This is a genomic window from Nonomuraea sp. AD125B, from assembly GCF_041402765.1.
GTDB lineage: Bacteria > Actinomycetota > Actinomycetes > Streptosporangiales > Streptosporangiaceae > Nonomuraea > Nonomuraea bangladeshensis.
In genome coordinates, this window is sequence record NZ_JBGLOU010000006.1 from 463,874 (window position 1) to 518,089 (window position 54,216).

Here is a 54,216-nt window from a genome sequence, read left to right on the forward strand (position 1 = left end):
CGCGGTCGCGCTCGCGCGGATACAGCTCGGGCAGCAGCGCGCCGTAGTTGGCGTTGAGCATCGAGTCGAACGCCTCGCACAGGATCGCGAACACCGCGAACCAGATCAGCAGGCCCATGCCCTCCAGCGAGGACGGCGCGGAGAAGAACGCGATCATGCAGGCGGTCAGCAGGGGCGCGCCGACGAGCAGCCACGGCCGACGCCGGCCGAACCGGGTCCTGGTGCGGTCGGAGAGGTGGCCGAGCACGGGGTTGTCGAGCGCGTCGATGACCGCGTAGACCACCATGACCACCCCGTACGCGCGGACGTCCAGCCCGAGGATGTCCACGTAGAAGAGGATCATCGACCCCTTGATCATGTTGATCGGGATCGAGGTGCCGAACATCCCGACGGCGTAACGCCACGCGGGAGTCCGTCCCGGAGCCGGGGGTCCGCCGGGCTGGGACACGCGATCACCCTTCCTCGCCGGACGCCGGCGCGGATGCCGGCGCTGGACGCGAGGTTACTCTCGCGTCCGCGGAAGAACAGCGGGTGAAGCGGAGTCGTGACCTCGCCGGACACCCGGCGAGGCGCTCATGTCGTGCGGCGCGGTTTCGAATCCCGGGAAGGCGCGTCGGACGCGCGCAGACGCTCGCTGTCCTGCTGGAGCTCGTCGATCATCCGGGACGCGTCGGCCTTGCTGAGCCCTTCCGGCACCTCCTTGCCCGCCTCACGGGCGAGGGTGCGCAGGTAGGACTCCTGCGGCCCGGTCATGGGCTCGTCGCCGGTCGTCCACTCCTCCGGGTCCTTCTCCACCGGTCCGTGGCTCATGTGCTCATCTCCTCGAACGTACGTTCCCTCGGTCGGGCACACCACCATGCCCTCAGCGTCGCGGGACAAACCCGCTCGGCCCTGCGGAGCTCCTCCAGGTAGTCGCGGCCGGTCAGCAGCGGGGGACGAATGTTCCCGGCCTCTTCCGCCGGCATCGGGACCTGGCATCGGAGCGTGCGGACTTTCGTGCACGGCGCCGCCGCGTGGGGCGTGGCGTGCCCGTCCCGGCCCAGCGGGGTCGCCGGCGTCACCATGGCCGGGTTCCGCATCCCGGACCTGCGGACGATCCGGATGGTGCCGCGTCCCGCCGTGACGCTGCTCGTCGGGTTCGGCGACGGGACGCCCGTCCTGGACCACGCCGCCGGGCCGCGGCCGGTCGGGAACGTCGCCGCCGGGCCGGGGTTCGGCTCCGGCGGCACCGGGCGGGGTCGCCGGTGGATCCGGAGGTGGCCTGGGTCTGGCGGCGGATCGTCGCAGGCCGCGGCCTGGTCCGGGTCGAGGGGCTGGCCGGCGAGGTCGGGTGGAGCCGCAAACGTCTGTGGTCCCGGTTCGTCGCGGAGCCGTTCCTGGCCGTGGACCACCTCGCCTGGCCCGGCCTCAGCCTCTCCCGGCGGTGAACCGGGCCAGCAGCAGCGCCAGCCTGCGCTCGTGCGGCTCGCGGGGCAGCCGGCCGCCGAGCGTGAGCGTCACCAGGCCGTGCAGGGCGGCCCAGTACGTCTCGGCCAGCAGGGCGAGGTCGTCGTCGCCGGCGTGCGGCCGGACGGCCTCGACGAGCTCCTGGAAGCTCGCCGCGAGCGCGGGCGGGACCTGCGGGGTGGCGAACGGCAGGTCCACGCCGCGCCGGAACATCGCGTCGTAGAGCGCGGGCCGCCGCTCGGCGAAGGCGACGTACGCCTGCCCGACCCCCTCCAGGGCGCCGGTCTCGTCGCTTGCCGCCGTACGCGCGGCGCGCAGCTCGCCGGCCAGCTCGGCGAAGCCCTCCACCGCGACCGCCGCCATGATGGCGTCCTTGCCCCTGAAGTGGCTGTAGAGCACCGGCTGGCTGTACTCCACCCGGTCGGCGAGCCGCCGGGTGGTCACCGCTTCCCATCCCTCGGTCTCGGCGAGCTCACGGGCGGCCGTGATGATCAGCTTCTCGCGTTCCGCGCGTTCACGCTCCCGGCGCGACTGGATTGTCATGCTTCAGAATCTAGCATCGCTAGCTGAATTGTCAGTGCTCTGCTAGCGTGATTCTTGTTCCTAGCGCTGCTAGATTCCCCTGGAGACGAAGATGCTCACCTACCTCGCCTACGGCCTGGCCGTCGTGCTCAACCTGATGATCCTGTTCATCGGCGCCCGTTTCCTGCTCGTCCCGCAGGCCGCGCCGGCCGCCTACGGCGTGCCGGCCAAGGCCGGCGGCGACCGGGCGTACCTGGCCGTCAAGGGGGTGCGCGACGGGGTCTGCGGCCTGATCGGCCTGGCGCTGCTGGCCTTCGCGGGGCCCACCGCCGAGGCGTGGTTCATGCTGGTCGTGGCGCTGGTGCCGTTCGGCGACACCCTGATCGTGCTGCGCAACGGCGGGACGAAGGCCGCGGCGTTCGGCATCCACTTCGCGACCGCCGTGGTCGTCCTGATCTGCGCGGCCCTGCTCTTCGCGGTCAGCTGACCGCCTCGCCGGCGCCGGTGAAGGCGCCGGCGGACGCGGCGAGGACGGCGGTCCTGGCCGCCTGGGCGGGCAGCTCGGGGTCGGGTGGCGTACGGAGCAGCATGAGCTGGTGGTAGAGCGGCGCGGTGGCGGCGACGAGCAGCCGCCGCGCGTCGGTGTCCGGTGGCAGTTCGCCCCGCGCCACCGTGCGGGCCACGATCACCTCGCAGCGGGTGTAGCGGTCCGTCCAGAGCCGCAGCAGGCCGCGTTCGGCCTCCTCGGACCGGAACGAGGCGGCGAGCAGGGCGGCCGCGACCGACGGCCGTGCGGTCAGCGCCTCCTGGTTCTCCTCGTTGAGCGCCGTCAGGTCGCCCAGCAGGGAGCCGGTGTCCCGGGGCTGCCAGTCGTCGTCGCCGGTGGCCGCGAGCAGATCGGCGAGCAGACCGCCGACGTCCCGCCAGCGCCGGTACACCGTGGCGCGGTGCACGCCCGCGCGGGCCGCGACGGCGTCCAGGGTGAGTGCGTCGTAACCGCGTTCGCCCAGCTCGGCCCGCACCGCGTCGAGCACCCGGGCGCGGGTGCGGCTGGTCCGGCCGCCCGGGCGGCGGCGCACCTGACGGGCGGGAGCGGGCGTCTCCCCGGAATCCGTTTGCCCTGCGGACGAGGTCATGACACCATCCTAATGTATAAGTTGTCGCATTAATGGTGAAGGAATGGCCGATGCAACCGCTCGTCCCCGCCGACCCCGACGTCCTGCACCCCATGCCGGGGCAGCCGCGGGTGGTGCTGCTCCGGCCGCTGGTGACGTCCCCGCTGATCGAGGTGGGGGAGTTCTCGTACTATGACGACCCGGACGACCCGACCGCGTTCGAGACCCGCAACGTGCTCTACCACTACGGGCCGGAGAAGCTGGTCATCGGCAGGTTCTGCGCGCTGGGCACCGGGGTGCGGTTCATCATGAACGGCGCCAACCACCGCATGGACGGCCCCTCCACGTTCCCGTTCCCCACCATGGGCGGCTCGTGGGCCGAGCACTTCGACCTGCTCACCGGCCTGCCCGGCCGCGGTGACACGGTCGTCGGCAACGACGTCTGGTTCGGCCGGGGCGCGACGGTGCTGCCCGGCGTGCGCATCGGCCACGGCGCGATCATCGGCGCGGGCTCCGTGGTCACCTCGGACGTCCCCGACTACGGCATCGTCGGCGGCAACCCGGCCCGGCTCATCCGCGTCCGCCACAGCGACGAGGACGTGGCCCGGCTGCTCGCCGTCGCCTGGTGGGACTGGCCGGTCGAGCACATCACCCGGCACGTGCGCACGATCATGTCGGGCACCGTCGCCGAGCTCGAAGCGGTCGCGCCGGCCGTCGGCCGCCCCTGACCACCCGTCGCGTCCCCAGAACCGAACCGAAGGACTCCCACGTGTCCCGCGCCCACATCTCCCGCGCCCACATCGCCATGATCGGCATTCCCGCCGTCAGCCACGTCCTGCCGAGCCTGGACATCATCCGCGAGCTGGCCGCCCGCGGTCACCGGGTGACCTACGCCAACGACCCCGCGGTCCGCGACCTGGTCACCGGGGCCGGCGCGGAGCTGGTGCCGTGCTCGTCCACGCTGCCGGTCGCCGACAACCTCTGGCCCGACGACCCCATCGCCGCGATGAGCCTCTTCCTGGACGACGCCGTCCAGGCCCTGCCGCAGCTCCGGGCCGTCTACGAAGACGACCCCGCCGACCTCTACCTGTACGACATCGGCGCCTATGCCGCCCGCGCGCTCGCCGAGGCGCAGGGCCGCCCCCTCCTGCAGCTCTCGCCGACGATCGTGGGCTGGGACGGCTACGACCAGGAGGTGGCCGCGCACCTCTGGGAGCTGCCGGGCGCCGCCGCCTACCGGGAGAGGTTCGCCGGCTGGCTGGCCGGCTGCGGCGCGACCACCACCGACGTGGACGCCTTCTCCAGCCGCCCCGAACGGGCCCTCGCCCTCATCCCGTACGCCATGCAGCCGCACGCCGACCGGGTCGATCGCCGACGGGTGACCTTCGTCGGCCCCTGCTTCGACCTGAGCGAGGACAAGGACGCGTGGAGCCGCCCCGCGGGCGCCGCGAACGTCCTGCTGATCTCCCTCGGCTCTGCCTACACCCGCCGGCCGGAGTTCTACCGCCAGTGCCTGGCCGCCTTCGGCGACCTGCCGGGCTGGCACGTCGTCCTGCAGATCGGCCGCCACACCGACCCCGGCGAGCTGGGCGACATCCCCGCCAACGTCGAGGTCCACCCGTGGGTCCCCCAGCGGGCGATCCTGGAGCAGGCGGACGCGTTCGTCACCCACGCGGGGATGGGCGGCTGCGGCGAAGGGCTGCTGGCGGGTGTGCCCATGATCGCCGTGCCGCAGGCCGCCGAGCAGTTCCAGAACGCCGACCGGCTCGTGGAGCTCGGCGTCGCCCGCCGGATCGACACCGAGGACGCCACGGCGGAGGCCCTTCGCACCGCCCTGCGCGAGCTCGTCTCCGACCCCGAGGTCGGCCGCCGCTCGGCCCGGCTCCAGGCCGAGGCGCGGGCCGAGGGCGGCACCACGCGGGCCGCCGACCTCATCGAAGGCTTGCTGAGCCCGCGCGGCGGGTTCCTGGAGACCTCTTGACCGGCGCGCCGGAACAGCGCCGGCGGGCGGCCACGTTCTGCTCAGGCGCACGCCCGCGGGCGGGATCGGCGTCATGGTCATCACCGTCGCCGTCGTGGTCGTCACCCACAACCTGGCGGTGGGCGTGGTCGTCGGCTCGCCGGCCGCCCTGGTCGCCTCCTCCGTCGCCGCGCTGGACGCCGTCGAGGCCGAGTGCGCCGCCCGTGGCAAGAGCGTGCGGATCGTCGGGCTCAACCAGCCCAGCGCCCGCATGCACGGCGCCCTGTCCGGGGAGCTGACCGGCGGCCACTTACGCTCCACGTCTTCAGGACGGCCGCCACCGATGAGTTCTGTCGGTGGCGGCTGTCATTCTGTGCATGACAACGAATTCCGCTTGCGCGATCGAGGGCCGCGACGCCGGCCGTGAGCACGTTCCGTCCGACGACCCTGAACGAGGTGCCGTGTCCGGCCGACAGTCCCACTCCCGAGCCAAGTCCACTGGCGGCACGCCGGCGGTGATCCGGCTCCTGGTGCTCGCCACGTTCGTGGTCGTGCTCAACGAGACCATCATGATCAACGCGATCCCCCGGCTGATGAGCGCCCTCGCCATCACCGAGCAGACCGCGCAGTGGCTCTCGACCGCCTTCATGCTCACCATGGCCGCGGTCATCCCCGCCACCGGCTGGTTCCTGCAGCGGGTCACCACCCGCCACGCCTACGCCACCGCGATGGGCCTGTTCCTGACCGGCACGGCGCTGGCCGCCGTCGCGCCGACGTTCGAGGTGCTGCTGGGCGCCCGCATCGTCCAGGCGGCGGGGACGGCCGTGATGATGCCGCTGCTGATGACCACGCTGATGCGGGTGGTCCCCGAGGAGGACCGGGGCCGGGTGATGGGCAACGTCAGCCTCGCCATGTCGGTCGCGCCCGCCATGGGGCCGGCGGTCTCCGGGGTGATCCTGCAGTTCGGTTCCTGGCGGCTGCTGTTCGCCGTGGTGCTCCCCATCGCCGCCCTCATCACCTGGGGCGGGCTGAAGCGGCTCCAGGACGTCGGGGAGACCGAGGTGAGCAGCATCGACTGGTTCAGCGTCGTCACCGCGGCGGCCGGGTTCGGCGGCCTGGTCTACGGCCTCAGCCGGTTCGAGGGCGGCGACCCCGCCTTCGCCGCGGCGATCGTGGCGGCCGGCCTGGTCACCATCGCCGTCTTCGTCTTCCGCCAGCTGTGGCTGCAGAAGCACGGCGTGCCGCTGCTGGACCTGCGCACCCTGCGCCAGCGCACCTACACCGTCGCGCTGATCCTGATGTCGATCGCCTTCATGGCGATGCTCGGCTCCATGATCCTGCTGCCCCTCTACCTGCAGAGCCTGCGCGGGCTCAACGCCCTGGAGACCGGGCTGCTGGTGATGCCGGGCGGGCTCGCGATGGGGCTGCTCGGGCCGACCGTCGGGCGGCTGTTCGACCGGTTCGGCGGCCGGGTGCTGGTCGTCCCGGGCGCGGTCGGGATCATGCTCACGCTCGCCGGGCTCACCCAGGTGTCGATGACCACGCCCTACTGGCAGATCCTCGGCCTGCACGCGCTGCTCATGGTCAGCCTGGCCGCCACCTTCACCCCCGTGTTCACCCTCGCGCTCGGGGCGGTGCCGCCGCGGCTCTACTCCCACGGCAGCTCGATCCTCAGCACGCTGCAGCAGGTCGCGGCGGCGTTCGGCACCGCGCTGGTGATCACCGTCATGAGCGCGCGGGCCGGCTCGCTGCGGGAGGCGGGGGTCCCCGAGGCGCTGGCCCAACTCGACGGCATGCGGCTGGCGTTCGTCATCGGCGCGGTGCTGTCGGTGGCCGTCGTGGGCACCGCCCTGCTGCTTCCCGCCCGTACGGGCGACGCGGAGGGCTCCGAGGAAGCCCGGCCGGTGCACGCGGTGTGAGGGGTGACCCCGGAGGAGGCCGGGAGGCCCGGTCAGCGGCCCGGGGGGTGCGACTCGCACCAGGTGAACAGGTCGCGGACGTGCAGCGGCTCGGGGTGGGGGACAGGCTCGGGTCTGGGGTCGGGCTCGGGTCTGGGGGCGGGCTCGGTTCCGAGGTCGGGGTGGGGCTCGGTTCCGAGGCCGGGATCAGGGTCGGGATTGGGGTCGGGTTTAAGCCCGAGGTCGGGCTCAAGCTCGGCCTTGGGTTCGGGGACGGGTTCGGGGACGGGATCGGGTGGGTCTGCTGACTCGGGCGGATCCTGTGGCTTGGGTGCGGGGGGTGGGGCGTCGGTGGTGGGCAGTGGGTCGTCGCGCATGACCTCCACGATGGCGGGCCACGGAGATCGGGCGCAGCCGTACGGTCACATCTCGCGCGGGTCAGACCGATCCCTCGCAGTTGGTGAGGCGGGATGACCTGCCCGCCGTGCTTCGAACCGCGTGACTGAAGGAGTCGATGCTGGGATGACGGCAGAGCGAACGATGCCTACGCAGGACGACGTGCTCGGATACTTCGACACCCTGTCGAACTGGGGCCGGTGGGGCGACGACGACGAGCTCGGCACTCTGAACCACATCACCGACGAAGTCCGGCTGGCGGCGGCGCGGGCCGTTCGTCACGGCAGGAGCGTGTCGTGCGCCTGGGAGGTGGCCGTACCGGAAGAGATGGAGCGGTCGACGACGGCGTGCCCGTGCGCCGCCGACATGCCGGGCGCCGAGAACATGCCGTCGTCCACGTTCCGCAACGACCGGCACTGGGGCTTCTCGTCGGAGCGGCTCGGCCTCACCTTCCACGGCAACACCGTCACGCACCTCGACTCGCCGTGCCACATCTTCTGGGACGGCACGATGTACAACGGGCGGTCGCACGAGCTGGTCGACGCCGCGACGGGATCGGCGTGGGCGTCCGTCACGGCGGCGGCGAACGGGATCGTCACGCGCGGGGTCCTGCTGGACGTCGCGAGCGTGCGGGAGGTGCCGTGGCTGGAGCCGGGGGAGGGCGTGTTCCCCGACGATCTCGAGGAGGCCGAGCGTCGTCAGGGTGTGCGGGTGCGATCCGGCGACGCGGTGCTCCTGCGGACCGGCTACGGCCGCCACCGGCACGAGAACGGTCCGGCCGGCGGTTTCACGCAGGCCGGGTGGCACGCGTCCTGCCTGCCGTGGCTGCATGAACGGGGGGTCGCGCTGATCGGCGCCGACACGCCACAGGACGTTCAGCCGTCGGGGTACGAAGGCGTGCTCATGCCGGTTCACGCCGTGAGCCTCGTCGCGATGGGGCTGTGGATGCTCGACAACTGCGACCTGGAGGCGTGCGCGAGCACGGCCGCCGAGCTCGGCCAGTGGGACTTCCAGCTCGCGGTCGCACCGGTCCGCTTCGCCGGCACGTCCGGCAGCCCGGTCAACCCGATCGCCACCTTCTGACGGGTTCAACAGGGCGGATCACGGCGGCCTGGCCGGACCACGGCCGAGTGTGGACGGGAATCGGCCGTGAGGTCGGGCGAGAACCGCAGCCGCTACCGATGCCGGTACGGGCGCGGTTGTCGCGTGCCGTCGTGACCCGCTGTCTTCACCGGCTGCTCTCGCCGGCTGCTCTCACTGGGGATGGATCACCACCACCAGCCACCCCAGTCGTCCCCTCCCCAGGGGCCGCCCCACCACCGTCTGCGGTAGCGGCAGCGACGACCGCACCAACGGCGGCGGCGGCAGCAGCCTCCGCCTTCGCGGAACCCATATCCGGCCATGGTTCCTCCCTCTGACGGTCTGATCCCTTCAACACGACGCTAGCTTGCAAATAGGGACGAAATATCGCATATAGGGCGATTTCGCGGTCGTTTGACAGGGATTTGGAGAGGGGCGGTCCGTCACAGCCACCGGAAGGCGACGTGGTGCTCCCGCTCGAAGCGGCGCCGGGTGAGAGCGAGGAGAACGCGGGCGATGGGGCCGCCGGTGTGGGCGAGGACGTGGCCGAGTTCGTCGCGCGGTGTGTCCTGGGCGAGCCAGGGCAGGACGAGCGAGGGCAGGGCGAGTCGGGGCAGGACGAGTCGGGGCAGGGCGAGTCGGGGCAGGGTGACGTCGGGGCCGAGCCGGCCGAGTGCCTGCCATGCCGCCTGCTCGGCCTCCTGCCACGAGGCCACCGACAGGTGTCGCTGGACGAGCGGCAGGACGGTGCTCTCCTCGTACGCCAGCAAGTCCACCAGCGCGTCACGAAGGCCGGCGACCTCGGCGGCGAGTCGCTCCCGGACCCCGGCCCCGGGGATCGGCTCGGAGGTGAGGGTGTGGAAGGCCGCGGCGCAGGCGTCGATCATCGGGGTCAGGCGGTCGCGTTCGGTCCGCGCCCGTTCCGCCGCTTCGCGGGCCGCCGGCTCGCCGGCGGTCTCGGCACGTTCCAGCAGGAGCGGCAGGACGGCGTCGGCCCCGGTCGTACGGTGGCGCAGGACAGCCGCGCAGAGGTGCCAGCGCCGGGCCAGCGCCGCCCACGCCTCGGCGTCCCCGGGCGGCGTGGCGGGCACGGCGCGCGCCAGCAGGTCGAGGTCCCGGCGGAGGGCGTGGTGGAGGGCGTACACGCCGGTGAGGTCGATCGGACCCTCGGCTGTGTGCGTCTGGCCGAGCCGGGCCTGCCGGGCGTGGGTGCGTCCCTCGACGGCGTCGGCGAGGCGGTCCAGTGAGCGCGCCATGTCCGGACGCCGGTCCCGGTGCGGGGGGATGAGGAGCGTCGCGAGCCGCTCCTGACCGGGCGTCAGGTGGGCCACCATCTCGTACGCGTGCGTCACCCGCGTCCCGCCCGGCGCCGGTTCGAGGCGGAAGGTCCACATCGTCGAGTCGGCCACCTTGGCGTCCGGCAGCGTACGGAAGGAGAACTCGCGCCCGGGCTCGGCCACGACGACCTCGCACTGCCGGGTCCAGCGCAGCAGCGCGAAGCGGTTGACCCCGGCGAAGCGGGCGCCGGCGCGGGCCGTGCGTACGTCGCCGGTCCACGTGCAGCGCCGGGTCTCGGGGCTCCACTCGGGGGTGCGCGTGATGTCGGAGACCCAGTGGTAGAGCCGCAGGGGATCGGCGGCGATGACCCGCGACACGCTTCCCTCCCGCCTCATGGGGGAGGTGCCGGCGTCGGAGGGGTGGCGGCGTTCGGCCGAGGTCGCGGTCATCGCGGCTCCTTGGTAGTGTTTATCCCAGCCGAGCTGGATTGGATACAAGATGACTGTAGCCAAAAACCGTGAGCCGTCAAGAAGGTACCGATCGCCGCTCAGGGAGGAGCAGGCCCGGCGGACGCGTACCGCGGTGATCGACGCGGCCACCGGGTGCTTCGTCGAGACGGGCTACGTCGCGACCACGATGAAGGACATCGCGGCGCGGGCCGGCGTCTCGGTGGAGACGGTCTACGCCCAGGGCAACAAGGCGTCGCTGCTGCTCAAGGTGGTGGACCGGGCGCTGGCGGGCGACGAGGGACCGGAGACGGTGCTGGAGCGGCCGGGCATGCGCGGCGTCCTGGAGGCGTCCGAACCCCGCGAGGTCCTGCGGCGGCTGCGGGAGATCCTCGTCGCGGGCATCCCGTACGCGCTGCCGGTCATGCACGCCTTCCAGACCGCGGCCGCCGCCGACCCCGAGATCGCGGAGGTGTTCGCGACCTACGAGGAGCGCCGCCTTACCGACATGACCGCCATCGCCGAGGCCCTGGCCCCCGGCCTGAGGCATGGCATCACCGTGGCGGAGGCGGCGGACGTCGTCTGGGCGCTGTTCACCACCACCGCGATCCGGGCGCTCGTCGTGGACCGCGACTGGGGCGTGGAGCGGTGGGCCTCCTGGGTGACCGACGTGCTGGAGCGCACCTTGCTGGACTGAACTGCTGGACTGAACTGCTGGACTGAACCGCTGGACTGAAGCGGTCAGGCGTCCATGGTCGGGCGGCGGTCGGCGTAGCGGCCCGGCGTGCAGCCGTACTCCTTGGTGAAGGCCGAGATGAACGCCGACGGGCTGGAGTAGCCCACGCGGTGCGCCACCTCGGCGACCGGCCGGGTCTCCAGCAGCACCCGCGAGGTGCTGAGCCGCAGCTTGGTCCGCACCTTCGAGTACGGCATCCCGAACTCCCGCTCGAAGTCGCGCTGCAACGTCTTGACGCTGATGTGCAGCCGTTCGGCCCACTCGGCGAGCCCGGCCTCGTCCCCGGGGTCGTGGGAGAGCGCCCGCGCCACGGTGAGCGCGAAGCCGGTGCCGGTGGCGTGGTGGCCGACGTAGTCGGCGGCGCCCGCGCCGAGCCCGGCCATGATGCGGGCGCGGGCGGCGAGCGCGGCGCCCTCGTCGTGGCCGGGTCGGCAGATGGCCTCGACGAGCCGCGCCGCCTCCGGGTCGATCGAGACCGCGCCGGCCCGCAGGCCGGCGAGCGCCTCGGGCACCTGGCGCAGGCAGATGCGGTAGACGCTCTGCCGGTCCGCGGCGCGTACCTCGTGGGTGACGGCCCGGTGCGCCCAGAACGCCTCGCGTGGCCCGACGAACTGGGTGCGGGCGCCGTACCTGGTCGCCAGCATGCCGTCGGGGGACCAGTAGAGCTGGTGCAGGAAGTCCTGGCGGCCCTCGCTGAACTCCAGCACGGCCGCGGAGCGGTACTTGAGCACGAGGATGCCGTCCGGTCGGCCGAGGCCGTAGCCGTACTCCTCGCACCACAGCGGGTCGGTGCCCACGGGGTCGGCGAGGGTGACGGATTGGCGTCTCGGCGACATCGGTTGGCCTCTCAGAGACATCAGCGGAACCAGTGGTAAGGGTAGCCTAACCTCATCTCTAGGAGTTGAAGGAACCCCATGCACCACGTCCACCTCCGGCGGGCCGCCGGAGCCCTCGTACTCACGCTCGCGATGACGGCCGGCTGCGGCTCGGCCGGATCCGGTGAGAGCACCGCCGACAGCACCGCCGACAGCGCCGCGGGCGCCGGGTCCGCCACGCGCGTCTTCGCCGCCGACAACGGCGAGGTCACCATCCCGGCCGACCCCAAGCGGGTCGTCGCCACGGGCTACGCGGTGCCCGCCCTCATCGAGGCCGACGCCGCGCTGGTCGGCATCTCCTCCTGGCAGCGCGGCCTGCCGTTGATGTCGGACGAGGACCGGGCGACCTACGACAGGCTGGAGAAGATCGCCGGGGAGACCGCGGCGGAGACCAACTACGAGGCCATCGCCAAGGCCAAGCCCGACCTCATCGTCATCGGCGTCCCCGCGCCCGCCATGGCAGACCTCGACCTGGACCGGCTGAAGTCCATCGCGCCCGTCGTCGCCATCGGCCCCACCGTCCCGTCGGCGTGGCGCGAGCTGTCGCAGCGCCAGAGCGACGCCGCCGGCCGCGCCGTGAACTTCGGCGAGGCCAAGGCCGCCTACGAGAAGAAGGCCGGCGAGCTGACCGCCAAGTACAAGGACGTGCTGGCGGGCCTGAAGTTCGGCCACGTCGGCGCGTACGGCGAGATCGCCGGCGGAACGTTCCAGCGCGAGTTCGCCGGCTCCTGGGGCACCAACATCGCCACGGACATCGGCGTCACCTACTACGGCGAGGTCAAGAAGAAGGGCGGCAACGCCGCGGATGTCAGCGAGTACCCCTCGATCGAGGAGCTGAACGAGAGCCTCGGCGAGGCGGACGCGATCACCTACACGGTGCAGGCCGACGGCAAGCCGAACGAGGCCGTCCAGTACGTCCTCGACTCCAAGCTGTGGAAGAGCCTGCCCGCGGTCAAGGCGGGCCGGACGTTCCCGGTCCGCTACAGCGAGGCGGCCACGTACTCCTCGGCCATGAAGACCCTGGACGCGATCGACCAGGCGTTCGCGCCGCTGCTCGCCCAGTGAGCCGGGCCGTGGACATCGAGCGCCACGACCCGCGCGGCCGGGTCGCCGCCCACCACGCCGGCGGCACCGGGGTGGCCAGGATCGGCTACCCGATCGGCGTCCGTACGGCGGCGGTCGCCCGGCGCGAGCTCGTCACGCCGCGCATGCTCCGGCTCACCCTGGCGGGCCCCGAGCTGGACGGCTTCCACACTTACCAGGCCGACGACCACGTGAAGATCGTCTTCCCGGACGCCGACGGCACCCTGCGCGCCCCGGTCCCGAACGACCACCTGGAGCTGGACTGGCCCAGGCCGTATCCCACCACCCGCAAGTACACCGTGCGCCGCTACGACGCCGCCTCGCGGGAGCTGGACCTGGACCTCGTCCTGCACGAGGGCGGCGTGGCGGCCGGCTGGGCGGCCCGCGTCGCGGTCGGCGACCCGGTGACGATCGCCGGGCCGCCGGGGGCCAAGGCGTTCCCGCACCACTACCGGCACTGGGTGTTCGCGGTGGACGCCACCGCGCTGCCCGCGGCCGCGCGCTGGCTGGAGGAGTCGCCGTCCGGGGTCTCCGCGCACCTGGTGATCGAGACCGACGATCCGGCCGAACACGCGTACCCGCTGGCCGAGCGCGCCGGCGTGGAGGTGACCTGGCTCGTCCGCGAGGGCGGGCGGTCGCTGCTGGCCGAGACCGTACGGGGGCTGCGGCTGCCGGAGGGGCCCGCGTTCCTGTTCGCGGCGGGGGAGGCGGGCGACATCAAGCCGCTGCGCGCCTGGAGCACCGGCCGGCTGGACGCGCTGTTCACCGGCTACTGGAAGCGCGGAGTCGCCGGGCTTGAAGACTGACTCATTCGGGCGGCAGGGCGTCCTGGGGACCGGCTCTTCCGCCCGGCCGGCCGCCCAGGCGGCGCGGCGCCGGGTGGTCGTTCTCGCCGTCTTCGTCCTGTTGCTGCTGGCCGCGCTGGTCGCGAGCGTCTGCGTGGGAGCGCGGGCGATCGCGCCGGCCGACGTCTGGCGGGCGCTCGTCGGCGCCGACGGCGGCGAGGCGTACCTGATCGTGCATGACGTACGCGGGCCGCGCACGCTGCTCGGCCTCTGCGTCGGCGCGGCGCTCGGCGTCGCGGGCATGCTCGTCCAGACGCTCACGCGCAACCCGCTCGCCGAGCCCGGCCTCCTGGGGGTCACCTCCGGGGCCGGCTTCGCGATCAACGTCGGCGGCCTGCTGGGGCTGGCCGGCGGGCAGGCGGGGCAGCTCGCGCTGGCCTCGCTCGGCGCCGCGCTGACCGCCGTCCTCGTGTACGCGCTCGGCTCGGCCGAGCCGCTGCGCCTGGTGCTGACCGGCGTCGCGCTCAGCGCGGTGCTCTCCGGGATCTCGCTCGGCCTGCGCCTGATGCTGCCCGACGTGTTCGACAGGTACCGGTTCTGGTCGATCGGCTCGCTGGCCGGGCACGAGCAGGCGCCGCTCGCCCTCCCCACCGCGACGATCGTGCTCGCGCTGGCCGGCGCCGTCCTGGTGGCCCGGCCGCTCAACGCGCTGGCCCTGGGGGACGAGGCCGCGCGCTCGCTCGGCGGGAACGTCGTGCGCACCCGGGTGGCGGTGCTGGTGCTGGTCACCCTGCTGGCCGGGGCGGCCACCGCGGTCGCCGGGCCGATCGCCTTCCTCGGGCTCATGGTGCCGCACCTGGCCAGGCGGCCGGCCGGTGGGTCGGTGCCGTGGCTGATGGCGTACACGATGGTGCTGGGGCCGGTGCTGCTGCTGGCCTCGGACGTCACCGCGCGGGTGCTGCTGCCGACCGGCGAGGTGCCGGTGGCCGTGGTCACGGCCTTCGCGGGCGCGCCCGCGCTCATCTGGGCGGTACGGGCGCGCAGGCGGGTGGCGACATGAGCCGGCTGACCGGCGGGCGGGTGGCCGCATGAGCCGGCCCACCGGCGGGCGGGTGGCCGCATGAGCCGGCTGACCGGCGGGCGGGTAGCCGCATGAGCCGGCCCACCGGAAGGCGGAGTCGCATGAGCCGGGCCACCGCCGCTCCGCCCGTCCTGGCCCGGTCCGTCGTGCTGCGCGTGGGCTCGTGGTCCTTCCGCGCCGGCCGCAGGACGCTGATGGTGTCCGGCGCGCTGCTGGTCGCGGCCCTGGGCGTCGGCCTGCTCGGCCTCTGCCTGGGCGGCGGCTCGTGGACCGCACCCGGCGAGGTGCTGGCCGCGCTGGCCGGTGACGGCGATTCGGTCGTCGTGGTACGCGAGTGGCGCCTGCCCAGGGTCGTCGCCGGGCTGGCGTTCGGCGCGGCGCTCGGCCTGGCGGGGGCGGTCTTCCAGAGCCTCACCCGCAACCCGCTCGGCAGCCCCGACGTCGTCGGCCTGGACGCCGGTGCCTACACCGGCGCGCTGTTCGCGATCACCGTGCTCGGCGGCGGTGCCGGGACGCTCGCGGGCAGCTCCGTCGCGGGTGGCCTGCTGGCGGCGGCGGCCGTCTACCTGCTGTCGCTCGGGACGCGGCTGAGCGGGCTGCGCCTGATCGTCGTCGGGATCGCGGTCAACGCCATGCTGACGGCGCTCAACTCCTGGATCGTGCTCCGCGCCGACCTGGACGTGGCCATCGCCGCCACCGGCTGGAGCTCGGGCTCGCTGAACGGGCTGGACTGGGACGAGATCGCCGTGCCGATCGCCGTCATCGCCGCGCTCGCCCTGCTGCTGGCGGCGCTCTCGCCCGCGATGCGGCAGACGGCGCTCGGCGACGAGCAGGCGATCGCCTCCGGCGTGCGGCTGAACCCGCTGCGGCTGCTGCTCGTGCTGGCCGGCGTCGGCTGCACGGCGACGGTGACCGCGGCGGCCGGGCCGATCATGTTCATCGCGCTGGCCGCGCCGCAGATCGGCCGGCTGCTGGCGGGCACGGCCGGCGTCGCGCTCGCCCCGGCGGCGCTGGCGGGCGCGGTGCTGCTGCCGGCCGCCGATGTGGTCGCCCAGGTCCTGCTCGCCCCGGTCGCCCTGCCCGTGGGCGTGGTGACGACGGTGATCGGCGGCTGCTACCTCATCACGCTGCTCGCCAGGAAAGCGCGGCGCGCGGCCAGCCCACCCACGAGCTGAGCACGCGCGCCGCCCCCGCGCCGGTCTGCCCCCGCACAGGCCCGCCCCGCACAGGGCTGCCCCGCACAGGCCCGCCCCGCGCGCCGGGCCGCCGCGCGCCGGGCTGCCCCGCGCGCCGGGGCCGCCCCCGCCCCGCGCGAGCTGCCCCGGCGCCGGGCAGCGCAAGGGCGTCAGGGGGTGGGGTGGCTCGCGCGCATCTCGTGTTCGATGTCTCGGGCGGTCACTGACAGGGCGCCCACCAGCTCCGGTAGCCGGTTGCGGGAGAAGCGGCTGGTGGGCATCGACACCGACAGGGCCGCCTGGGCGCCGCCGTCGGGGCCGCGTACGGCACGGCCGACGGCGGTGACGCCCGACTCGGTCTTGCCGGCGTTGATGGCGAAGCCCCGCTCGCGGACGTTGCGCAGCTCGCGGCGGAGCGCCGTCAGGTTGGGCCGCTGGTCGAGCCGGTCGGCCCACTTGTCCTCGTCGTAGAGCCCGTCGAGCCGCTCCTGCGGCAGGTCGGCGAGCAGGACCTTGCCGCCCGAGGCCAGGTGGGCGGGGAAGACCATGCCCTCGCGGTTGCCGACCCGCAGCGCCTGCGTGCACTCGACGGAGCCGATGAAGCGTACGTGGTCGCCGGAGAGTATCTGCAGGTTCGCGCTCTCCTGGACCCGTTCGACCAGGGCGGCGAGGTGCGGCATGGCGACCGCGCGGAGCAGCGCGGTGTGCGACTGGGAGCGGCCGCCCAGCGAGAGCACCGGCCCGGCGGCGTACTGGTGGTCCTCGCGGCGGACCGCGAAGTCGCGGTAGACGAGCATGGCGAGCAGCCGGTGCGCGGTGGAGGGCGCCACCCCGAGCCGCCGCGCCGCCTCGCCCACCCCGAACGGGCCCTCGACCTGGAGCATGACCGCGAGCTGCAGCGCGTGATCGACGCTGCGGACCAGATAGTTGGGAGGATTCTTCACAGCAGAATCTCCTATTCTTTTCCGCTCCCCACGATACAAGCTGGAGACCCGCGGGAGCGGCGGCGTGCCGTCGCGCCGTCCCGCGTCGAGGACGCTAGGAGTGGACATGACCGAGATCGCGAACTCCCCGGTTCGCCTCACCGCCGTCGACTCGCCGGATCAGCCGACGCCGTCGGCGGCACTGGAGGAGCTGTACCGCGGCTTCGAGAAGGAGCTGCTGGTCCCGCTGTGGACCGAGATCGGCGACCTGATGCCGGTGCACCCGAGGAGCAAGGCGGTCCCGCACCTGTGGCGGTGGGAGAACCTGGTGGCGCTGGCCGGCGAGGCCGGGCACCTGGTGCCGGTCGGCAGGGGAGGGGAGCGGCGGGCGATCGCGCTCGCCAACCCGGCGCTCGGCGGCCGGCCGTTCGCGACGCCGACGCTGTGGGCGGCGATCCAGTACCTGATGCCGGGCGAGGACGCCCCCGAGCACCGTCACACCCAGCACGCCTTCCGTTTCGTGGTCGAGGGCGAGGGCGTCTGGACGGTCGTCGGCGGCGACCCGGTGCCGATGCGCCGCGGTGACTTCCTGCCGCAGGGCGGCTGGAACTGGCACGCGCACCACAACGCCGCCGACCGGCCCATGGCGTGGATCGACGGCCTGGACATCCCGTTCCAGTACGTCACCGAGTCCCAGTTCTTCGAGTTCGGCCGCGACCGGATCAGCGACGCCGAGCGCACCACGCCCGAGCGGTCCCGTTCCGAGCGGCTGTGGGGGCATCCGGGCCTGCGGCCGGTGTCCGCGCCCGGTGCGCGGACCTCCTCCCCGCTGCTGGCCTACCGGTGGGCCGACACCGACCGCGCCCTCGCCGACCAGCTCGCGCTGGAGGCCGAGGGTTACGCCGGCACGGTCGAGCCCGGCCACGCCGCCGTCCGTTACACCAACCCCACGACCGGCGGCGACGTGCTGCCCACCATCCGGGTCGAGATGCACCGCGTGCGCGCCGGCGCAGAGACCGCGCCCCGCCGGGAGACCGGATCCTCGGTCTACCAGGTCTTCGACGGCAGCGGCCGGATCACCGTCGGCGACCGGTCGTGGTCGGTGACCCGTGGCGACCTGTTCGTCGTGCCGTCCTGGACGCCGTTCTCGGCGCGCTCCGAGGCGTCGGCGTCCGACTCCGACTCCGGCTCGCTCGACCTCTTCCGGTTCAGCGACAGCCCGATCTTCGAGGCGCTGCGCCTCGACCGCTCCGACGTGGAAAGGCCGCAGGCATGAGGCTCGCCACCATCCGTACCTCCCAGGGGGGCACCCGCGCCGTGCGGGTCGAGGGGGAGACCCTGGTCGACCTGGGCCTCGCCGACGTCGGCGAGCTGCTGGCCCGGCCCGACCGGGCGGAGCGCGCCGCCCGGTCGGGCGAGCCGGTGGCGGCGTCCGGGTTCGCGCCCGTCGTGCCGAACCCCGGCAAGATCGTCTGCGTGGGGCTCAACTACCGCAACCACATCCTGGAGATGGGCCGGGAGCTGCCGCGGCACCCGACGTTGTTCGCCAAGTATCCCGAGGCGCTGGTCGGCGCGTACGACGAGATCAGGCTCCCGCCGGAGTCGGACCAGGTGGACTGGGAGGCCGAGCTGGCGGTCGTCATCGGGACGCGGGTGCGGCGCGCGGACGAGGCCGAGGCCGCCGCCGCCATCGCCGGGTTCGCCGTGCTCAACGACGTCACGATGCGCGACTGGCAGTACCGCTCGCCGATGTGGCTCCAGGGCAAGACCTGGGAGGCCAGCACGCCCTTCGGTCCTTATCTGGTCACGCCGGACGAGCTGGAGGGCGGCGTACGGCCCTCGCTCACGCTGACCGGCTGGGTGGACGGCGAGCAGGTGCAGCAGGCCGACACCGCCGACCTCGTGTTCGACCCGGTGGACCTGGTCCGCTACGTCTCCACGATCCTCACGCTCAACCCCGGCGACGTCATCGCCTCCGGCACGCCGGGCGGCGTCGGCCACGCCCGCAAGCCCGCCCGCTACCTCGCCGACGGCAGCGTCCTCGCCACCGAGATCACCGGCCTCGGCCGCTCGAAGGTCAAGGCCGTCGCCGAGGCGGTCGCGCGATGACCGGCGACCGCGGCCGCGCCGACAGCCTCCGCTGGACGGCCGAGGGCAGCGCGATCTTCTTCGACGCCCTGGCCGGGCTGCCGGACGAGCGCCTGGACGCGCCGACCGCCCTGCCGGGCTGGAGCGGCAGGCACCTGCTCGCGCACGTGGCCGCGAACGCCGACGCCCTGGCCAACCTGGTGCACTGGGCGCGCACCGGCGAGGAGCGCCCCATGTACTCCTCGCCGGAGCAGCGTGACGCCGACATCGCGGCGGGCGCGGCCAGGCCCGTCGCCGAGCTGCGGGAATGGGCGGCGCGGGCCGCCGACGACCTCGGCGCGCGCCTCGCCGAGCTGGACGAGCGGCAGTGGAAGGAGCACGTCCGCACCGCGCAGGGCCGTACGGTCACCGCCGAGGAGATCCCCTGGATGCGCGCCCGCGAGGTCATGGTGCACGCCGTGGACCTCGGCGCGGGGGTGACGTTCGACGACCTGCCCGCGGACTTCCTCGCGGCGCTGGTCGGCGACATCGCCGCCAAGCGCGCCGCCGCCCCCGGCCCGGCGCTCACGCTCACGGTCACCGGCGGCGGAACGTGGTCGATCCCCGGCTCCGGGCCCGCCGTCCCGCTCACCGGGACCCTCGCGGGCCTGGCCGCCTATCTCTCCGGCCGGGGTTCGGGCGGCGTGACCGGCGAGGCGGGCGGCCCACCCCCCGAGCTGCCGCGCTGGCTCTAGCCGCGAACCTGAAGAGGAAAGGAACGGACATGGTCGGAAACGGCCGCGACGTCGACGTCGTCGTGGTGGGCGGGGGCATCGGCGGCCTGGCCAACGCCCTGGCGCTGACGCGCAAGGGCCTGCGGGTCCGGGTGCTCGAACAGGCCCACGAGTTCGGCGAGGTCGGCGCGGGCCTGCAGATCGCGCCCAACTGCACGCGCATCCTCGACCGGTGGGGGCTGCTCGACGAGGTCACGTCGCTCGGCGTGCTCCCCGAGAGCATCGTCATGCGCGACGCCGTCGACGGCGAGGTCCTCACCCGGCTCGACCTGCGGGACGTGGAGCGGCGCTACGGCTTCCCCTACCTGGTGATCCACCGCAGCGACCTGCACGGCACGCTGCTGCGGGCCTGCCGCCGGGCCGGGGTGGACCTCGTCAACGACGTCACGGTCACCGGGTACGAGCAGGCCGCGGACGGAGCGGTCGCCGTGCACGCGGGAGGGCGCGAGCGGGGCGCGGTCGTCCTCGCCGCCGACGGGCTCCGCTCCGTGGCCCGCCGCCTGCTGAGCGACGACGAGCCGGTCAGCTCCGCCTACGTCGCCTACCGGGGCGCGGTGCCGTTCGAGCAGGTCGCCCGGCTCGACGTGCAGCCGAAGGACGTGGTCGTGCACGTCGGCCCGCGCTGCCACTTCGTCCAGTACGCGCTGCGCCACGGCGAGATGTTCAACCAGGTCGCGGTCTTCGAGTCGCCGAAGGCGCTGGCCGGCGAGGAGGACTGGGGCACGCCCGACGAGCTGGACGCGGCGTTCACGGCGACCAGCGAGCAGGTGCGGGCCGGGCTGCCGCTGATGTGGCGCGACCGCTGGTGGCGGATGTTCGACCGCGATCCGATCGACGACTGGGTACGGGGCCGCGTCGCCCTCACCGGCGACGCCGCGCACCCGCCGCTGCAGTACCTCGCGCAGGGCGCGGTCATGGCCATCGAGGACGCGTGGGTGCTGTCCGAGCACGTGGCCCGCCTGACCGGCCCGACCGGTGGCCCGACCGGTGGCACGGCCGGCGTGGACTGGGACGCCGCGCTGGCGGCCTACAACGCCGTCCGTCCCCTGCACTGCCGGCGGGTGCTGACCACGGCCCGCGCCTGGGGCAGGCTCTGGCACCACGACGGGGAGCGGCGGGAGTGGCGCAACGCGGTGCTCCGCGAGCGCGACGTCCACGACTACGCGTACGTGGACTGGCTCTTCGGGCCGACGGCGCTCACGCCCGGCGAGCTGCCGCCGATGTTCCCCGGGTACGACGGCGAGCCCGCCCTGGCCTGATTGCGGTCCACCGTAACGACGGTTTCGGGTCCGATCGGCCGAAGATTTCGGGAGCGCTCCCAAAGCTTCTGTGCTCCGCTTCACCTGCGCTTACGTAGTCTCCGGCCTCCGGACGCCCGCCTGGAAGGGGATGGACGCCCATCGACGGCCTTTTCGCGCGGGGTCTTGACATCGCAGGCAGACGATTTACTCAAAAGTTTGACCACCCTTTTGGACGTACCGCCCAGCAGGCTTTGAACTGGTCTTTTGCTGTTGTCTCACAAGCAGTCAGTATCGATGCAAATTCCGGCGAGTCCCTAATTTCATATTGAGACCGGCTCCGTGGAGAGGGATGTCATACTGCGCTGGGAGCGCTCCCGCCGACCCGTCCCCGACCTCCGAGGGCCCGGTACGTGAATCATCCCGACCCCCCGCTCGACACCCGCCGCCCCTGGGCCGCGCACATCTGGTGGATCGCCCTGGCCGCCGGCGCCGCCGGCTTCGCCTTCGTCTGGCTGGCCACCCCGCACACCCGCGACATCGAGGCCGCCTGGCAACTGGCCGCCAAACTGCTCGCCTTCGCCTGCCTGTGCTGCGCGATCGCGTTCTTCCCGTGGGTGTCGCCGCGGCTGCACTGGCTGCTGTACGTCCCGTTCGTCGTCCTGACCGGCTATCTCGTCCCGCGCATCAGCTGGTTCTACTACGGCGACGGCGCCCGCGCCCACGGCGACTCCTTCTACACCCACCTCTATCTGCTGCTCTATCCGGGCATCGTGCTCTCCGTCGCCGCCGCCTACCGCATCGGCGGCGGCTCGCCAGGCCGCTGCCTGAAGATCATGGCCACCGGCGTGCTGATCGTCTTCTCCGGTTTCCTCGACGTCATGTGGCAGGTGGTCAACCCGGTCACGATCCCCGAGACCATCGACGCCCCGCACATCAACCTGTTCACCGGCGGGCCGATCTCGTTCGGCGCGGCGATCTGGTTCACGCTCGCGCACGTCCCGATCATCGCCGGGATCAACCTGCTGCCCCTCGACCGCTGGATCGAGCGCCTGACCGGCGCCGCCCCGAGGAGGTGACCGATGCCCATCGAGATCTCGGTCGCGGCCCCCGCCTACAACGAGGCGGCCAACATCGCGGCGGCCGTCACCGAGTGGCGCGACTACCTGGAGCGCCACCCCGAGGTCGCCGCGTGGGAGATCGTCGTCTGCGACGACGGCAGCTCGGACGGCACCGGCCGGATCCTGCGCGAGCTCCAGGCCGGCTGCCCGCGGCTCACGGTCGTCACCTTCGCCAGCAACCGGGGCGCGGGCGCGGCCATCGCCGCCGCCATCGCGGCCACCCGTCTGGAATGGGTGGTCCTGCTCGACTCCGACGGCCAGTTCCCGATCGCCAACCTGGACGCCTTCATCGGGCGCATCCAGGCCGGCGGCGTGCTCGCGCTGTCAGGGGCGCGGATCAGGAAGGCCGACAGCCTGCCGTACCGGTGGGGGTCGGCCGCCAGCGGCGCGGTCAGCAACCTGCTGCACCGCACCCGCTACCGCGACTTCAACTCCATCTTCAAGGTCGTGCACGGGCCGCTGTTCCGGGCGCTGCCGCTGGAGTCGGCGGGCATGAACTGCTCCACCGAGATCACCGCCCGCGTCGCCGAGCTCGGCCACACCTGGACGGAGCTGCCCATCGAGCACCGCGAGCGGGGCGGCGGCAGCCGGGGCTGGCGGTTCTGGCGCGGCGCGCGCGACCGGGCGCTGTTCGTGGGCTACCTCGGGCTGCGGCACTGGCTGCTGCGCCGCGGCGTGCTGCGCGTGCCTGAGCGGGGTCTGCCTGAGCCGGGCCTGCCTGAGCCGGGCCTGCCTGAGCCGGGCCTGCCTGAGCCGGGCCTGCCTGAGCCGGGCCTGCCTGAGCCGGGCCCGCCCGAGCCGCGCCTGCCTGAGCCGGGCGAGCACGTCGGCGTGCCCGTACGGGAGGCCCGATGAGGGTGGCCATGTTCAGCGGCGGCCGGGGCGCGGCCGGCATCGCGCGGGCCCTGCTGCGCACGCCGGGCCTCGACCTCGCCCTGCTCGTCAACGGCTACGACAACGGCCTGTCCACCGGCGCGCTGCGCCGCTACCTGCCCGGCATGCTGGGCCCGTCCGACTTCCGCAAGAACCTCCTGCTCCACCTGGGCCGCGACGACCCGCGCCGGGCGCTGCTCGAACACCGGCTGCCGCCCGGCAGCACCCTCGCCGACCTGCACAGGATCGCCGGGGCCGCCCCCGAGCCGGTGGCGCGCGACCTGCGGATCTTCGCGGCGCGGCTGGCCGCCGGCCCCGGCGGGTTCGACCTGACGGACTGCGCGCTCGGCAACCTGGTGTTCGCGGGGGCGTACCTGCGGCTCGGGGAGGACTTCAACGCCGCCGTACGGGCCTGCGCCCGCACGTTCGCCACCCCGGCGCGGCTGCTGAACGTCACCGACGGCACGAACGCTTACCTCGTCGCGCTCAAGCAGGACGGACGGGTGCTGGCCGACGAGGCCGACATCGTCGGCCCGCAGGACGCCGCCGCCATCACCGATCTGTTCCTGCTGCCCGCGCCGCTCACCGGGCCCGAGCTGGCCGGGCTCGCGGGGCTGCCCGCCGAGCGGGTGCGCGAGCTGCTGTCCCGCCGCGCCGTCCCCGCCGCGCCCGACCCCGAGGCGCTGCGGGCGCTCGCCGACAGCGACCTCGTCGTGTACGGCCCCGGGACCCCGCACTCCTCGCTGCTGCCCAGCTACCTCACCCAGGGCGTGGCCGAGGCCGTCGCCGGAGGACGGTCGGCGGCGCGGGTGTTCGTGGTCAACGTGGGCAGCGACCACGACGTCCAAGGGCTGAGCGCGACCGACCTGGTGGACCGGGCGCTGGCGTACCTGGGCGACCCCGGCAACGAACAGCGCCTGATCACCCACATCCTCAGCCACGACGGTGCCGCGGGCGGGCCGGCGGTGCCGCGCGCCGTCGCCGAGCGGGGGACGTGGGCCGGCGCCCGCTGGATCGCCGCCGACCTGGAGGACCCGTGCCGTCCCGGCAAGCACCACGGCCCCCGCACCGTGGCGGCGCTGCGGGCGCTGCTCGGCGAGACGCCCCTGGCGCGGGCCGGATGAGCGGGGAGCGGTCCTGGCGCGTGTGGCTGTGCGACCTCGACGGGACGCTTCTGGACTCCTTCCCCGCGCACGAGGCCGCCTTCCGACAGGCGATCGCCGAGCTGGTACCGTCCCGGCTGGCCGGGTTCAGGTACGCCGAGCACGCCGGGGCGAGCACGGCCGCCGTCGCCGCCCGCCTGACCGGGGACCCCGATGTGGCCGATCGGCTGGCCCGGCGCAAGCAGGGGCTCTACCGCGAGCACGTACGCGCCGGGCGGGTCCGGCCCTTCCCCGGCGCGCGTCTCCTGCTCGACCGGCTCGCCGCCGGCGGGCGGACGGCGTACGCGGTGACCGGCGGCAGCCGCGTGTCCGTCGCGCGGGCGCTGGCCGGCGCCGGGCTGGCGGACGCCTTCCGCGACGTGCTGACCGCCGACGACATCCCGGTCAGCAAGCCCGACCCGGAGGTCTACCGCCTGGCCTGCCGCCGCTGGGACGTGGACCCGGCGGAGGCGGTCGTGCTGGAGGACTCCGCGCACGGGGTGGCGGCGGCGCTCGGCGCGGGCCTCGCGACGCTGCACGTCCACACCGCCGAGCCGATGCCCGGCGCGATCGGGGCGGGCGACCTGCACGACGTGGTGTCCCTCGTAGGAGAAGAGATGAACGGCAGTGAGTGAGCGGGGGGTGTGCGCCGTCGTCCCGGCGGCGGGGCGGGGGACCCGGCTGGGCTCCGGCGTACCCAAGATCATGATCGAGGTCGCGGACGGCGTGACGCTCTGGCACCTGCTGCGCAGGCGGCTGCGGCCGGCCGCCGGGCACGTCCACGTCGTCGTCTCGCCCGACGGGGAGGGCCCGTTCCGCGCGCTGGCCGCCGCGGACCTGGCCGGCGGCGGGGTGTCGGTGAGCGTCCAGGAGCGGCCCACGGGCATGGGGGACGCGATCTTCGGCGCGGCGGCCCGGCACTGGGCGGCGTACGAGACGATCCTGGTGGTCTGGGGCGACCAGGCGAACCTGTCGGCGGAGACCGTGCGCGCGGTGCTCGCCGCGCACCCCGGCGAGGGCGTCACGCTGCCGCTGGTCGCGATGGCCGACCCGTACGTGGAGTACGAGCTGGCCGGCGGCGAGCTGGTCCGCGTCCGGCAGTCCAGGGAGGGCGAGGAGTGCCGGCCCGGCGGGCTCAGCGACGTGGGCGTGTTCTGCCTGGCCACGGACGGGCTGGAGGCCGCCTGGGCCCGCTACGTGGCAGGGGCCGGGCGGGGCGCGGCCACCGGAGAGGTGAACTTCCTGCCGTTCCTGACGCATCTGTCCCGGGTGGAGCGCCGGCCGGTGACCGTCGTGCCGGTCGCCGACCCGGCCGAGGCACGCGGCGTGAACACGCCCGAGGACCTGGAGTTCGCCCGCCGGACGTACCTGCGGTGCCCGGACTGAGCGCCCCCGAGCGCCGCAGCACGCGCGGCTGGCTGGCCGCGCACCGGTGGGCGGCCGGGCCGACCCTGGTCAGCACGCTGGCCAGCGGGATCGCCGCGGCCACCACGCTGGTGATCGCGCGCGGAGCGGGGGCGGCGGCGTTCGGCGACTTCACGGTGGTGCTGTCGATCGCGCTGATCGTCACCGTCGGCATGCTGACCAGCCTCCACTACGTCATGCTGCAGGAGCTGCCGCGCGCCGCCCCCGAGGAGCGGCCGGCGCTGCTGACGACGGCGCTGCTCGCCACCCTGGCCGTGAGCGCGGCCCTCGCCGGGCTCGCCCTGCTGGCGGCGCCGCTGCTCACCGCCGCGCTCAACGTGGACACCGGGACGCTGGCCGCCGGGCTGGCGCTGGCCGCGTCCATGACGGTCAACCAGCTCGCGGAGAGCTTCCTGCGGGGGCTGAAGCGCTTCGCGTTCGTGGCGTGGCTGAAGCTGGCCGTCGCGCTCTGCTACCTGGGGGCCGCCTGCTTCTGCCTGCTGGTGCTGGGCGTGCGGGAGGCGGAGCCGTACCTGGCGGCGCTGATCGTCACGAACGCCGGGTTCGCCGTGGTCGCGGTGGCGGCGGCCCGGCCGCGGCTCGGGGCCTGGTCGGCGCGGCTGGCCGTGACGCTGTACCGGCACGGCGGCTGGGTGACCGCGATCGCCGCGCTGAGCGGCGTGCTGTTCGGGGTGGACGTGATCTTCCTCAACCACTGGGCTCCGGCGGCCGACGTGGGCGTCTACTCCGTCTACAACGGCTTCCCCAAGCGGCTGATGGGCGTGGTGTTCACCGACGGGATCGGGCTGGCGCTGCTGCCGCTCATGGCCACCACCGACAAACCCCTGCTGATGCGGCGGATCGCCCGGCTGGCGCCCGCCGTGGCCGTCGCGACTGCCGTGCTCTCCTTCGCCGCGAGCCTGGTGTTCTTCCTGCTGATGCGCGGCGCCTACCCGTACGCGCCGGAGCTGATGGCGCTGTCCGCGCTCGGCATCGGCCTGCACACCGCCTTCAACCTGTACTCGGTGGCGCTGTCCATGGACGGGGTGCGCGGCGCGAAGGTGCTGGCCGGCTGCCTGCTGGTGAGCGCGCCGCCCGCGCTCGCCGTGCTCGCCGTCTGCGTGCGCCGGGACGGGCTCACCGGCGGGCTGGTGGGCTTCGCGCTGGTCAACCTGGTCCTGCTGGCCGTCGTGGGGACGACGGCCGCCCGGAGATACCGCTCGTGAAGGACGTCATGAGAATCGCCTGCATCGTCAACCAGTTCCCGCCGAACGTGACCGCGGGACTCGGCCGGTACGTCGAGCTGATCACCCCGCACCTGGCCCGCGACCACGACCTGACCGTCCACACGCCGAACGACGGCGCCCTGCCCGTGGACGAGCGGGTGGACGGGGTCGCCGTGCACCGCCCGCGCGTCCGCCTGCCCGGCGGCGGCAGGCGGCTGAACCGCACCAGGCGGGCGGAGTTCCTGCTGCTCGCGGCGCGCGTGGTGGCCAGCAACTGGCGCTACGTGCGGCGGCTGCGCCGCGGCCCCCGGCCCGACCTGGTCGCCGTGCACGACTCCACGAACTTCCTGGCCGGCCTGCTCTGCCACTACCTGCTGCGGCTGCCGGTCGTCTTCCACGTCCACACCACCGAGTACGGCGTCGCGCCGCAGCGCAGCATCGCCGACCCGTTCAACCTGTTCGCCGCGCTGGAGCGGTGGCTGGCGCGCGTCTCGCGGCGGGTGGTGGTCGCCACGCCCGAGGTGCGCGAGCAGCTGCTCGCCGCCGGGTGGCGGCGCACGCCCATCGACGTGGTGCCGCTCGGCGGCACGTACGAGGCGGCGCTGGCCGGCCCCGCCTTCGACCGGGAGGCGCTGCGGGCGGAGGCGGCCGAGCTGCGCCGGTCGCTGGGGCTCGCCGAGCGGGACCGGGTGCTGCTGTTCGTCGGCAGGATCGAACGGCAGAAGGGCGTCTACCAGCTCCTGGAGGCGATGCGGGAGGTGGTGAAGGCGGTGCCGGGGGTGCGGCTGGTGATCGCCGGCGAGGGCGACGAGACGGGCGTGCGGCGCATCGTGGCGGCGACCGGGCTGCGCGGGAAGGTGGTGTGCTCCGGGCGGTTCGTACCGGCTCGGGAGCTGATGGCGTACTACGAGCTGGCCGAGGTGTGCGTGTTCCCGTCGCTGTTCGAGCCGTTCGGGCTGGTGGCGACCGAGGCGATGGCGCTCGGGCGGGCCGTGGTGCTCGGCGACGGCTTCTCGCGGATCTTCATCGGGCCGGACCCGGCGCGGCCGGCGGTCCGGTTCGTCCGGGCGAGCGAGCCCGCCGACATCGGGCGCGGCGTCGTCGAGGTCATGTCGGACGCGGCGCTGCGGCGGGCGCTGGCCGGGCGCGGGGAGCGGCTGGTCAGGGAGGGGCTGAGCTGGGAACGCGCCGCCGCCGAGACGCTCGCCGTCTACGACGCGGCGCTCAAGCCCTGAAGACCCGCTTTTAGGCTCTGGCCGGGCGGAGCACGCGCAGGGAGCCCACCGCCAGCCCGGCCACGAGCACCACGTGCACGGCCAGGTGCACGGCCATGAAGTAGGCGGTGAACCCCGCCCCCCGCTCCCGGTGGACGAACCGCAGCAATCCCGGATCCGCCACCACGAACCACCCCACCAGCGCCACCGGCACGGCCAGCAGCGCCGGTGACAGCAGCGCCAGCGGCAGGCAGGCCAGGGCGAGCGCGCAGGCGAGGATGCCGGCCCGGCTGTTGGCGTTCTCCGGCTTGGCCGCGCCGCGCCGGGCGGTGGCCAGCGCCAGCGGGATCAGCGGCAGCGCCCGCCGCCACTGCTCGCCGAGTACCGGCAGCAGCCGGTGCCCCTCGTCGTGCCGGCCCACCACGGCGTCGGACAGCACGATCCTGGTGCGGACCGCGAGGCGGCTGCTGTACTCGACGTCCTCGCAGTCGCGCAGGCTCTCGTCCAGCGCGCCGGCCGCCGCCAGGACCTCGCGCCGCACCGCGGCCAGCGCGAACACCACGCTGTTGACCTCGCCCACGTGCCGGCTGCGCCAGTGCACCTGGTGCAGCAGGCGGTACCACTCGACGGGGCCGTCGTCGATGAGCGGCTCGGTGTCGTACACGCCGTGCACGCAGCCCACGCCCGGATCCGACTCCAGGATCGCCATGGCGCCCGCCACGGCGTCGGGGCGCAGCGCCACGTCGCTGTCCAGGAAGAAGATCACCTCGCCGGTGGTGCTCGCGACGCCGGCGTTCCTGGCCGCGGACACGCCGCGGTTGTCCGGCAGGCGTACGACCCGGCAGCCCAGCTCCTCGGCCACGGCGGGGGAGCCGTCGGAGCTGGCGTCGTCCACCACCACGATCTCGTCGGGCACGCGGGTCTGCGCCAGCACCGACTCCAGGCACAGGCGCAGGGTCCGCGCGGCGTTGTAGCAGGGCACGATCAGGGAAACTCTCGTCACGGGGGACCCCTCGGCAACGGCTCGTCCTGACGGCCGGCTGCGACGCCCCGGCCACCCCTCCATGATCCCGCATCGCGCCCGTCATGGGGGCCGTAGAGGTCGTCTGTCTTGAAATTAGATCATTTCTCCAGAAAAATGCTCTGGCATGACCTCTCTCGCGGTGGTGACCGGCGGCAATCGCGGCATCGGGCACGCGGTGTGCGCCCGCCTGGCGGCCGACGGCTACAAGGTGCTGCTGGTCGCCCGCGATCCCGTACGGGGCCGGCGGGCCGCCGCGGCGCTCGCGGGCGACGTCGAGTGCGTGCCCGGCGACCTCACCACCGTGGCGTCCGTCCGCAGGCTGGCCGAGGACCTGCGTACGCGGTGCCCGCGCGTCGAGGTGCTCGTGCACAACGCCGGGCTCTGGCCGAGCCGCCGCGTCCTGACCGGCGACGGGCTGGAGGAGTCGTTCGCGGTCAACCACCTGGCGCCGTTCCTGCTCAACCACCTGCTGGAGGACCGGCTCGAACGGGTGGTGCAGGTCAGCGCGGGAATCTACGTCAAGGGCCGGGCCGAGCCCGGACGCACCGCCGTCGGCGCGGACTTCTCCTCCCTGCGCACCTACGCCGACACCAAGCTGTGCAACCTGCTGACCGTGCCGCTGTTCGCCGAACGCTGGCGCGACCGGGGGATCACCATCGACGCCGTGCACCCCGGCGTGATCCGCACCGGGCTGGGCGACCGCGGCGGCCCGCTCGGCTGGCTGCTCAAGGCCGCCAAACGCAAGTGGGCCACGCCCGAGGAGGGCGCCGCGCCGGTCGCCGCCCTCGCCCGCGACACCGGCACCGGCCGCTACTTCGACCAGACCAGGGAGGTCCCGCTGGAGGGACCGGCCGCCGACCGCGACCTCGCCCGGCGCATCTGGGACGAGGCCGAGGAGCTGACGGCGGCCCGGTGACCCCGCACAGGCGCAGCGCCGAGACGATCACGAAGCTCCTCGACACGGCCCTGGAGCTGCACCCCGGCGACTTCACCCTGAGGGCCGTGACCGAGCGCAGCGGCGTCAGCATGGGCAGCCTGTACCACCACTTCGGCAGCCTGGAGGGGCTGGCGGCCGCGCTGTACAGCCGGTGCATGGCCGAGCTGCTCGACGCGCTGATCGCCGCCGTGGAGAGCGCCGCGGACGCCCGTGACGGCGTGTGCCGGGCGGTGCGGGCGTACCTGGACTTCACCGGTAGCCATCCGGACAAGGCGCGCTTCATCCACGCGGGGCCGTACGCGATCGACCTCGGGCCGCACGCCGAGCGCATCGCGGCCGGCAAGGCGGAGCGGCTGGCGCGGCTGAACGACTGGATCGGCCGCCACATGGCGGCGGGAGCGGTCGCGCCGCTGCCGGCGGCGCAGGTGGAGATGCTGCTCATCGGGCCGGTCGCCGAGGTGACCAGGCGATGGCTGGCCGGGGCGCCGGGCATCGACCTGGCCGAGGCGGCACGCATCCTGCCCGACCGCATCTGGCGCTCCCTGAGCCCCTGACCGCCCGGCTCAGCGGCCCCGCGGACGCCGGCGACGGGCAGGGCAGACGGGCCACGCGGTAGAGCGCGACGATCAGGGTCACCGCGGCCACGAACCAGGCGACCGCACCGAGCCGCCAGGGGGGAGGGGGAAGACCTCGCTCCGCCGCTAACCTGTTCGTTCTGGCGGCGGACGGCACGCCTGTCTGCTGATCAGGGAGGAAGACCAGTGATCGATGAGAGTTATGCCAAGTGGTTCGGTCTGCACACCAATGACGTCCTCCACCTTGTTTGGTGCTCCGCCACCACGACCGATGTCTTGGCGGCCTACGGCATCTCTCCCGAGAACACGAAGCCGATGCGCTTTCAAAGTGACGATATCGATATGCTCATTGGGCATCTCGGTAACGGCACGATCATCATGGACTACGACGTCGATTATTGGGCGCGCGGATGTCTTCCCGCCCTGGCGCAGTATGGACCCTGTCTGAGCGCTGCATGGTGCGACGACGCTCCGGCGATCGTGTCCTATTACGCTCAAGGCGGTCGCGTAGTCGCGTTCGACGCGAGCTTTCGGGACTGGTACCCGGATCCGGATCTCGCCAGCGTCGAAGAATGGATCGCCGCTACGCCAGGCGGTAGGGAAATGTGGGACACCCGCTGGGACCGCGCCATACTTATGACCGCCGAAGCGCTGCTGCAAGCTGCGGTGGACGATGAATGGATGCGATCGACCCACATTGGCGTTACCTTCCCGGAATGAGAGGCCGCCGGGCGGCGCTCCAGGGAAGTGCGGGCGCTGGTCAGGGGCGGACGGCGCCGGCGAGGCGGCCTCGCCAGTAGGCGTCGAGGTCGACCACCTTGACGACGTCGCCGGTCTGCGGGGCGTGCACCATCTTGCCGTTGCCCGCGTACATCCCCATGTGGCCGAGGCCCTTGCTGAACAGCAGGTCGCCGGGCTGGAGGGCGGTCAGGGGGACGCGGCGGGAGGCGCCCCAGCTCCACTGCGTGTACGTCGTACGCGGCAGCGTGACCCCGGCCGCCCGCCACGCGGCCTGGACGAGGCCCGAGCAGTCGTAGGAGCCCGGCCCCGTGCCGCCGTACCGGTAGGGCTTGCCGACCTGGGCGAAGGCGAAGCGGAGCGCCGCGCGGGCGCTGCCGGAGGCCGGGCCCGTGTACGGGATGCCGTGGCTCGCCGGGTCGCCGGTGCGGAAGGTGCCCAGCCGGCGCAGCAGCTTGGTCTGCTCATCGACCATCTCGTCCACCTTGTCGCGCCGGCCGCGTACCTGGTCGCGGGCCTCCTCCGCCTCCGCCAGGACGGTTCTGGCCTGGGCGTGCCGTCGGCGCAGGTCCGCGTCGGCGGCCTCGTACGCGCGCAGCTTCGCCGCCCGCGCCCGCGCGATCTCGTCGAGCGAGGCCACGCCGCCGAGCAGCGCCTCCGGGCTGCCCTGCCCCACCAGCCTGGCCCAGCCGTCCGCGGAGCCGATCTGGTAGTCGCTGACCACGGCCGCCATGAGGTCGCGGCGCAGGGCGGCGGCAGCGGCGTCCTTGCGGCCGATCTCGGCGTCGAGCGCCGCGTACTTCGCGCGGGCCTTGCGGTAGGTCTCGTTCGCCTGGTTGTACTGCTCGACGAGCTGGTCCGCCTGCTCGTTGAGCTTCACCAGCTTCGCCCTGGCCTGGGCGGGGGTCGGCTCGGCGAGCGCGGCGCCGGGGTGGACGGCCGCCCCGGCGACGGCCAGCGCCGCCGCGACCGCCGCCGCGCGCGCGAGCCTTGTTGGCACGGCCACTCAGCCTCCTCGTGGTCTCCCTGTCCGGTGGGCGGGCGGCCCATAGGGAGGTACGCCCGCGGCGGCGGGCGCGTTCAACGAGGAGCCGGAGGAGTCAGTGGTGGTAGCGGTGGACGACCGCGTGCCCCTTGCCGCGCCCGATCAGCCACTTGTTCACGGGTGTGGTCAGCACGAAGGCGGTCACCAGCGAGCCCGCCAGCGCCGCCCAGAACAGGCCGCTGTCCAGGCCCGCGTCCATCGCGCCCGGCACGAGCAGCATGACCGCGTTGTCGAGGACCTCCATCACCGCGATGGAGACGGTGTCGGCGGCCAGCGCGACCTTCAGCGCGGTGCGAAGGTCGACGCCGGCCCGCAGCACGCCGCGCATGGTGAGCGCGTAGCCGAAGAGGAAGGCGAGCGCCACGGACAGCACGACCGTGGCCAGGCCGGACAGGCCGCGCCAGGTGCCGATGACCATGCCGAGCACCTCGCCGATGGCGCAGCCGGTCAGGCAGTGCAGGGTCGCCTGCGCCGCCGCGGCCCAGGTGGCAGCGGGAGGTTCGGGGGCCGGGTGATGATGATCGCCGTGTTCCATGACGCTCCTTGAGGGGGTGGCGTCAGGAATTATAGGGGGAGGGGGTATATGGGTGTCTTTGGCGGGGGTCGCGGGCGGCGGTCAGGCGGCCGTCCTGGCCGCCGAGGCCGCCGAGGCCAGCGTGCGCCACCCGGCGGTGACCGCCCCCGCGAGCAGCGTCACCCCCGACAGCACGCCGCTGACGAACGGCACCCACGCGATCGCCGCCGTCCCGGTCATGACCAGGCCCGCGACCCCGAGCACGGTCAGCAGCGCCCCCGGCACGACGATGTCCCAGGTCCGCCAAATCGGCGCCAGCGCCACGAAGTGCACGCCCACCACCACGGCGATCCACGCCACGTTGGCCTGTACGGGACGCTCCCACGCGGCGAGCACCCGCAGCCCGCCGAACAGCAGCAGCGCCTCGGCCGCCACCACCGCCAGATAGCCGCGGCCGAACATCGGCCCTCCGCTGCCGCCCTCGCCGGTCCGCTGCCCGCGCGCGACGCTGAACCACATCGCGGCGACCGCGACGGCGGCCAGGCAGGCCGCCACTCTGAGGAACGTCGCCACCACGCCGTTCAGCGGCTCGTGCGCGTTCACGACGACGAAAACGGCGCCGAAGACGGCGCCGATGAGCAATCCAGTGATCCTTTGCATGCCGACCATTGAACGGCCCCGCCCGCCCCGCCCACACGGGGGACAGGGCGAGGTCGAGGTAGGGCCACCCCTATTGAACGGCGCCCCGGAGATAGGCGAGCACCGCCAGCACCCGCCGGTTGTCGTCGGCGCCCGCCGGGATCTCCAGCTTGGCGAACAGGCTGGCCACGTGCTTGCCGACGGCCGCCTCGGTGATCGACAGCGCCCGCGCGACCGCGCCGTTGGAGCGGCCTTCGGCGATCAGCGCCAGCACCTCGCGTTCGCGCGCGGTCAGCCGGTGCGCCGGCTCGGTGACCTCCCGCCCCTTGGCCCAGGTCAGCTCGAACAGGTCGACGAGCGCGGCGATGAGGCTCTGCTGCCGGATCACCAGCGCGCCGGGGGCCTCCGCGACGGGGGTGAGCCGGACGAACGCCACCGCCCGGTCGAAGATCAGCACCTGCTGGATCGGCTCGTCCACCACCCGGTGCAGGTCGCCGGCCGCGTGGAGCTGCCGGATCCGGGCCGCCTTGAGCGGATCGTCGAGCACGCTCGCGTGCACGATCGTCCGCATCGACACGCCGCCCTCCAGGACGTCGAGCACGTCGCGCCGGCTGCGCTGCTCCTGCCGGCCCGTGTCCTTCGAGCCCACCGGGTGCATGGCGCGCAGCGCGCGGGCGGCGCGGGCGGCCTGGAGGATCCGGGCCCGTACGACGGCGTCGTCGTCCACCCGCTCGACGTCCACGGGGAGGCCGCGCAGCTCACCCACGACCTCCTCCAGGCGGCGGGTCAGCCGCTCCAGCGACACGCCGTCGCTCATGCCGGCGGGTGGCGCCGGGCGGCGGCCGTGAGGCGGGTCAGCGCCTGGTGCAGGTCCTGCAGCTCGTCGAGGCCCATGCCGAGGCGGGAGACGATGGCGGGCGGGATCTTCTCCGCCTCCGCCCGCAGCGCCCTGCCCTCGGGCGTGAGGGTGACCGACAGGGCGCGCTCGTCCCTGCTGTTGCGCTCGCGGCGCACGTAGCCCAGGGCCTCCAGGCGCTTCAGCAGCGGCGACATCGTTCCCGGGTCGAGCTGGAGCAGCTCGCCGAGCTCCTTCACCGACAGCGGCTCGTGCTGCCAGAGGGCGAGCATCGCGAGATACTGCGGGTGGGTGAGGCCCATGGGCTGCAGCAGCGGCCGGTAGAGGCCGATCACGCTGCGCGAGGCGATGCTGAGGGCGAAGCACACCTGCCGTTCCAGCGCCAGCGGGTCCGTGATCTCTGTCACGTCCTTCACGTCTGTCGCGTCCTCCATATGGGGACCTCCGCCGGCCTCTGGTAGCTTTCTTTGTGTACCAACTATTAGCCTGCCAAACGTGAGTACGCAAACCAACCGCCGGGAAGGACCGCCGTGTTTCACCGCAAGCCGCTTGAGGAGCGCATCGCCGAGCGCCAGGCCAAGCTGCCGCCGCTGAAGGAGGGCAAGCACTTCGAGCACGGCCCGGCCAAGTTCGTGTTCATCGCCCTCATCGTGTCCGTGGTGCTCATGCACTTCGTCGGCCTGGCGGTCGTCATGCACTTCTACTCGTGACGACACCCCCCGGTATCACCGGGGCCCCTCGCGCTCTCTGCAGGGGACATGGGGCTCCTTCTCCCGGGAGACCCGCGACAGCTCGGGGACTACTGGCTGGTCAGACGTCTCGGAGCGGGCGGGCAGGGGGTTGTCTACGAGGGGTACGACCGCGCCGGGCGCCGGGTCGCGATCAAGGCGCTCCGTGAGGAGTACCTCGACCAGGGGGACATGCGCTCCCGCTGCGCCAAGGAGGTCGTGGCGGCGCGGCGGGCGGCGTCGTTCTGCACGGCGCGCGTCCTGGAGGCCGACCTCGACGCGCGGCCGCCGTACATCGTCAGCGAGTACGTCGACGGCCCCGACCTGCGGCGGGCGGTCGAGACCGGCGGGCCGCTCGACGACGACTCGCTGCACCGGCTGGCGGTCGGCATGGCCACCGCGCTCACCGGCATCCACCGGGCGGGCATCGTGCACCGCGACCTCAAACCGGACAACGTGCTGCTCGGGCCCGACGGCCCGCGACTGATCGACTTCGGCGTCGCCCACGCCGAAGGCATGACACTCACGAACGAGGGCCGCGCCGCCGCCGGGGCTGCGGGAGCTGGTGGAGGCGGCGATGTCGCTGTACGCCGACGCCCGGCCGGACGCCGCGACGCTGCTGCTCCGCCTGGTCGGCGGCTGGGCCCCGAAACGGCTGCTCCCGGAGGCCCTGCTGACCCCGGACGGCCTCGCCAAGCCGGAGGTCCTCACCCACCCCGAACTCCTCGCCCGCCCCGAACCGCCCGGAAGCCGGGACGGCGACGCGAGCCTCCCGCAGGAGTTCACGCCCCAGCCCTCCGGACCACCCCCGCCCACCTCTCCCGATACGCGTGATCGGCGGGACGACACGGACCGGCTGCTCCGGCAGGGGAGCAGGGCCGCCGCCGGGCTGCTCCGCCCGGCGGCGGCCGTCGAGCCCTCGCCCGCCGAGCTGGCCGAGCGGGTCTACAACGAGCTGGGCCCCGAGGACAGGGAGGTCGTGCCGCGCGTCCTGCTGCGCCTCGTCCCCCCGGGCGACGGGGCCGACGGGGCCGACGGCGCGCTGCGGAGCGCGTACGTGCACGAGCTGTCCGACCCTGCCACCGACCCGCGGGCGGTGGCCCGCGTGCTGGACGGCTTCGCCGGCGAGGGCCTGCTGGTACGCCGCGACGACGCCGTGACCCTGGCCGCCGTCGGCCTGCTGCGCGCCTGGCCCCGGCTGCGCGGCTGGATCGAGGCCGACCGGCCGGGCCTGGCGGTGCACGGCCCGCTCGGCGCGGCGGCCCGCCTGTGGGACGACCGCGGCCGCGAACCCGACGACCTGTACCGGGGTACGGCCCTGCGCGACGCCCTGGCCTGGGCCGAGAGCGGCGGCGGGCTGCTCCGGCCGAACTCGCTGGAGCACGCGTTCCTGGAGGAGTCGGCCGCCCGCACCCGCAGCCGGGCGCGGCGGCGCAGGCGGACGGCGGGCGTCATGGCCGCGCTCGTGGCGCTGGTCCTCGCCGTCGCCGCCGTCGCCGTCGCCCAGGACCGGGCCGGCTCCAGACAGCGGGACGAGGCCGCCGCCCTCCGGATCGCCGCTCGGTCACCGATCACAGCACCGGCAACCTCTCCGGCAGGTTCACCGTCATCACGCCGCGCAGCAACGGGCAGTGGCGGGCGTCCTTCGCCGCCTCCGGCGGTTACGGCTCCTCGCACGCGACCGAGGACTACCCCTGAGCCCCGGGCCGGGCGAACCCGGTAGGGTGTGGATCATGTCGTCCGGCCCTGAGGCGTCAAGACTCTAGCCACCGGTCATCCGGTGGCGCCCCGCAGCATGCCGTCGTGCCCGCGTCCGCTCTCCGCCGCCCGGGCCGTCAGTGGGCTGCGCCTTCCCCAGCCACCGGATCGCCGTCGTACGGACCGGAACCCCGTGCCCATCTGCCGGGGTCGTTCTTCGACGTGGCTGTGGAGTCGCAACTCATGCCTTTGGCCCTTTATGTCCTCGCGCTGGCCGTGTTCGCGCAGGGGACCTCGGAATTCATGTTGTCCGGCCTCGTCCCGGACCTCGCCCGCGACCTCGGCGTCTCCGTCTCCGCCGCTGGGGCGCTGACGTCGGCCTTCGCCGCCGGGATGATCGTCGGGGCGCCGCTGATGGCGGTCGCCGGCCTGCGCTGGCCGCGCCGGCGGGCGCTGACGGCGTTCCTGGTCGTGTTCGTGCTCGTGCACGTCGTCGGCGCGGTCACCGACGACTTCGGCGTGCTGCTGGTGACCCGGGTCCTGGCCGCGGTCGCCAACGCCGGGTTCCTCGCGGTGGGGCTGGCGGCGGCCGTCGCCATGGTGCCGCCGGACGCCAAGGGGCGGGCCACGTCGGTCCTGCTCGGCGGCGTCACGCTGGCCTGCGTCGCGGGGGTGCCCGGAGGGGCGGTGCTCGGACAGGCGTTCGGCTGGCGCGCGGCCTTCTGGGCGGTGGCCCTCGCTTGCCTCCCGGCCCTGTACGCCGTCCTCCGCAGGATCCCCGCGACCTCGGAAGAGGGCGCGCCGCGGAGCGTCAGGGGGGAGGCGCGGGTGTTGAGAGAGGCGCGCGTGGTCGTGGTGCTCGTCCTGGCCGCGCTCGTCAACGCCGCCACCTTCTGCGTCTTCACCTACCTCGCCCCGCTGGTGACGGAGGTCGCCGGGCTGGCGGAGGGATGGGTGCCGGCGGTCCTGGCGCTGTTCGGGCTCGGCTCGTTCGCGGGGGTGAGCGTCGCGGGCCGGCTGTCGGACACGCGCCCGGCGCCGCTGCTCGCCGGGGGCGGGATCGCGCTGCTCGCCGGGTGGGCGCTGCTCGCCGCCACGGCCGGCAGCCCGGTCGCCGCCGTCCTGCTCGCCTTCGTCCAGGGGGCGCTCGCGTTCGCCGTCGGCTCGGCCCTCATCGCGCGGGCGTTGTACGCGGCGTCCGGCGCGCCGTCGCTCGGCGGCTCGTTCGCCACGGCCGCGCTCAACGTGGGAGCCGCCGTGGGGCCCGCACTGGGCGGCCTGGCCCTCGCCGCCGGCCTCGGCCACCGTTCGCCCGCGTGGGCCGCCGTCGTCCTGGTGGCGACCGCCCTGCTCATCGGAATCCTGGCCCGCCGGACCCTCTTCACGAGCGCCGACGACCAGTCATCCGACCTCCGGGCCTAGCAGAAGGCCCCTCGCCCGCACGGCGGGGGGCCGCTTATCATCGCTCTCATGCTTCCCGCTGGTTTACCGCCCGCCGATACACCCGATGACTTGACCCTCTGGTACGACGAGCCCGCCACCGACTGGGAGACCCAGGCCCTGCCCATCGGCAACGGCCCCCTGGGCGCGATGGTCTTCGGCGGCGTGGCCGGCGAGCGGCTCCAGTTCAACGAGAAGACCCTCTGGACCGGCGGCCCCGGCTCTCCCGGCTACGACTTCGGCAACTGGACCAGCCCCCGCCCCGGCGCGATCGCCGAGGTCAGGCGGCAGATCGACCGTGACGGCAGCATGGCGCCCGAGGCGGTGGCCGCCGTGCTGGGCCAGGCCAGGTCCGGCTACGGCGCGTACCAGACCTTCGGGGACCTGTTCCTCGATCTCACCGGCGCGCCTGCAACTCCGGAGGGCTACCGCCGCGAGCTGAGCCTGCGCGAGGCCGTCGCCCGCGTGGGCTACAGCGCGGGCGGCGTCCGCCACTCGCGCGAGTACTTCGCCAGCAACCCCGGCGGCGTCATCGTCGGCCGCCTGTCCGCCGACCGGCCCGGCACGGTCTCCTTCACGCTGCGCCACACCTCCCCGCACGAGGACAAGACGGTCACCGCCGCCGGCGGCCGGCTCACCGTCCGGGGCCGGCTGAGCGACAACGGGATGGTCTTCGAGGCGCAGGTGCAGGTGATCGCGCAGGGCGGCACCCGTACGGACGCGGGGGACCGGATCACCGTCACCGGCGCCGACAGCGCCGTGCTCGTGCTGTCGGCCGGCACCGACTACGCCGACACCTACCCGGCCTACCGCGGCGAGGACCCGCACGCCAGGGTCACCGCCGCCGTGGACGCCGCCGCGGCCACGCCCTACGACGAGCTCAGGCGGGCGCACGTCGCCGACCACCGCGAGCTGTTCGACCGGGTGGCGCTCGACCTCGGCGGCGCCGCCCCGGCCGGGGTCCCCACGGACCGGCTGCGCGCGAGCTACACCGGCGGCGCCTCGGCCGCCGACCGCGCGCTGGAGTCGCTGTTCTTCGCCTACGGCCGCTATCTGCTCATCGCCTCCTCCCGGGAGAACGACCTGCTCCCGGCCAACCTCCAAGGCGTCTGGAACACCTCCACCGCCCCGCCCTGGTCGGCCGACTACCACGTCAACATCAACCTCCAGATGAACTACTGGCTCGCCGAGCAGACCAACCTGCACGAGACCGCGAAGCCGTACATCCGCTACGTCGCGGCCCTGGTCGAGCCGGGCCGCAGGACCGCGAGGGACATGTACGGCGCCCGCGGCTGGGTCGTGGGCGACGAGACCACCCCGTTCGGCTTCACCGGCGTGCACGACTGGCCCACCGCCTTCTGGTTCCCCGAGGCCGCCGCCTGGCTCACCCAGCACCTCTACGACACCTACCGCTTCACCGGCGACGAGACGTACCTGCGCGAGACCGCGTACCCGGTGCTCAAGGGCGCGGCGGAGTTCTGGCTGGACTTCCTGCACACCGACCCGCGCGACGGCACGCTCGTCGTCAGCCCCAGCTACTCGCCCGAGCACGGCGACTTCTCGGCGGGCGCGGCGATGTCGCAGCAGATCGTCAGGGAGGTGCTGGCCAACGCCGTGGCCGCGGCGCGGACGCTCGGCGTGGACGCCGACCTCCAGGCCGAGGCGGTCGCGGCGCTGGCCCGGCTGGACCACGGCCTGCGCGTCGGCTCGTGGGGCCAGCTCCAGGAGTGGAAGAGCGACCGGGACGCGCGGGACGACACCCACCGGCACGTCTCCCACCTGTACGCCCTCCACCCCGGCGACCGGATCCGGCCCGGCACGCCGGAGGCGGAGGCGGCCAAGGTGTCGCTGGCCGCGCGCGGCGACGGCGGCACCGGCTGGTCCAAGGCCTGGAAGATCAACTTCTGGGCGCGGCTGCTGGACGGCGACCACGCCCACAGGATGCTCGCCGAGCAGCTCAAGGGCAGCACCCTGGACAACCTGTGGGACACCCACCCGCCGTTCCAGATCGACGGCAACTTCGGCGCCGCCTCCGGCATCGCGGAGATGCTGGTGCAGAGTCATCACGACGTGGTGCACGTGCTGCCCGCCCTGCCCTCGGCCTGGAAGGACGGCTCGGTGAGCGGCCTGCGCGCCCGCGGCGGCGTCACCGTGGACGCCGTCTGGCGGAACGGCGCCGCCGGCTCCGTGACCGTACGCAAGGGGAGGACCGGCCCGATCACGGTCCGCTCCTCCTTCATCGCCGGCGGCTGCCGCGTCCACGACGAGCGGGGCCACGAGGCCGGCGCGCGCCGCGACGGCGACACGCTGACCTGGACCGCCCGCGCCGGCACGGCCTACACGATCACGTCGTCCAGGAACGCCCCGACGATCTCGTCGTAGACGCCGGGGCGTTCCAGGTCGGGATGGTGCGCGGCGCCCTCGACCGTGGCCTCCCGGCCGTCGGGGACCCCGGCGGCCAGGCGCGGCCTGGTGGTGTTCGTCCCCAACCCGCCTCCTCGACGACGTGGACGTGGACTGAGTGGCGCGGGGTTTCCCCTCGCGCTGCCGGGAAAGAGGAAGTGCTCGCTGAGAACGACAGCCCAGCACGACAAGGGAGGCACATATGAGCACCGAGGACAAGATCTCGAACAAGGCCCAGGAGCTCAAGGGCCGGGCCAAGGAGAACCTGGGGGACGCCACCGGCGACGAGGAGCTGCGCGCCGAGGGCCGTGCCGACCAGACCGAGGGCGGCCTCAAGCAGGCGGGCGAGAAGGTCAAGGACGCGGGCAAGAAGGTCAAGGACGCGTTCAAGAAGTAGTGACGCCCGTCGGGGCGGGCCCGCTGTGACGGGCCCGCCCCGTCCGCTGCCCGGGGGGGGCATAGGCGAGCGCGCCCGGATGGGCGATAGTGCCCGTAGCGGGGTACGGCGACGCGTGCTGGCGGTGGGCGATGGAGGGCGGCAACGACTCGGGTGCGATCCGCATCGGCCGTACGGTCAGGCGGCCCGTACGCTCGTGGACGGCCTCCGTCCACGAGCTGCTGCGGCACCTGGAGATCAAGAGGTTCGAGGGCGCGCCGCGCGTGCTCGGCGTCGACGCCGACGGCAGGGAGATCCTCACCTACCTGGAGGGCGACACGATCGGCGGGTGCCGCGTCTGGCCGGAGTGGACGCGGGCCGAGGACACCCTGCGCCAGGTGGCCTGCTGGCTGCGCGCCTACCACGAGGCCGTGGCCGACTTCGCGCCGTCGCCGGACGCGCGCTGGCGCACCGGCGGACGCTGGGCGCCCGGCCTGATCATCGCGCACAACGACGCGAGCCCGTTCAACGCCGCCTGGCACGACGGCCGGCTGGCCGGCTTCTTCGACTGGGACTTCGCCGGTCCCGTCACCCGCGACTCCGACGTGGCCTGGGTGGCGCTGGCCTGGGTGCCGTTGCACGCCCGGCGCGTCGCCGCCGCCGAGGGCTTCGCCGACTTCGCCGCGCGGCCCGCCCGGCTGCGGCTGTTCCTGAACGCGTACGGATGGGCGGGCGACCCGGCGGCGGTCATCGCCGACATCCGCGGCCGCCTGGCCGAGCGGGCGGCGCGCATCCGCCGCCTCGGCGCGGCCGGCGAGCCGCTGCACGCCCGGCTGCTGCGCCAGGGCGTCGCCGACGACCTCGACCAGGCCGTCGCCGAGCTGGAGGGGTTCCCGCTCAGCGGGGGACGACAGGAAGGGTGAGGTAGGAGTCGGGGAACACCCGCTGGCGCTGCACCACCAGGTCGGCGTCCCCGGCCTCGGCCGCGGGCCGCCCGGTGCCCGGGTTGCGGTCGAAGCGCGGGAAGTTCGAGCTGGAGATCTCCACCCGGATCCGGTGCCCGGCCTTGAAGACCTGGCTGGTCGCCACCAGATCGATCAGGTACGTCCCCGCCGAGGTCGAGGTGCGCGTGATTCCGTCGATGACGCTCATCGCCCGCCCGTCCGGGTACACGTCCACCAGCTTCGCCGTCCAGTCGGTGGACGCCGCCGAGGTCGCGGCGCGCAGGGTCACCGTCACCGGCCCGGTCACCTCGACGTCGGCCGCCAGCTCCTCGCTCGTGTAGCAGAGCACGTCGGGCCGGCGCTCCACGTCCCGCTGGTCCTGCGGGCCGACGTTGGTGGGGTCGGCCAGCAGCAGCGGCCCGCCGGTCGTCGGCACCGGGTCGCGCGGGTCGAAGACGAACGTGCGCGGCTCGCCCGACGCGGGCGGAGCGGGCGACAGCAGGCCGTCGGGGTGCAGGTGGTAGAGGGTCTCCACGGCGCGGGCCAGGGGCCAGGACTCCTCCTCCCGCCACACGTCGTCGCCCATGACGAAGATCTGCACGGCCGGGCCGGTGTCCTCGCCCTTGAGGAAGGCGAGCTGGCGCTGTTCGAGCCGGATGGTCCCGGCCTGCGCCCCGAACCCGAAGTCCAGCCGCCCGGCGCCCGACGCGCCCGGCGCGAGGTGCGTCCACGGCCCGATGACCAGCGGCCCGCCGAGGCGGCGGTGGTTCTCCAGCGTCCCGGCCAGGAACAGGTCGAACCAGCCCGCCACGTGCATGACCGGCACCTCGATCCGGTCGTGCCGCAGGGTCTCGGCCAGCTCCTCCCAGTACGCGTCCCGCTCCGGATGCCCCGTCCAGTCCCGCCACCACGGGATGCCCGGGATGTCGCGCACCGGCAGCGTGCGCGCCGCCGCCCCCAGGTCGCCCAGCACCGGGAGCAGCGCGCCGAACGCCGGGCCCGCGTCCTCGCCCGCCTCCCCGCCTGCCTCCATGGCATGGAGCAGCCCGAGCATCGCCTGCAGCGCCCCCCAGTTCAGCGCCGAGCCGAGCGCGAACGCGCCGCCGTGGTACTTCAGCCCGTCGTGGAAGTCGTGCGGCGTCATCTGCGCGACGACCGCCTTCAGCCCCGGCGGCCGGGTGGCGGCGGCCTGGAGCGCGCAGCCCGCCAGGTACGACATCCCGCTCATCACCACCTCGCCGTTCGACCACGGCTGCTCGGTGATCCAGGCGATCGTGTCGTGGCCGTCGGCGCCCTCGTCCCGCCACGGCCGGAACTCGCCGTCACTGCTGCCCCGCCCCCGGCAGTGCTGCAGCACCACCGCGAAGCCCGCCTGGAGCGCCGGGATCACCGGCGCCGACCGGAACGTCTGCTCCCCGTACGGCGTGCGCACCAGCAGCGCCGGGAACGGCCCGCCCTCGGCGGGACGGTGGACGGAGCCGCGCAGGACGGTCCCGTCGCGCATCGGCATGGGCGCGTCGTGCTCGACGGCGACGGACAGCGGGGGGCGGTCGAGCTTCGGCATGGCGGCTCCCGGGAGGACGGTCAGGTGAGGACGTAGGCGTCGTAACGGACGGCGGACGCCGCGCGGGCCGCGGAGGCCACGGCCAGCGTCCTGTTGAGCCAGTGATACCGCTCGTCGCCCGTCTCGAAGCGGCAGAACAGCCGGAAGTAGTAGTCCGCGGGATCGACGTCCTCGCCGCGCGCCAGCCGGTCGAGCACCTCGGGCGGGCCGTGCCGGACGCCGCTGGTGGTGATGTAGAGGTGCGCGCCGTCGTGGGTGCGCAGCGTGTAGCGGGTGTCGATGCTGATGGTGCCGTCGGCGTGCACGACCTGCCAGTCCGCGCCGCCGGGCAGCACCCGCCCGGACAGCCGGGGCCCGTCGAACGAGCCGCCCGCGATGGCGACCACCCGGCGGTTGCCCCAGTGCGTCGCGCCCAGGTCGAGCATCGGGTCGAGCTCCACGTGGAAGCGGGCGAGCGGTTCGAGGTTCACCGGGTCACGCTCCAGGAGGGGCGCTCGTCGAGAGCGCGCGGGTCGAAGCCGGCGGTGCGCTTGTAGGAGGCGGCGATCTCGGCCAGCTCGGCGTGCGGGATGACCCGCTCGACGTCGTCGAAGCCGCCGGGCGCGCGCTCGTGGGCGAGCTTCATGACGATCTCGGGGCCCATCCGCCGGTTGGACAGTTGCAGGGCGGTGGTGGCGGGGCGGCGCTCCGCCTCGTACCCGGCGAGGTCGCCCCTGGCCAGGCAGTACGCCAGCACGCGGGCGTCGATGATCGCCTGCGAGGCGCCGTTGGAGCCGATCGGGTACATCGCGTGCGCCGCGTCGCCGAGCAGCGTGACCCTGCCGGAGGTCCAGCGGGGGAGGGGGTCGCGGTCCACCATCGGGTACTCGTAGGCCGCCTCGGCCCCGGCGATGATGCCCGGGACGTCCAGCCAGTCGAAGCGCCAGTCCGCGAAGTGCCGGCCGATCTCGGCGAGGTCGGCGGGACGGTTCCAGTTGCCGCGCTCGGGCGGCTCGCCGTCGAGGGGGCGTTCGGCGATCCAGTTGACGAGCGTGCGCCCGCCGGTCTCGATGGGGTAGGCGACGAACTTGGCGGTGCCGTCCCCGGCCATGATCATGGATCGGCCGGTGCGGAACGGCTCGCCGTACGTCACGCCGCGCCACAGGACCAGGCCGTTCCACGGCGGCGGGCCCTCGTCCGGGTAGAGGTGGGCGCGCACGGCCGAGTTGATCCCGTCGGCGCCGACGAGCAGGTCCTCCTCGCCGGGGCCGGTGATCCGGCTGCCGGTGCGTACGGCGTCCGGGCCCAGGCGTTCGACGACCGCCTCCAGCAGCAGCCGCTGCAGCCGGCCGCGGTGCACCGAGTACTGCGGCCAGGAGTAGCCGGCCGCGACGCCCCGGGGCTCGGACCAGATGAGGGTCCCGTGCCGGTTGAAGTAGGCCAGCTCGGCGGTGGCGACGCCGATCGCGGCGAGACGGTCGGCGAGGCCCAGCTCGGTCAGCTCGCGCACGGCGTGGGGAAGCAGGTTGATGCCGACGCCCAGGGGCCGGATCTCGCGGGCGGCCTCGTGCACCGTCACGTCCGTGAACCCGGCCGCGTGCAGGCTGAGCGCGGCGGCGAGCCCGCCGATGCCGGCTCCGGCGATGACGATGCGCACAGGCCCTCCTCGTGGATTGTTATGGCCGAAACAATATGTCGGAGTGGTCCGCGCCTGCGCAAGACTTGACCGGTGAGCGACACAGGGGCGGGAGACCCCGGCAGCCAGGCCACGGACGCGCCACTGGACATGCGCGCCACGGACGCGCCCCCGGATCCGCGCGGCGCGGACGCGCCGGATCTGCACGCCGCTGACGCGCCGCCCGATCTGCGCTACGCCGCCTACGCGCGCGAGCGCCTGGCCGGGATGCCGCCGCCCGCCGACGCCGAGGCGTTCGCGCTGGCCTACCACCTCCTCCAGCTCGCCTACCTGCTGGTCACCGACCTGGAGACGCGCATCCACCGCCCGCGCGGCTGGACGCTGCCCGGCTTCCGGCTGATGTTCAAGCTCTGGCTGCTCGGCCCCACGCAGCCGGTCCGGCTGGCGGAGATCTCCGCGATGTCCCGCTCGGCGGTCACCAACGCCGTCAACACCCTCGTACGCGCCGGCCTGACCGAACGCCGCCCCGTGCCGGGCGACGCCCGCGCGGTCGTCGTCGCGCTGACCCCGGCGGGCGAGACGGCGGTGCGGGAGGCGTTCGCCGAGCAGACCGGCAGGGAACGCGAGTGGTTCGCGACGCTCGGGCCCGCCGAGCGCGAGCAACTGACCGGGCTGCTCGTCCGCATCCTGCGGGCCAGGCCGCCCCTCACCACGGAAGGACCCGGACGATGAGCGCGGCGGACGCCCTGGTGGCCGAAGGCCCCTTCTTCGACGAGCTGGCGCCGGGACAGATCTTCGACGGCGCCCCTGGGCTCACGCTCACCGCCGGCCACGCCGCCGCCCACCAGGCGATCTGCGGCGACCGGCTGCGGCTGCCGCTCGACGCCCACCTGTGCCGCGAGGTCACCGGCGGGCCGCCCCTGGCGCATCCCGCGCTCGTGTGGGACGTCGCGATCGGCCAGTCCACGCTGGTCACCCACCACGTCAAGGCCAACCTGTTCTACCGTGGGCTGGTCTTCCGCCGCTTCCCGGTGCTCGGCGACACGCTGCGCACCCGTACGGAGGTCGTCGCGCTGCGCCAGAACCGGCCCCGCCCCGGCCGCCGCCCGACGGGCCTCGCGGCGCTGCGGATCACCACCGACGACCAGGACGGCCGCCCCGTGCTCGACTTCTGGCGCTGCGCCATGCTGCCGCTGCGCGACCAGGAGGCGGACACCGGCCACGACGCCGACCTCGACCGGATCGGCGACCCGATCGAGGACGACGGCGGCCTCGCGGCGGCGGTGGCCGGCTGGCGGCTCGACCGGTACGCCGCCCTGGTGCCCGGCCCGCACCTCGACGGCCTGCGCGCGGGCGAGCGGCGGCGGGTCAGCGGCGGCGACGTGGTGTCGGCCGCCCCCGAGCTGGCCCGCCTCACCCTCAACATCGCCCAGGCGCACCACGACGGCCGCGGCGGCCCGCGGCTGGTCTACGGCGGGCACACGATCGGGCTCGCGCTCTCCCAGGCCGTCCGCGCGCTGCCCAACCTGGTCACCGTGGCCGGCTGGCACGGCTGCGACCACCTCGGGCCGGTCCACGAGGGCGACACGCTGACCAGCGAGGTGATCGTCGAGCGGTGCGAGCCGCTGCCAGGCGGCGGCGGCCTCGCGCACCTGCGCTCGCTCGTCGCCGCGACCGGGCCGGACGGCGCGCCCCGTGACGTGCTGGACTGGCGGTTCGCCGCCGTGCTCGCCTGAGGGCGGGGCTTGGGGCTCCCTCCCGGCGGGAAGGGGTGCGGCATGGACGTGCTGAGCAGCCGGATGCTGCTGCGCCCCCGGGACCCCGCGCGCAGCCGCCGCTTCTACGCCGAGACCCTGGGCCTGGCCGTCTACCGCGAGTTCGGCCCGCCCGAGCACCCCGGCACGGTGTTCTTCCTCGGGCAGGGCTTCCTGGAGCTGTCCGGCCAGTCCGACGAGGGTGAGATCGGCGGCGTGTCGCTGTGGCTCCAGGTGCGCGACGTGGCCGCCGAGGAGGCCCGCCTGCGTCAGGCCGGCGTGGAGGTGCTGCGCGAGGCCCGCCGCGAGCCGTGGGGGCTGGTCGAGCTGTGGATCGCCGACCCCGACGGCCACCGTCTCGTCCTGGTGGAGGTGCCGCCCGACCACCCGCTGCGCCGCGACCACCGCTGAACGACGGCCCCGTCAGCGCAGCGTGTACCGGATGGGCAGGCTCTTCAGCCCGCCCACGAACGTCGTCGCCAGCCAGGCGGGCTCGCCGTCCAGCCCGACCTCCGCCAGCCGGGGGACGAGCTCGGCGAACAGCGCCTGGATCTCCATCCGCGCCAGCCCCGCCCCCAGGCAGTAGTGCACCCCCGCCCCGAACGCCAGGTGCCGGTTCGGCGTCCGGCCCACGTCGAAGCGGAACGGGCCGTCGAACACCTCCTCGTCCCTGTTCGCCGACGGGTACGACAGCAGCACCGACTCACCGGCCCTGATCGGCGTCCCCCGCACGACCGTGTCGGCCGCCGCCGTCCGCATGAACGCCTTCACCGGGCTCACCCAGCGGATCATCTCCTCGGCGGCCGGGGCCAGCAGCCCGGGGTCCTCCCGCAGCCGCCGCAGCTCGCCAGGATGCCGGACGAGCGCCTCCAGGCCGCCCGCGATGGTGGAGGTGGTCGTGTCGTGCCCGGCCGTGGCGATGATGACGTAGTACGAGGCCGCGTCGGCGTCGCTCAGCGGCCGGCCGTCCACCCGGGCGTTGGCGATGGCCGAGGCCAGGTCGCCGGTCGGACGGGCGCGGCGGGCCGCGGTCAGCTCGCGGAAGTAGCCGAGCAGGTCCGCCAGCACCGACGTGTGGGCCGCCGCCCCCTCGCCGCGCCGCCGGCTGTCGTCGTCCTGGCCGAACAGGTCCTGCGTCAGCCGCAGCATCAGCGGGAAGTCCGACTCCGGCAGCCCGAGCAGCGACAGGATGACGCGCAGCGGGTAGTGCGCGGCGACCTCCCGTACGAAGTCGCACCGGCCGCCGTGCTCGGCCAGCAGGTCCACGTACCGTCTGGCCAGCTCCCGCACCCGCGCCCGGAGCTCGCGCATCGCCTTCGGGCTGAACCAGTCCGCGCCGATCGCGCGCAGCGCCCGGTGCTCGGGGTCGTCGGTGTGGACGAGCGTCTTCAGCCCGTCGCCGCGCGCCCGCTGCGCCTCCAGGACGGCGTCCACCTCCGCGCGGCGCAGCACCGGCCGCGGCGCGCTCAGCCACAGCGCGTTGTCCCGCTCGATCTCCAGCACGTCGGCGTGCCGCGTCACGGCCCAGAAGGGCCGGTAGCCGTCGGCCTCCACCCGCCGCACGGGCGACTCGCGGCGCAGCAGCGCCAGGGCTTCGTGCAGGCGTGCCTCGTCGGTGTACGCGGCCGGCGTGGCGAGGCAGCGCCCCGCCTCCTCCGCGGACGTCAGGGTCGTGGCCACGGGTCAGCCTCCCGGCGGCAGGCGGGTGCAGGGGCGTAGAAGGGCATTCCCCTCCCGCTCCGCCCCCATGCGGCCGGGGTCAGGGGCCGGTGGCGGCGGGGCGCAGCAGCAGGACGGCGCAGTCGTCGATGCGCTGCTCCTGCGCCTCCGGCTCGATGAGCGAGTCCGCCAGGGCCGGCAGCGGCCCGTCCTCGGTGGGGTTGAAGCGTTCGGCCAGGTGGCGGATGGCGTCGCCGAGGTCCAGGCCCGGCTGCTCGATGAGGCCGTCGGTGTAGAGGACCAGCACGCTGCCGGGCGGCAGGTCGACGTCGAGGACGGCGTACTCGGCCTCCGGGTCGATGCCCAGCAGCAGGCCCGGGGTGCTGTCGACGACCCGCGTGGGCGCGCCGGGCCGGCCGAGCAGCGGCGGCAGGTGACCGGCGCTCGCCAGGCAGGCGGTGTGCCGCTCCAGGTCGACGCTCACGTACAGGCAGCTCGTGAAGCGGTCGGGGGCGAGTTCGATGAGCAGCCGGTTGGTGTGCGCCAGCACCTCGCCGGGGGAGGCGCCGGCGGTGGCGTGCGCGCGGACGGCGGTGCGCACCTGCCCCATGAGGGCGGCGGCGGTCACGTCGTGGCCCTGGACGTCGCCGATGACGGCCGCGGCCTGGGTGTCGCTGAGCCGGATCAGGTCGTAGAAGTCGCCGCCGATGTCCATGCCGGGGGTGGCGGGGACGTACCGGGCGGCGAGGTCGAGCCCGGGGATCTCCGGCAGCGTACGCGGCAGCAGGCTCGACTGCAGGCACTGGGCGAGCTGGTGCTTGACGTCGTAGAGCCGGGCCCGCTCGAACGCCTGCGCGATCAGCCCCGCCAGCGCGGTCAGCGTGGCCCGCTCGTCGGAGTCGAAGCGGTGCGGCCGGTCGTAGGCGAGGACGCAGGTGCCGATGGGCCGCCCCGAGGTCACCAGCGGCAGGAACGCCCACGCCTTCATGTCGTCGGAGGCGACGGCGTCCGGGTACGTCCCCCGCAGCTCGTCCCAGCTCTCGAAGAAGGCCGGCCGGGCGGCGTCGTACGGCCGCCGCCCGGGCGCCGGCGGGATCGCCGGCCGGCCGTCGAACTCGGCGACGGCCTGCCGGGTGTAGCCGCGCGAGGCGGCCACCCGCATCCGCCCGCCCTTGGAGGTGAGGATGGCCAGCGCCTGCACGTCGTAGACGGGCATGACGTGATCGGCGACCAGGTCGACCACCTCCTGCGCGGTGACGGCCCGCGCGAGCGTCGTCGCGAGGTGCAGCATCTCGTGCAGGGCGATGATGCGGGTCGGCTGCCCGATCTCGTGCGGCGGCGGCCGCTCCGCGGGGTCGTGGTCCTGCCCGCCGGGCGTGATGCGCAGGGTGACGCCGGTCAGGCCGGGGAAGAGCCGGAAGGTGACCAGCCGCCCCGACGGGTGGCGGGCGGTGAACGCGGTGACCCGGCCGCTGACCACGGCCGACCGGTAGAGGTCCTCGTAGAGCGGGTCGTCGAGCCAGGGCAGCGCCTCGCCGAGGCGTTCGCCCTGGAGCTCGGAGGTGTAGACGGACAGCATCTCGGCGGCCGGCGCGGTGATGAGCGAGATGCGGCCCTCGACGTCGATCGAGCAGTAGCCCTCCGGCAGCCGGTTGAACGCCTGGAGCGCGATGAGCTGGGAGGCGGTGTCGGCGGCGCGGGCGGGACGCGGGTTGAGTGTGCGCGGGCGCGGCCCCGGCGTGATCGGCTCGCCCCGGTCGGCCTCCCGCTGGAGCAGGCGGGCGAGGGCGGCGGAGCTCGCGTCGAGCACGTCGCGCTGCTCCCGTGACAGCGTGTGCGAGTATCCTGCGGGCCAGACCAGCAGCAGCGCGCCCCAGACGCGCCCGCCGCCGCGGATGGGGGAGACGGCGGCCGCGAAGTGGTAGGGCAGCGAGAGCGCCGCCGAGGGGAACTGCCGCGCGAGGTCCTCCCGCCCGGAGACCCAGACCAGGCGGTCCTCGCGCACGGCCCTGGAGACCAGTATGGGATCGCCGACCCGGAGCCTGGCCCAGGACATGGCGATCGGCTCGGGCATGCCGAGCTGGACGTCCATCAGCAGCACCCGGCCGTCGTCGGCCAGGAGGTAGACGGTGCCGATGTGCGCCCCCGCGCCGGTGATGGCCTGGATCAGCAGGTCGTCCAGGCCGGCCCGGCCCGGCCGGGGCGCGGCGTGCTCCCGCACCGGCTCAGCCGTCCGCTTCTCCACTCACGCATGGTGAGCAGCAAAGCAGCGTAAAACCCCCCACATGGGCAGGATACCCCGCAAACAGGTAGCGAACTGCTCACCTTCCGCTCAACATCCCCCATCCGCTTGCCCGATCCGCCGCCACCCGGACACGATGGGCCGGTGATCCTTCCGGTTCCCGCGACCCCGCTGCACCCGCTGCCCCGCCTGGCCCGCCGCCTCGGCCTCGGCCCCGACGACCTGTGGGTCAAACGGGACGACCTGACCGGCCTGGCGGGCGGCGGCAACAAGGCGCGCAAGCTCGCCGCCATCGTCGCCGACGCGGCGGCCAAGGGCTGCGACCACCTGGTCACCGGCGGGGGAGCGCAGAGCAACCACGCCAGGATGACGGCCGCCGCCGCCAACCTCGCCGGAATGGGCTGCGACCTGCTGCTCACGCCCGGTGACGACAGCGGCAACCTGCTGCTCGACCGCGTGCTCGGCGCCGGCATCCACTGGCTGGACGGCGGGCCGCTGCCGTACGCCGAGACCGAGGCCGCCATCGAGGAGCACGCCAGGGCCCTGGCGGCGCGGGGCCGGCGGCCGTACGCCATCCCGATCGGCGGCTCCTCACCGCTCGGCGCCGCCGCGTACGCGGACGTGGGCCGCGAGCTCGCCGAACGCCTGGACCCCGGCCTGGTCGTGGTCGCCGCGGGCTCGGGCGGCACGCAGGCCGGGCTGGCGGCCGGGCTCGGCGACCACGGCAAGGTGCTCGGCGTGGACGTCGGCGCCCGGCCCGGCCTCGCGGACGCCGTCCAGGAGCTGGCCGCCGAGGCCGCCGCCCTCGCCGGGCTGCCCGCGCCCCGGGGCCGCTGCCGCCTGGACACCGAGCAGGCAGGCGAGGCGTACGGCGAGCCGACCGACGCCGGCCTGGACGCGCTGCGGGCGGCCGCGCGGACGGAGGCCCTGCTGCTCGACCCGGTCTACACGGCCAAGGCCATGGCGGGCCTGTTCGCCGCCGTGCGCGAGACGCCCAGAGGCACGCGGGTGGTGTTCGTGCACACCGGCGGGCTGCCCGGCCTGCTCGCCTCCCGTTACGCCGGCTGGCTCACCAGCGGGACGCCAGGCGACGCCGCAGCCGGACCGGCGGCAGCGGCGGAGCCTTGCTGAGCTGCCGCCTGCCGATCACCTGGAACAGCGCCCGCCGGTCGGTCATGCCGCCCTTGCCGCTCGGCTCCCTGCCGAACAGCGCGAGCAGCGCCGTCCGCACGCCGGAGCGCGCGCTCCAGTCCACGAAGGCCCGGCACTCGGCCGGGTCCTCGCCGTAGAACTCGTCGAACAGCAGCAGGGCGCCGTCGGCGAGCAGCGGCGTCAGCCAGTCCAGCGCGCACGCCGTGGCCGATTCGAGGTCGGCGTCCAGGTGCGCCAGGCTGACCAGGCCCACCTCGGCGGCGAGCGCGGGCGTCAGCGACTCGGCGAAGAACCCCTTGACGACCCGCACCCCGTTCAGCCGTGGCACCGGCGTCGCGAACGTGCCGGCCGGCAGGTTCTCGTAGCCCTCCGGCAGCCCCTCGAACGAGTCGCAGGCGTAGATGCGCTTGCGCCGCTGCCGGCGCTCCCACAGCCGGGCCCGCCACAGCTCGTCCCTGATGACCCGGGTGGAGTAGCCCTTCCAGACGCCGAACTCGACGATGTGGCCGGGCACCGGCCGCGAGAGCTGCACCGACAGCTCCAGGACCTGCGCCCGGGACGGATAGGTGACCTTGTTCCTGAGCCCGTCCCACTCGCCGGGAGCGCCGGTTAACCAGCTGCCGTCGAGCATGGTGCGTTCTGACATGCGTAACCCCTTCGCAGTCGCTCGCGCTGAGGCGAGGCAATCAGTAAGGGTGGGGTGCGGACCACGCCTGAATACGCACAGCAGTTTGACATCCTCCCCCCATGAATGAGGGGGATTCCGACCGTCGCCGGTCGGTTTTCCTGCTTCATCGCCGGTCGCCCGCCCGAGAGGGCGACTCTCGTTGAGGTCTTACATCAGCTCCACAGGCGTTTCAGCTCTCCGCCAGCCCGGCGGCGAGCAGCATGTTCTGGGCCGCGTTCACCTCCCGATCATGCACCGCGCCACACGCACAGACCCACACCCGGACGCTCAACGGCATCTCCTCCTGCAGGGCTCCGCAGACCGAGCACAACTTGGAGGAGGGAAAGAAGCGGTCCACGACCGCCAGCGTGCGGCGGTACCAGTCGGATTTGTACTCCAGCATGCTGCGCAGCGTTCGCCAGCCGGCATCGGAGATGGCGCGGGCCAGCGCGTGGTTCTTGAGCAGGTTGCGGACGGCCAGGTCTTCCACGGCGATCACTTGATTTTCGCGTACCAGCCGGGTGGTGACCTTGTGCAGGTAGTCGCGCCTGCGGTCGGCGATCCGGGCATGCACCCGTGCCACCTTCAGCCGGGCCTTGGCCCGGTTGTTCGATCCCTTCTGTTTGCGGGCCAGCGCCCGCTGCGCCTTGGCCAGCCGACGTCGCTCACGACGCTCGTGACGCGGGTTGGCGATCTGCTCGCCGCACGACAGCGTGAGCAGCGCGGTGAGGCCAGCGTCCAGGCCCGCGGACTGCTCGACGGGCGGCAATGGCGTGATCTTCTCCTCGACCAGGAGGGACACGAACCACCGACCAGCGGCGTCCCTGGACACGGTGACCGTGGACGGCTCAGCTCCCTCAGGCAGTGGGCGCGACCACACGATGTCCAGCGGCGCGCCCATCTTGGCCAGGGTGAGCCGGCCCTCGCGCCAGCGAAACGCCGAACGGGTGTATTCGGCCGACGCCCGCGCTCTCTTCTTGCTCTTGAACGTCGGATACTTCGCGCGGCGGGCGAAGAAGTTCGCGAACGCCGCTTGCAGGTGCCTGAGTGCCTGCTGGAGCGGCACCGATGACACCTCGTTCAGAAACGCCAGCTCGGGTGTCTTCTTCCATGCGGTAAGCGTCGCGGACGATTCGGTGTAGGAGACACCGCGCCCGTCCTGGGTGTAGGCGCGGGTTCGCTCTTCGAGCGCTTTGTTGTAGACCAGGCGCACGCAGCCGAACGTCCGGACAAGCTGTTCGGCCTGTTCGGGGGTCGGGTAGAAGCGGTACTTGTAGGCCCGCTTCACGAGCTGCGCCACCTTTCGATTCTATGTGCGAGATCACTCGCGCACCGGCCGATCAGGAAAGACGACGGTTCGCCTGGCGGCGTAACGCCTGCTCCTGCCCTGCTGCGCAGGAGTCCGATTCCTCCCCCGCCTGAAGGCGGGGGTCTCCTCGGAGGCATCTGACGACCGTAGCGTGACCCCGCCGTCACCGATTGCCGTACAAGGTTGGGGTCACTCCTCCTCGGACAGGACGCGCTGGGCGACGGCGAAGGCGGCGTTGGCGGCCGGGACGCCGCAGTAGACGGCGCTCTGCAGCAGCACCTCGCCGATCTCGTCCGGGGTCAGCCCGTTGCGCAGCGCCGCCCGTACGTGCATGGCCAGCTCGTCCAGGTGGCCGTGGGCGACCAGCGCCGTCAGCGTGACGCAACTGCGGGTGCGCCGGTCGAGGCCGGGCCTGGTCCAGATCTCGCCCCAGGCGTAGCGGGTGATGAAGTCCTGGAA

58 protein-coding genes and 3 pseudogenes (2 of these 61 only partly in view) are annotated in these 54,216 nt (G+C 73.8%); 37 read left to right on the forward strand and 24 right to left on the reverse strand.

Annotated features, from left to right (window positions below):
• On the reverse strand, positions 1-448 hold the 5' portion of the coding sequence (locus ACBR40_RS19050) for an MFS transporter (RefSeq protein ID WP_371249575.1). The gene continues 944 nt to the left of window position 1, outside the view; only the first 448 of its 1,392 coding nucleotides appear in the window; its start codon is at positions 446-448; its stop codon lies off the left edge, out of view.
• Between the two features lie 125 nt (positions 449-573).
• Complete coding sequence (locus tag ACBR40_RS19055; protein WP_344211700.1) at positions 574-810, reverse strand: DUF3072 domain-containing protein; 237 nt, start codon at positions 808-810, stop codon at positions 574-576.
• A 446-nt stretch (positions 811-1,256) separates the two neighbouring features.
• On the opposite strand from ACBR40_RS19055, the gene ACBR40_RS19060 reads away from it, so the two are divergent.
• Entirely contained in the window at positions 1,257-1,427 is a 171-nt protein-coding gene (locus ACBR40_RS19060; RefSeq protein ID WP_371249576.1) for a hypothetical protein, read from the forward strand.
• Here ACBR40_RS19060 and ACBR40_RS19065 read toward each other — a convergent pair.
• Entirely contained in the window at positions 1,408-1,989 is a 582-nt protein-coding gene (locus ACBR40_RS19065; protein WP_371249577.1) for a TetR/AcrR family transcriptional regulator, read from the reverse strand. The two genes, ACBR40_RS19060 and ACBR40_RS19065, sit on opposite strands and share 20 nt — an antisense overlap.
• Before the next feature lie 91 nt (positions 1,990-2,080).
• Between ACBR40_RS19065 and ACBR40_RS19070 the strand changes: the two genes are divergently transcribed.
• A complete protein-coding gene (locus ACBR40_RS19070) occupies positions 2,081-2,455 on the forward strand; it encodes a DUF4267 domain-containing protein (RefSeq protein WP_371249578.1) in 375 nt (124 codons plus the stop codon).
• On the opposite strand, the gene ACBR40_RS19075 is transcribed toward ACBR40_RS19070, so the two are convergent.
• Positions 2,448-3,104: a TetR/AcrR family transcriptional regulator gene (locus ACBR40_RS19075; protein WP_371249579.1), complete on the reverse strand. Its 657-nt coding sequence runs from the start codon at positions 3,102-3,104 to the stop codon at positions 2,448-2,450. The genes ACBR40_RS19070 and ACBR40_RS19075 overlap by 8 nt on opposite strands.
• 50 nt (positions 3,105-3,154) lie before the next feature.
• On the opposite strand from ACBR40_RS19075, the gene ACBR40_RS19080 reads away from it, so the two are divergent.
• The 4 genes from ACBR40_RS19080 (at position 3,155) to ACBR40_RS19095 (ending at position 6,962) form a co-directional block, all read left to right on the forward strand.
• Entirely contained in the window at positions 3,155-3,811 is a 657-nt protein-coding gene (locus ACBR40_RS19080) for a CatB-related O-acetyltransferase (RefSeq protein WP_364444836.1), read from the forward strand.
• Positions 3,812-3,888: 77 nt separating this feature from the next.
• Positions 3,889-5,064: a macrolide family glycosyltransferase gene (locus ACBR40_RS19085; protein ID WP_371249627.1), complete on the forward strand. Its 1,176-nt coding sequence runs from the start codon at positions 3,889-3,891 to the stop codon at positions 5,062-5,064.
• A gap of 73 nt (positions 5,065-5,137) precedes the next feature.
• On the forward strand, positions 5,138-5,470 hold the full coding sequence (locus ACBR40_RS19090) for a hypothetical protein (RefSeq protein ID WP_371249580.1): 333 nt from the start codon (positions 5,138-5,140) through the stop codon (positions 5,468-5,470).
• Positions 5,471-5,504: 34 nt separating this feature from the next.
• Complete coding sequence (locus ACBR40_RS19095; protein ID WP_371249581.1) at positions 5,505-6,962, forward strand: MDR family MFS transporter; 1,458 nt, start codon at positions 5,505-5,507, stop codon at positions 6,960-6,962.
• 32 nt (positions 6,963-6,994) lie between these two features.
• On the opposite strand, the gene ACBR40_RS19100 is transcribed toward ACBR40_RS19095, so the two are convergent.
• Positions 6,995-7,318, reverse strand: coding sequence for a hypothetical protein (locus ACBR40_RS19100; protein ID WP_371249582.1), 324 nt, complete (start codon positions 7,316-7,318; stop codon positions 6,995-6,997).
• A 145-nt stretch (positions 7,319-7,463) separates the two neighbouring features.
• Here ACBR40_RS19100 and ACBR40_RS19105 point away from each other — a divergent pair, with 145 nt between their 5' ends.
• The gene (locus ACBR40_RS19105) at positions 7,464-8,420 is read left to right on the forward strand and encodes a cyclase family protein (protein ID WP_371249583.1); all 957 of its coding nucleotides are present in this window, start codon (positions 7,464-7,466) and stop codon (positions 8,418-8,420) included.
• 440 nt (positions 8,421-8,860) lie between these two features.
• On the opposite strand, the gene ACBR40_RS19110 is transcribed toward ACBR40_RS19105, so the two are convergent.
• A complete protein-coding gene (locus tag ACBR40_RS19110) occupies positions 8,861-10,144 on the reverse strand; it encodes an SRPBCC family protein (RefSeq protein WP_371249584.1) in 1,284 nt (427 codons plus the stop codon).
• 49 nt (positions 10,145-10,193) lie between these two features.
• Here ACBR40_RS19110 and ACBR40_RS19115 point away from each other — a divergent pair, with 49 nt between their 5' ends.
• Positions 10,194-10,838, forward strand: coding sequence for a TetR/AcrR family transcriptional regulator (locus ACBR40_RS19115; RefSeq protein WP_371249585.1), 645 nt, complete (start codon positions 10,194-10,196; stop codon positions 10,836-10,838).
• Positions 10,839-10,882: 44 nt separating this feature from the next.
• On the opposite strand, the gene ACBR40_RS19120 is transcribed toward ACBR40_RS19115, so the two are convergent.
• The gene (locus tag ACBR40_RS19120; RefSeq protein ID WP_371249586.1) at positions 10,883-11,713 is read right to left on the reverse strand and encodes a helix-turn-helix transcriptional regulator; all 831 of its coding nucleotides are present in this window, start codon (positions 11,711-11,713) and stop codon (positions 10,883-10,885) included.
• Between the two features lie 78 nt (positions 11,714-11,791).
• Here ACBR40_RS19120 and ACBR40_RS19125 point away from each other — a divergent pair, with 78 nt between their 5' ends.
• The 4 genes from ACBR40_RS19125 to ACBR40_RS19140 all read left to right on the forward strand — a co-directional run bounded on the left by ACBR40_RS19125 (position 11,792) and on the right by ACBR40_RS19140 (position 15,876).
• Positions 11,792-12,817: an ABC transporter substrate-binding protein gene (locus ACBR40_RS19125; protein ID WP_371249587.1), complete on the forward strand. Its 1,026-nt coding sequence runs from the start codon at positions 11,792-11,794 to the stop codon at positions 12,815-12,817.
• 8 nt (positions 12,818-12,825) lie between these two features.
• Positions 12,826-13,641, forward strand: coding sequence for a siderophore-interacting protein (locus ACBR40_RS19130; protein ID WP_344211674.1), 816 nt, complete (start codon positions 12,826-12,828; stop codon positions 13,639-13,641).
• Positions 13,631-14,680: a FecCD family ABC transporter permease gene (locus ACBR40_RS19135; RefSeq protein ID WP_371249588.1), complete on the forward strand. Its 1,050-nt coding sequence runs from the start codon at positions 13,631-13,633 to the stop codon at positions 14,678-14,680. Before ACBR40_RS19130 ends, ACBR40_RS19135 begins: the two co-directional genes overlap by 11 nt.
• A 122-nt stretch (positions 14,681-14,802) precedes the next feature.
• On the forward strand, positions 14,803-15,876 hold the full coding sequence (locus tag ACBR40_RS19140; protein ID WP_371249589.1) for a FecCD family ABC transporter permease: 1,074 nt from the start codon (positions 14,803-14,805) through the stop codon (positions 15,874-15,876).
• A gap of 170 nt (positions 15,877-16,046) precedes the next feature.
• Here ACBR40_RS19140 and ACBR40_RS19145 read toward each other — a convergent pair whose 3' ends face one another.
• Positions 16,047-16,820 (reverse strand): IclR family transcriptional regulator, encoded by a 774-nt coding sequence (locus tag ACBR40_RS19145; RefSeq protein WP_371249590.1) that lies wholly within the window; start codon positions 16,818-16,820, stop codon positions 16,047-16,049.
• 100 nt (positions 16,821-16,920) lie between these two features.
• On the opposite strand from ACBR40_RS19145, the gene ACBR40_RS19150 reads away from it, so the two are divergent.
• The 6 genes and pseudogenes from ACBR40_RS19150 to ACBR40_RS19175 form a co-directional block, all read left to right on the forward strand.
• On the forward strand, positions 16,921-18,075 hold the full coding sequence (locus tag ACBR40_RS19150; RefSeq protein WP_344218376.1) for a cupin domain-containing protein: 1,155 nt from the start codon (positions 16,921-16,923) through the stop codon (positions 18,073-18,075).
• Positions 18,072-18,908, forward strand: coding sequence for a fumarylacetoacetate hydrolase family protein (locus tag ACBR40_RS19155; RefSeq protein ID WP_371249591.1), 837 nt, complete (start codon positions 18,072-18,074; stop codon positions 18,906-18,908). Before ACBR40_RS19150 ends, ACBR40_RS19155 begins: the two co-directional genes overlap by 4 nt.
• Positions 18,905-19,621 carry a maleylpyruvate isomerase family mycothiol-dependent enzyme gene (locus ACBR40_RS19160; protein WP_371249592.1) on the forward strand — a complete coding sequence of 239 codons (717 nt, stop codon included), beginning with the start codon at positions 18,905-18,907 and terminating at the stop codon, positions 19,619-19,621. The genes ACBR40_RS19155 and ACBR40_RS19160 overlap by 4 nt, the downstream gene beginning before the upstream one ends.
• Before the next feature lie 29 nt (positions 19,622-19,650).
• Positions 19,651-20,919 (forward strand): FAD-dependent monooxygenase, encoded by a 1,269-nt coding sequence (locus tag ACBR40_RS19165; protein WP_371249593.1) that lies wholly within the window; start codon positions 19,651-19,653, stop codon positions 20,917-20,919.
• Positions 20,920-21,311: 392 nt separating this feature from the next.
• Entirely contained in the window at positions 21,312-21,977 is a 666-nt protein-coding gene (locus tag ACBR40_RS19170; RefSeq protein ID WP_344218368.1) for a hypothetical protein, read from the forward strand.
• Positions 21,978-21,980: 3 nt separating this feature from the next.
• Positions 21,981-22,463 (forward strand): annotated as a pseudogene (locus tag ACBR40_RS19175) (glycosyltransferase family 2 protein); the annotation flags it as partial.
• On the opposite strand, the gene ACBR40_RS19180 reads toward ACBR40_RS19175, so the two are convergent.
• A complete protein-coding gene (locus ACBR40_RS19180; protein ID WP_371249628.1) occupies positions 22,344-22,844 on the reverse strand; it encodes a pentapeptide repeat-containing protein in 501 nt (166 codons plus the stop codon). The pseudogene ACBR40_RS19175 and the gene ACBR40_RS19180 sit on opposite strands and share 120 nt — an antisense overlap.
• 26 nt (positions 22,845-22,870) lie before the next feature.
• On the opposite strand from ACBR40_RS19180, the gene ACBR40_RS19185 reads away from it, so the two are divergent.
• The 5 genes from ACBR40_RS19185 to ACBR40_RS19205 are packed head-to-tail and all read left to right on the forward strand — an operon-like array spanning position 22,871 to position 27,899.
• Complete coding sequence (locus ACBR40_RS19185; RefSeq protein WP_344218364.1) at positions 22,871-24,016, forward strand: 2-phospho-L-lactate transferase CofD family protein; 1,146 nt, start codon at positions 22,871-22,873, stop codon at positions 24,014-24,016.
• Positions 24,013-24,669, forward strand: a complete 657-nt coding sequence (locus ACBR40_RS19190) for an HAD family hydrolase (RefSeq protein ID WP_371249594.1) — start codon at positions 24,013-24,015, stop codon at positions 24,667-24,669. Before ACBR40_RS19185 ends, ACBR40_RS19190 begins: the two co-directional genes overlap by 4 nt.
• A complete protein-coding gene (locus ACBR40_RS19195; protein WP_371249595.1) occupies positions 24,662-25,420 on the forward strand; it encodes an NTP transferase domain-containing protein in 759 nt (252 codons plus the stop codon). The genes ACBR40_RS19190 and ACBR40_RS19195 overlap by 8 nt, the downstream gene beginning before the upstream one ends.
• Entirely contained in the window at positions 25,408-26,664 is a 1,257-nt protein-coding gene (locus tag ACBR40_RS19200; RefSeq protein WP_344218358.1) for a hypothetical protein, read from the forward strand. The genes ACBR40_RS19195 and ACBR40_RS19200 overlap by 13 nt, the downstream gene beginning before the upstream one ends.
• A gap of 8 nt (positions 26,665-26,672) precedes the next feature.
• Positions 26,673-27,899, forward strand: coding sequence for a glycosyltransferase family 4 protein (locus tag ACBR40_RS19205; RefSeq protein ID WP_371249596.1), 1,227 nt, complete (start codon positions 26,673-26,675; stop codon positions 27,897-27,899).
• A 10-nt stretch (positions 27,900-27,909) separates the two neighbouring features.
• On the opposite strand, the gene ACBR40_RS19210 is transcribed toward ACBR40_RS19205, so the two are convergent.
• Entirely contained in the window at positions 27,910-28,881 is a 972-nt protein-coding gene (locus tag ACBR40_RS19210) for a glycosyltransferase family 2 protein (RefSeq protein ID WP_371249597.1), read from the reverse strand.
• A 145-nt stretch (positions 28,882-29,026) separates the two neighbouring features.
• Between ACBR40_RS19210 and ACBR40_RS19215 the strand changes: the two genes are divergently transcribed.
• From ACBR40_RS19215 to ACBR40_RS19225, 3 genes are all read left to right on the forward strand, one after another.
• Positions 29,027-29,818, forward strand: coding sequence for an SDR family NAD(P)-dependent oxidoreductase (locus ACBR40_RS19215; protein WP_371249598.1), 792 nt, complete (start codon positions 29,027-29,029; stop codon positions 29,816-29,818).
• Complete coding sequence (locus ACBR40_RS19220) at positions 29,815-30,393, forward strand: TetR/AcrR family transcriptional regulator (RefSeq protein ID WP_371249599.1); 579 nt, start codon at positions 29,815-29,817, stop codon at positions 30,391-30,393. Before ACBR40_RS19215 ends, ACBR40_RS19220 begins: the two co-directional genes overlap by 4 nt.
• 207 nt (positions 30,394-30,600) lie before the next feature.
• Positions 30,601-31,134: a hypothetical protein gene (locus tag ACBR40_RS19225; RefSeq protein WP_371249600.1), complete on the forward strand. Its 534-nt coding sequence runs from the start codon at positions 30,601-30,603 to the stop codon at positions 31,132-31,134.
• A 40-nt stretch (positions 31,135-31,174) separates the two neighbouring features.
• On the opposite strand, the gene ACBR40_RS19230 is transcribed toward ACBR40_RS19225, so the two are convergent.
• From ACBR40_RS19230 to ACBR40_RS19250, 5 genes are all read right to left on the reverse strand, one after another.
• Entirely contained in the window at positions 31,175-32,158 is a 984-nt protein-coding gene (locus ACBR40_RS19230) for a C40 family peptidase (RefSeq protein WP_371249601.1), read from the reverse strand.
• A gap of 94 nt (positions 32,159-32,252) precedes the next feature.
• Positions 32,253-32,732: a DUF4396 domain-containing protein gene (locus ACBR40_RS19235; RefSeq protein ID WP_344218346.1), complete on the reverse strand. Its 480-nt coding sequence runs from the start codon at positions 32,730-32,732 to the stop codon at positions 32,253-32,255.
• 81 nt (positions 32,733-32,813) lie between these two features.
• On the reverse strand, positions 32,814-33,371 hold the full coding sequence (locus ACBR40_RS19240; protein ID WP_371249602.1) for a hypothetical protein: 558 nt from the start codon (positions 33,369-33,371) through the stop codon (positions 32,814-32,816).
• A gap of 70 nt (positions 33,372-33,441) precedes the next feature.
• Positions 33,442-34,167, reverse strand: coding sequence for a LuxR C-terminal-related transcriptional regulator (locus tag ACBR40_RS19245; RefSeq protein WP_371249603.1), 726 nt, complete (start codon positions 34,165-34,167; stop codon positions 33,442-33,444).
• Positions 34,164-34,613 (reverse strand): MarR family transcriptional regulator, encoded by a 450-nt coding sequence (locus ACBR40_RS19250; RefSeq protein WP_344218340.1) that lies wholly within the window; start codon positions 34,611-34,613, stop codon positions 34,164-34,166. Before ACBR40_RS19250 ends, ACBR40_RS19245 begins: the two co-directional genes overlap by 4 nt.
• Before the next feature lie 123 nt (positions 34,614-34,736).
• Between ACBR40_RS19250 and ACBR40_RS19255 the strand changes: the two genes are divergently transcribed.
• The 5 genes and pseudogenes from ACBR40_RS19255 (at position 34,737) to ACBR40_RS19275 (ending at position 40,454) form a co-directional block, all read left to right on the forward strand.
• Positions 34,737-34,916: a hypothetical protein gene (locus ACBR40_RS19255; RefSeq protein WP_344218338.1), complete on the forward strand. Its 180-nt coding sequence runs from the start codon at positions 34,737-34,739 to the stop codon at positions 34,914-34,916.
• Between the two features lie 48 nt (positions 34,917-34,964).
• Positions 34,965-35,384 (forward strand): annotated as a pseudogene (locus tag ACBR40_RS19260) (protein kinase); the annotation flags it as partial.
• A 127-nt stretch (positions 35,385-35,511) separates the two neighbouring features.
• Complete coding sequence (locus tag ACBR40_RS19265) at positions 35,512-36,657, forward strand: hypothetical protein (RefSeq protein WP_371249604.1); 1,146 nt, start codon at positions 35,512-35,514, stop codon at positions 36,655-36,657.
• A 218-nt stretch (positions 36,658-36,875) separates the two neighbouring features.
• Positions 36,876-38,054, forward strand: coding sequence for a Cmx/CmrA family chloramphenicol efflux MFS transporter (locus ACBR40_RS19270; RefSeq protein WP_371249605.1), 1,179 nt, complete (start codon positions 36,876-36,878; stop codon positions 38,052-38,054).
• A gap of 90 nt (positions 38,055-38,144) precedes the next feature.
• Positions 38,145-40,454: a glycoside hydrolase N-terminal domain-containing protein gene (locus ACBR40_RS19275; RefSeq protein ID WP_371249606.1), complete on the forward strand. Its 2,310-nt coding sequence runs from the start codon at positions 38,145-38,147 to the stop codon at positions 40,452-40,454.
• Here ACBR40_RS19275 and ACBR40_RS19280 read toward each other — a convergent pair.
• Positions 40,409-40,561: a hypothetical protein gene (locus tag ACBR40_RS19280; protein ID WP_371249607.1), complete on the reverse strand. Its 153-nt coding sequence runs from the start codon at positions 40,559-40,561 to the stop codon at positions 40,409-40,411. The two genes, ACBR40_RS19275 and ACBR40_RS19280, sit on opposite strands and share 46 nt — an antisense overlap.
• Positions 40,562-40,677: 116 nt before the next feature.
• Here ACBR40_RS19280 and ACBR40_RS19285 point away from each other — a divergent pair, with 116 nt between their 5' ends.
• Positions 40,678-40,872 carry a CsbD family protein gene (locus ACBR40_RS19285; RefSeq protein WP_344218328.1) on the forward strand — a complete coding sequence of 65 codons (195 nt, stop codon included), beginning with the start codon at positions 40,678-40,680 and terminating at the stop codon, positions 40,870-40,872.
• Between the two features lie 89 nt (positions 40,873-40,961).
• A complete protein-coding gene (locus tag ACBR40_RS19290; RefSeq protein WP_371249608.1) occupies positions 40,962-41,774 on the forward strand; it encodes a phosphotransferase in 813 nt (270 codons plus the stop codon).
• Here ACBR40_RS19290 and ACBR40_RS19295 read toward each other — a convergent pair.
• From ACBR40_RS19295 to ACBR40_RS19305, 3 genes are read right to left on the reverse strand one after another with little or no spacing between them, the layout of a single operon-like run.
• Positions 41,749-43,359: a CocE/NonD family hydrolase gene (locus tag ACBR40_RS19295; RefSeq protein WP_371249609.1), complete on the reverse strand. Its 1,611-nt coding sequence runs from the start codon at positions 43,357-43,359 to the stop codon at positions 41,749-41,751. The genes ACBR40_RS19290 and ACBR40_RS19295 overlap by 26 nt on opposite strands.
• A 20-nt stretch (positions 43,360-43,379) precedes the next feature.
• Complete coding sequence (locus ACBR40_RS19300; protein WP_344218322.1) at positions 43,380-43,829, reverse strand: DUF3237 domain-containing protein; 450 nt, start codon at positions 43,827-43,829, stop codon at positions 43,380-43,382.
• Positions 43,826-44,995: a flavin-dependent oxidoreductase gene (locus tag ACBR40_RS19305; RefSeq protein WP_371249610.1), complete on the reverse strand. Its 1,170-nt coding sequence runs from the start codon at positions 44,993-44,995 to the stop codon at positions 43,826-43,828. Before ACBR40_RS19305 ends, ACBR40_RS19300 begins: the two co-directional genes overlap by 4 nt.
• A gap of 72 nt (positions 44,996-45,067) precedes the next feature.
• Here ACBR40_RS19305 and ACBR40_RS19310 point away from each other — a divergent pair, with 72 nt between their 5' ends.
• The 3 genes from ACBR40_RS19310 to ACBR40_RS19320 are packed head-to-tail and all read left to right on the forward strand — an operon-like array spanning position 45,068 to position 47,139.
• Complete coding sequence (locus ACBR40_RS19310; protein ID WP_371249611.1) at positions 45,068-45,706, forward strand: MarR family winged helix-turn-helix transcriptional regulator; 639 nt, start codon at positions 45,068-45,070, stop codon at positions 45,704-45,706.
• On the forward strand, positions 45,703-46,710 hold the full coding sequence (locus ACBR40_RS19315; RefSeq protein ID WP_371249612.1) for a MaoC family dehydratase: 1,008 nt from the start codon (positions 45,703-45,705) through the stop codon (positions 46,708-46,710). Before ACBR40_RS19310 ends, ACBR40_RS19315 begins: the two co-directional genes overlap by 4 nt.
• Positions 46,711-46,752: 42 nt before the next feature.
• Positions 46,753-47,139 carry a VOC family protein gene (locus ACBR40_RS19320; RefSeq protein ID WP_371249613.1) on the forward strand — a complete coding sequence of 129 codons (387 nt, stop codon included), beginning with the start codon at positions 46,753-46,755 and terminating at the stop codon, positions 47,137-47,139.
• 12 nt (positions 47,140-47,151) lie between these two features.
• Here the strand turns inward: ACBR40_RS19320 and ACBR40_RS19325 are convergent, their stop codons facing one another.
• Positions 47,152-48,408: a cytochrome P450 gene (locus tag ACBR40_RS19325; RefSeq protein WP_371249614.1), complete on the reverse strand. Its 1,257-nt coding sequence runs from the start codon at positions 48,406-48,408 to the stop codon at positions 47,152-47,154.
• 79 nt (positions 48,409-48,487) lie between these two features.
• On the reverse strand, positions 48,488-50,632 hold the full coding sequence (locus tag ACBR40_RS19330) for a GAF domain-containing SpoIIE family protein phosphatase (protein WP_344218310.1): 2,145 nt from the start codon (positions 50,630-50,632) through the stop codon (positions 48,488-48,490).
• Positions 50,633-50,773: 141 nt separating this feature from the next.
• On the opposite strand from ACBR40_RS19330, the gene ACBR40_RS19335 reads away from it, so the two are divergent.
• Entirely contained in the window at positions 50,774-51,760 is a 987-nt protein-coding gene (locus tag ACBR40_RS19335; protein WP_371249615.1) for a 1-aminocyclopropane-1-carboxylate deaminase/D-cysteine desulfhydrase, read from the forward strand.
• Here ACBR40_RS19335 and ACBR40_RS19340 read toward each other — a convergent pair.
• The 3 genes and pseudogenes from ACBR40_RS19340 to pcaC all read right to left on the reverse strand — a co-directional run.
• Positions 51,699-52,427 (reverse strand): TylF/MycF/NovP-related O-methyltransferase, encoded by a 729-nt coding sequence (locus ACBR40_RS19340; protein WP_344218306.1) that lies wholly within the window; start codon positions 52,425-52,427, stop codon positions 51,699-51,701. The two genes, ACBR40_RS19335 and ACBR40_RS19340, sit on opposite strands and share 62 nt — an antisense overlap.
• A 110-nt stretch (positions 52,428-52,537) precedes the next feature.
• Positions 52,538-53,748, reverse strand: a pseudogene (locus ACBR40_RS19345) (RNA-guided endonuclease InsQ/TnpB family protein); the annotation flags it as partial.
• A 198-nt stretch (positions 53,749-53,946) separates the two neighbouring features.
• Positions 53,947-54,216: the 3' end of a 4-carboxymuconolactone decarboxylase gene (gene pcaC / locus ACBR40_RS19350; RefSeq protein ID WP_371249616.1), read on the reverse strand. Its footprint extends 828 nt past the window's final position; 270 of the gene's 1,098 nt are visible here — the last part of the coding sequence; its start codon lies off the right edge, out of view — the gene reads right to left on this strand; it ends in the stop codon at positions 53,947-53,949.

Coding starts and splice junctions, on each gene's coding strand:
- ACBR40_RS19055 (WP_344211700.1), bottom strand. CDS start 810: ATGAGCCACGGACCGGTGGAGAAGGACCCGGAGGAGTGGACGACCGGC.
- ACBR40_RS19065 (WP_371249577.1), bottom strand. CDS start 1,989: ATGACAATCCAGTCGCGCCGGGAGCGTGAACGCGCGGAACGCGAGAAG.
- ACBR40_RS19070 (WP_371249578.1), top strand. CDS start 2,081: ATGCTCACCTACCTCGCCTACGGCCTGGCCGTCGTGCTCAACCTGATG.
- ACBR40_RS19075 (WP_371249579.1), bottom strand. CDS start 3,104: ATGACCTCGTCCGCAGGGCAAACGGATTCCGGGGAGACGCCCGCTCCC.
- ACBR40_RS19080 (WP_364444836.1), top strand. CDS start 3,155: ATGCAACCGCTCGTCCCCGCCGACCCCGACGTCCTGCACCCCATGCCG.
- ACBR40_RS19085 (WP_371249627.1), top strand. CDS start 3,889: ATGATCGGCATTCCCGCCGTCAGCCACGTCCTGCCGAGCCTGGACATC.
- ACBR40_RS19090 (WP_371249580.1), top strand. CDS start 5,138: ATGGTCATCACCGTCGCCGTCGTGGTCGTCACCCACAACCTGGCGGTG.
- ACBR40_RS19100 (WP_371249582.1), bottom strand. CDS start 7,318: ATGCGCGACGACCCACTGCCCACCACCGACGCCCCACCCCCCGCACCC.
- ACBR40_RS19105 (WP_371249583.1), top strand. CDS start 7,464: ATGACGGCAGAGCGAACGATGCCTACGCAGGACGACGTGCTCGGATAC.
- ACBR40_RS19110 (WP_371249584.1), bottom strand. CDS start 10,144: ATGACCGCGACCTCGGCCGAACGCCGCCACCCCTCCGACGCCGGCACC.
- ACBR40_RS19115 (WP_371249585.1), top strand. CDS start 10,194: ATGACTGTAGCCAAAAACCGTGAGCCGTCAAGAAGGTACCGATCGCCG.
- ACBR40_RS19120 (WP_371249586.1), bottom strand. CDS start 11,713: ATGTCGCCGAGACGCCAATCCGTCACCCTCGCCGACCCCGTGGGCACC.
- ACBR40_RS19125 (WP_371249587.1), top strand. CDS start 11,792: ATGCACCACGTCCACCTCCGGCGGGCCGCCGGAGCCCTCGTACTCACG.
- ACBR40_RS19140 (WP_371249589.1), top strand. CDS start 14,803: ATGAGCCGGGCCACCGCCGCTCCGCCCGTCCTGGCCCGGTCCGTCGTG.
- ACBR40_RS19155 (WP_371249591.1), top strand. CDS start 18,072: ATGAGGCTCGCCACCATCCGTACCTCCCAGGGGGGCACCCGCGCCGTG.
- ACBR40_RS19160 (WP_371249592.1), top strand. CDS start 18,905: ATGACCGGCGACCGCGGCCGCGCCGACAGCCTCCGCTGGACGGCCGAG.
- ACBR40_RS19165 (WP_371249593.1), top strand. CDS start 19,651: ATGGTCGGAAACGGCCGCGACGTCGACGTCGTCGTGGTGGGCGGGGGC.
- ACBR40_RS19185 (WP_344218364.1), top strand. CDS start 22,871: ATGAGGGTGGCCATGTTCAGCGGCGGCCGGGGCGCGGCCGGCATCGCG.
- ACBR40_RS19190 (WP_371249594.1), top strand. CDS start 24,013: ATGAGCGGGGAGCGGTCCTGGCGCGTGTGGCTGTGCGACCTCGACGGG.
- ACBR40_RS19205 (WP_371249596.1), top strand. CDS start 26,673: ATGAGAATCGCCTGCATCGTCAACCAGTTCCCGCCGAACGTGACCGCG.
- ACBR40_RS19215 (WP_371249598.1), top strand. CDS start 29,027: ATGACCTCTCTCGCGGTGGTGACCGGCGGCAATCGCGGCATCGGGCAC.
- ACBR40_RS19235 (WP_344218346.1), bottom strand. CDS start 32,732: ATGGAACACGGCGATCATCATCACCCGGCCCCCGAACCTCCCGCTGCC.
- ACBR40_RS19240 (WP_371249602.1), bottom strand. CDS start 33,371: ATGCAAAGGATCACTGGATTGCTCATCGGCGCCGTCTTCGGCGCCGTT.
- ACBR40_RS19245 (WP_371249603.1), bottom strand. CDS start 34,167: ATGAGCGACGGCGTGTCGCTGGAGCGGCTGACCCGCCGCCTGGAGGAG.
- ACBR40_RS19265 (WP_371249604.1), top strand. CDS start 35,512: ATGTCGCTGTACGCCGACGCCCGGCCGGACGCCGCGACGCTGCTGCTC.
- ACBR40_RS19270 (WP_371249605.1), top strand. CDS start 36,876: ATGCCTTTGGCCCTTTATGTCCTCGCGCTGGCCGTGTTCGCGCAGGGG.
- ACBR40_RS19285 (WP_344218328.1), top strand. CDS start 40,678: ATGAGCACCGAGGACAAGATCTCGAACAAGGCCCAGGAGCTCAAGGGC.
- ACBR40_RS19295 (WP_371249609.1), bottom strand. CDS start 43,359: ATGCCGAAGCTCGACCGCCCCCCGCTGTCCGTCGCCGTCGAGCACGAC.
- ACBR40_RS19315 (WP_371249612.1), top strand. CDS start 45,703: ATGAGCGCGGCGGACGCCCTGGTGGCCGAAGGCCCCTTCTTCGACGAG.
- ACBR40_RS19320 (WP_371249613.1), top strand. CDS start 46,753: ATGGACGTGCTGAGCAGCCGGATGCTGCTGCGCCCCCGGGACCCCGCG.
- ACBR40_RS19340 (WP_344218306.1), bottom strand. CDS start 52,427: ATGTCAGAACGCACCATGCTCGACGGCAGCTGGTTAACCGGCGCTCCC.